This window comes from Terriglobia bacterium, from assembly GCA_036496425.1.
In the GTDB taxonomy this organism is placed as follows: Bacteria; Acidobacteriota; Terriglobia; order 20CM-2-55-15; family 20CM-2-55-15; genus 20CM-2-55-15.
On record DASXLG010000202.1, the window covers coordinates 1 to 57,328 of the forward strand.

General features: G+C 58.2%; 56 protein-coding genes (1 of these 56 cut by a window edge). 19 read left to right on the top strand and 37 right to left on the bottom strand.

What is annotated here, in order from left to right; all coding sequences use genetic code 11:
* Window positions 1–119 precede the first annotated feature (119 nt).
* Complete coding sequence (locus VGK48_14410) at window positions 120–938, bottom strand: cupin domain-containing protein (protein ID HEY2382367.1); 819 nt, start codon at window positions 936–938, stop codon at window positions 120–122.
* Window positions 939–974: 36 nt separating this feature from the next.
* Window positions 975–2,348 (bottom strand): aminomethyl transferase family protein, encoded by a 1,374-nt coding sequence (locus VGK48_14415; protein HEY2382368.1) that lies wholly within the window; start codon window positions 2,346–2,348, stop codon window positions 975–977.
* A gap of 19 nt (window positions 2,349–2,367) precedes the next feature.
* On the opposite strand from VGK48_14415, the gene VGK48_14420 reads away from it, so the two are divergent.
* Both VGK48_14420 and VGK48_14425 read left to right on the top strand, forming a co-directional pair.
* A complete protein-coding gene (locus VGK48_14420) occupies window positions 2,368–3,819 on the top strand; it encodes a TIGR00366 family protein (protein HEY2382369.1) in 1,452 nt (483 codons plus the stop codon).
* Window positions 3,820–3,823: 4 nt separating this feature from the next.
* Window positions 3,824–4,822, top strand: coding sequence for an LLM class flavin-dependent oxidoreductase (locus VGK48_14425; GenBank protein HEY2382370.1), 999 nt, complete (start codon window positions 3,824–3,826; stop codon window positions 4,820–4,822).
* Window positions 4,823–5,045: 223 nt separating this feature from the next.
* On the opposite strand, the gene VGK48_14430 is transcribed toward VGK48_14425, so the two are convergent.
* On the bottom strand, window positions 5,046–5,945 hold the full coding sequence (locus VGK48_14430; GenBank protein ID HEY2382371.1) for a hypothetical protein: 900 nt from the start codon (window positions 5,943–5,945) through the stop codon (window positions 5,046–5,048).
* A 24-nt stretch (window positions 5,946–5,969) separates the two neighbouring features.
* On the opposite strand from VGK48_14430, the gene VGK48_14435 reads away from it, so the two are divergent.
* The 5 genes from VGK48_14435 (at window position 5,970) to VGK48_14455 (ending at window position 10,223) form a co-directional block, all read left to right on the top strand.
* The gene (locus VGK48_14435; GenBank protein HEY2382372.1) at window positions 5,970–6,587 is read left to right on the top strand and encodes a DsbA family oxidoreductase; all 618 of its coding nucleotides are present in this window, start codon (window positions 5,970–5,972) and stop codon (window positions 6,585–6,587) included.
* Window positions 6,587–7,072 carry a hypothetical protein gene (locus tag VGK48_14440; GenBank protein ID HEY2382373.1) on the top strand — a complete coding sequence of 162 codons (486 nt, stop codon included), beginning with the start codon at window positions 6,587–6,589 and terminating at the stop codon, window positions 7,070–7,072. Before VGK48_14435 ends, VGK48_14440 begins: the two co-directional genes overlap by 1 nt.
* Before the next feature lie 415 nt (window positions 7,073–7,487).
* A complete protein-coding gene (locus VGK48_14445; protein HEY2382374.1) occupies window positions 7,488–8,066 on the top strand; it encodes a hypothetical protein in 579 nt (192 codons plus the stop codon).
* Entirely contained in the window at window positions 8,066–8,725 is a 660-nt protein-coding gene (locus VGK48_14450; GenBank protein HEY2382375.1) for a hypothetical protein, read from the top strand. Before VGK48_14445 ends, VGK48_14450 begins: the two co-directional genes overlap by 1 nt.
* Before the next feature lie 847 nt (window positions 8,726–9,572).
* Window positions 9,573–10,223: a hypothetical protein gene (locus VGK48_14455; GenBank protein ID HEY2382376.1), complete on the top strand. Its 651-nt coding sequence runs from the start codon at window positions 9,573–9,575 to the stop codon at window positions 10,221–10,223.
* A gap of 3 nt (window positions 10,224–10,226) precedes the next feature.
* Here the strand turns inward: VGK48_14455 and VGK48_14460 are convergent, their stop codons facing one another.
* The 12 genes from VGK48_14460 to VGK48_14515 form a co-directional block, all read right to left on the bottom strand.
* Window positions 10,227–10,652: a hypothetical protein gene (locus VGK48_14460; GenBank protein ID HEY2382377.1), complete on the bottom strand. Its 426-nt coding sequence runs from the start codon at window positions 10,650–10,652 to the stop codon at window positions 10,227–10,229.
* A gap of 386 nt (window positions 10,653–11,038) precedes the next feature.
* Window positions 11,039–11,782, bottom strand: a complete 744-nt coding sequence (locus VGK48_14465) for a methyltransferase domain-containing protein (protein ID HEY2382378.1) — start codon at window positions 11,780–11,782, stop codon at window positions 11,039–11,041.
* A gap of 5 nt (window positions 11,783–11,787) precedes the next feature.
* Window positions 11,788–12,072, bottom strand: coding sequence for a hypothetical protein (locus tag VGK48_14470; GenBank protein ID HEY2382379.1), 285 nt, complete (start codon window positions 12,070–12,072; stop codon window positions 11,788–11,790).
* 3 nt (window positions 12,073–12,075) lie between these two features.
* Complete coding sequence (locus tag VGK48_14475) at window positions 12,076–13,203, bottom strand: hypothetical protein (GenBank protein HEY2382380.1); 1,128 nt, start codon at window positions 13,201–13,203, stop codon at window positions 12,076–12,078.
* A complete protein-coding gene (locus VGK48_14480) occupies window positions 13,200–13,532 on the bottom strand; it encodes a helix-turn-helix transcriptional regulator (GenBank protein ID HEY2382381.1) in 333 nt (110 codons plus the stop codon). The genes VGK48_14475 and VGK48_14480 overlap by 4 nt, the downstream gene beginning before the upstream one ends.
* A gap of 53 nt (window positions 13,533–13,585) precedes the next feature.
* The gene (locus VGK48_14485) at window positions 13,586–14,638 is read right to left on the bottom strand and encodes a c-type cytochrome (protein ID HEY2382382.1); all 1,053 of its coding nucleotides are present in this window, start codon (window positions 14,636–14,638) and stop codon (window positions 13,586–13,588) included.
* Window positions 14,639–14,695: 57 nt separating this feature from the next.
* Window positions 14,696–16,480: a stage II sporulation protein M gene (locus tag VGK48_14490; protein HEY2382383.1), complete on the bottom strand. Its 1,785-nt coding sequence runs from the start codon at window positions 16,478–16,480 to the stop codon at window positions 14,696–14,698.
* The gene (locus VGK48_14495) at window positions 16,480–17,682 is read right to left on the bottom strand and encodes a DUF58 domain-containing protein (protein ID HEY2382384.1); all 1,203 of its coding nucleotides are present in this window, start codon (window positions 17,680–17,682) and stop codon (window positions 16,480–16,482) included. The genes VGK48_14490 and VGK48_14495 overlap by 1 nt, the downstream gene beginning before the upstream one ends.
* Before the next feature lie 104 nt (window positions 17,683–17,786).
* Entirely contained in the window at window positions 17,787–18,749 is a 963-nt protein-coding gene (locus tag VGK48_14500) for a MoxR family ATPase (GenBank protein HEY2382385.1), read from the bottom strand.
* Window positions 18,709–19,821, bottom strand: a complete 1,113-nt coding sequence (locus VGK48_14505) for a DUF4350 domain-containing protein (GenBank protein ID HEY2382386.1) — start codon at window positions 19,819–19,821, stop codon at window positions 18,709–18,711. The genes VGK48_14500 and VGK48_14505 overlap by 41 nt, the downstream gene beginning before the upstream one ends.
* Window positions 19,818–20,438 carry a DUF4129 domain-containing protein gene (locus VGK48_14510; protein HEY2382387.1) on the bottom strand — a complete coding sequence of 207 codons (621 nt, stop codon included), beginning with the start codon at window positions 20,436–20,438 and terminating at the stop codon, window positions 19,818–19,820. The genes VGK48_14505 and VGK48_14510 overlap by 4 nt, the downstream gene beginning before the upstream one ends.
* On the bottom strand, window positions 20,435–21,307 hold the full coding sequence (locus tag VGK48_14515; GenBank protein HEY2382388.1) for a hypothetical protein: 873 nt from the start codon (window positions 21,305–21,307) through the stop codon (window positions 20,435–20,437). Before VGK48_14515 ends, VGK48_14510 begins: the two co-directional genes overlap by 4 nt.
* Before the next feature lie 101 nt (window positions 21,308–21,408).
* Between VGK48_14515 and VGK48_14520 the strand changes: the two genes are divergently transcribed.
* Entirely contained in the window at window positions 21,409–22,278 is an 870-nt protein-coding gene (locus VGK48_14520; GenBank protein ID HEY2382389.1) for a hypothetical protein, read from the top strand.
* Window positions 22,279–22,453: 175 nt separating this feature from the next.
* Here VGK48_14520 and VGK48_14525 read toward each other — a convergent pair whose 3' ends face one another.
* The 5 genes from VGK48_14525 to VGK48_14545 are packed head-to-tail and all read right to left on the bottom strand — an operon-like array spanning window position 22,454 to window position 27,789.
* Window positions 22,454–23,758, bottom strand: a complete 1,305-nt coding sequence (locus VGK48_14525) for a M24 family metallopeptidase (GenBank protein ID HEY2382390.1) — start codon at window positions 23,756–23,758, stop codon at window positions 22,454–22,456.
* A complete protein-coding gene (locus VGK48_14530) occupies window positions 23,758–24,921 on the bottom strand; it encodes a dihydrolipoamide acetyltransferase family protein (GenBank protein HEY2382391.1) in 1,164 nt (387 codons plus the stop codon). Before VGK48_14530 ends, VGK48_14525 begins: the two co-directional genes overlap by 1 nt.
* Window positions 24,922–24,936: 15 nt before the next feature.
* Window positions 24,937–25,920, bottom strand: a complete 984-nt coding sequence (locus VGK48_14535) for an alpha-ketoacid dehydrogenase subunit beta (protein ID HEY2382392.1) — start codon at window positions 25,918–25,920, stop codon at window positions 24,937–24,939.
* Window positions 25,913–26,911 (bottom strand): thiamine pyrophosphate-dependent dehydrogenase E1 component subunit alpha, encoded by a 999-nt coding sequence (locus VGK48_14540; GenBank protein HEY2382393.1) that lies wholly within the window; start codon window positions 26,909–26,911, stop codon window positions 25,913–25,915. Before VGK48_14540 ends, VGK48_14535 begins: the two co-directional genes overlap by 8 nt.
* Complete coding sequence (locus tag VGK48_14545; protein HEY2382394.1) at window positions 26,908–27,789, bottom strand: NAD(P)-dependent oxidoreductase; 882 nt, start codon at window positions 27,787–27,789, stop codon at window positions 26,908–26,910. The genes VGK48_14540 and VGK48_14545 overlap by 4 nt, the downstream gene beginning before the upstream one ends.
* A 43-nt stretch (window positions 27,790–27,832) precedes the next feature.
* Here VGK48_14545 and VGK48_14550 point away from each other — a divergent pair, with 43 nt between their 5' ends.
* Window positions 27,833–28,780, top strand: coding sequence for an NAD(P)-dependent oxidoreductase (locus VGK48_14550; GenBank protein HEY2382395.1), 948 nt, complete (start codon window positions 27,833–27,835; stop codon window positions 28,778–28,780).
* 115 nt (window positions 28,781–28,895) lie between these two features.
* Window positions 28,896–30,092, top strand: a complete 1,197-nt coding sequence (eboE, locus tag VGK48_14555) for a metabolite traffic protein EboE (protein ID HEY2382396.1) — start codon at window positions 28,896–28,898, stop codon at window positions 30,090–30,092.
* Window positions 30,093–30,176: 84 nt separating this feature from the next.
* On the opposite strand, the gene VGK48_14560 is transcribed toward eboE, so the two are convergent.
* From VGK48_14560 to VGK48_14595, 8 genes are all read right to left on the bottom strand, one after another.
* Window positions 30,177–31,355: a cobalamin-independent methionine synthase II family protein gene (locus VGK48_14560; GenBank protein ID HEY2382397.1), complete on the bottom strand. Its 1,179-nt coding sequence runs from the start codon at window positions 31,353–31,355 to the stop codon at window positions 30,177–30,179.
* Window positions 31,356–31,367: 12 nt separating this feature from the next.
* On the bottom strand, window positions 31,368–32,390 hold the full coding sequence (locus VGK48_14565) for a Gfo/Idh/MocA family oxidoreductase (protein ID HEY2382398.1): 1,023 nt from the start codon (window positions 32,388–32,390) through the stop codon (window positions 31,368–31,370).
* A 68-nt stretch (window positions 32,391–32,458) separates the two neighbouring features.
* Complete coding sequence (locus tag VGK48_14570) at window positions 32,459–33,520, bottom strand: hypothetical protein (protein ID HEY2382399.1); 1,062 nt, start codon at window positions 33,518–33,520, stop codon at window positions 32,459–32,461.
* Window positions 33,521–33,691: 171 nt separating this feature from the next.
* Complete coding sequence (locus VGK48_14575; GenBank protein ID HEY2382400.1) at window positions 33,692–34,861, bottom strand: cobalamin-independent methionine synthase II family protein; 1,170 nt, start codon at window positions 34,859–34,861, stop codon at window positions 33,692–33,694.
* A 52-nt stretch (window positions 34,862–34,913) separates the two neighbouring features.
* Entirely contained in the window at window positions 34,914–36,347 is a 1,434-nt protein-coding gene (locus tag VGK48_14580) for a glycosyltransferase (GenBank protein HEY2382401.1), read from the bottom strand.
* Between the two features lie 6 nt (window positions 36,348–36,353).
* Window positions 36,354–37,493 carry a HEAT repeat domain-containing protein gene (locus VGK48_14585; protein ID HEY2382402.1) on the bottom strand — a complete coding sequence of 380 codons (1,140 nt, stop codon included), beginning with the start codon at window positions 37,491–37,493 and terminating at the stop codon, window positions 36,354–36,356.
* An 86-nt stretch (window positions 37,494–37,579) separates the two neighbouring features.
* Complete coding sequence (locus VGK48_14590) at window positions 37,580–38,362, bottom strand: YaiO family outer membrane beta-barrel protein (protein ID HEY2382403.1); 783 nt, start codon at window positions 38,360–38,362, stop codon at window positions 37,580–37,582.
* Window positions 38,363–38,365: 3 nt separating this feature from the next.
* Entirely contained in the window at window positions 38,366–39,349 is a 984-nt protein-coding gene (locus VGK48_14595; GenBank protein HEY2382404.1) for a GDP-mannose 4,6-dehydratase, read from the bottom strand.
* A 100-nt stretch (window positions 39,350–39,449) separates the two neighbouring features.
* Between VGK48_14595 and VGK48_14600 the strand changes: the two genes are divergently transcribed.
* From VGK48_14600 to VGK48_14630, 7 genes are all read left to right on the top strand, one after another.
* Window positions 39,450–39,800 carry an STAS domain-containing protein gene (locus tag VGK48_14600; GenBank protein ID HEY2382405.1) on the top strand — a complete coding sequence of 117 codons (351 nt, stop codon included), beginning with the start codon at window positions 39,450–39,452 and terminating at the stop codon, window positions 39,798–39,800.
* Between the two features lie 4 nt (window positions 39,801–39,804).
* Window positions 39,805–40,599, top strand: coding sequence for an ABC transporter permease (locus tag VGK48_14605; GenBank protein ID HEY2382406.1), 795 nt, complete (start codon window positions 39,805–39,807; stop codon window positions 40,597–40,599).
* A complete protein-coding gene (locus VGK48_14610) occupies window positions 40,599–41,396 on the top strand; it encodes an ATP-binding cassette domain-containing protein (protein ID HEY2382407.1) in 798 nt (265 codons plus the stop codon). Before VGK48_14605 ends, VGK48_14610 begins: the two co-directional genes overlap by 1 nt.
* Before the next feature lie 18 nt (window positions 41,397–41,414).
* A complete protein-coding gene (locus VGK48_14615; GenBank protein ID HEY2382408.1) occupies window positions 41,415–42,440 on the top strand; it encodes an MlaD family protein in 1,026 nt (341 codons plus the stop codon).
* Window positions 42,437–43,039 (top strand): ABC-type transport auxiliary lipoprotein family protein, encoded by a 603-nt coding sequence (locus VGK48_14620; protein HEY2382409.1) that lies wholly within the window; start codon window positions 42,437–42,439, stop codon window positions 43,037–43,039. Before VGK48_14615 ends, VGK48_14620 begins: the two co-directional genes overlap by 4 nt.
* Window positions 43,040–43,055: 16 nt before the next feature.
* Window positions 43,056–43,241, top strand: coding sequence for a hypothetical protein (locus tag VGK48_14625; protein HEY2382410.1), 186 nt, complete (start codon window positions 43,056–43,058; stop codon window positions 43,239–43,241).
* A 167-nt stretch (window positions 43,242–43,408) separates the two neighbouring features.
* On the top strand, window positions 43,409–43,609 hold the full coding sequence (locus tag VGK48_14630) for a hypothetical protein (GenBank protein ID HEY2382411.1): 201 nt from the start codon (window positions 43,409–43,411) through the stop codon (window positions 43,607–43,609).
* A gap of 46 nt (window positions 43,610–43,655) precedes the next feature.
* Here the strand turns inward: VGK48_14630 and VGK48_14635 are convergent, their stop codons facing one another.
* Window positions 43,656–43,799: a hypothetical protein gene (locus VGK48_14635; GenBank protein ID HEY2382412.1), complete on the bottom strand. Its 144-nt coding sequence runs from the start codon at window positions 43,797–43,799 to the stop codon at window positions 43,656–43,658.
* On the opposite strand from VGK48_14635, the gene VGK48_14640 reads away from it, so the two are divergent.
* Window positions 43,798–45,039 (top strand): response regulator, encoded by a 1,242-nt coding sequence (locus VGK48_14640; protein ID HEY2382413.1) that lies wholly within the window; start codon window positions 43,798–43,800, stop codon window positions 45,037–45,039. The genes VGK48_14635 and VGK48_14640 overlap by 2 nt on opposite strands.
* Before the next feature lie 107 nt (window positions 45,040–45,146).
* On the opposite strand, the gene VGK48_14645 is transcribed toward VGK48_14640, so the two are convergent.
* Together VGK48_14645 and VGK48_14650 are read right to left on the bottom strand one after the other, a co-directional pair.
* Window positions 45,147–45,566, bottom strand: a complete 420-nt coding sequence (locus VGK48_14645) for a PIN domain-containing protein (protein HEY2382414.1) — start codon at window positions 45,564–45,566, stop codon at window positions 45,147–45,149.
* Window positions 45,553–45,774, bottom strand: a complete 222-nt coding sequence (locus VGK48_14650; GenBank protein ID HEY2382415.1) for a type II toxin-antitoxin system VapB family antitoxin — start codon at window positions 45,772–45,774, stop codon at window positions 45,553–45,555. The genes VGK48_14645 and VGK48_14650 overlap by 14 nt, the downstream gene beginning before the upstream one ends.
* 198 nt (window positions 45,775–45,972) lie before the next feature.
* Here VGK48_14650 and VGK48_14655 point away from each other — a divergent pair, with 198 nt between their 5' ends.
* On the top strand, window positions 45,973–46,431 hold the full coding sequence (locus tag VGK48_14655) for a hypothetical protein (protein HEY2382416.1): 459 nt from the start codon (window positions 45,973–45,975) through the stop codon (window positions 46,429–46,431).
* A gap of 170 nt (window positions 46,432–46,601) precedes the next feature.
* Here the strand turns inward: VGK48_14655 and VGK48_14660 are convergent, their stop codons facing one another.
* The 6 genes from VGK48_14660 to VGK48_14685 form a co-directional block, all read right to left on the bottom strand.
* Window positions 46,602–47,060: a VOC family protein gene (locus tag VGK48_14660; protein HEY2382417.1), complete on the bottom strand. Its 459-nt coding sequence runs from the start codon at window positions 47,058–47,060 to the stop codon at window positions 46,602–46,604.
* A gap of 91 nt (window positions 47,061–47,151) precedes the next feature.
* A complete protein-coding gene (locus tag VGK48_14665; protein ID HEY2382418.1) occupies window positions 47,152–50,259 on the bottom strand; it encodes a multidrug efflux RND transporter permease subunit in 3,108 nt (1,035 codons plus the stop codon).
* 5 nt (window positions 50,260–50,264) lie between these two features.
* Window positions 50,265–53,570 carry an efflux RND transporter permease subunit gene (locus VGK48_14670; GenBank protein ID HEY2382419.1) on the bottom strand — a complete coding sequence of 1,102 codons (3,306 nt, stop codon included), beginning with the start codon at window positions 53,568–53,570 and terminating at the stop codon, window positions 50,265–50,267.
* Window positions 53,567–54,871, bottom strand: a complete 1,305-nt coding sequence (locus VGK48_14675; protein HEY2382420.1) for an efflux RND transporter periplasmic adaptor subunit — start codon at window positions 54,869–54,871, stop codon at window positions 53,567–53,569. Before VGK48_14675 ends, VGK48_14670 begins: the two co-directional genes overlap by 4 nt.
* Before the next feature lie 109 nt (window positions 54,872–54,980).
* Window positions 54,981–55,616: a response regulator transcription factor gene (locus VGK48_14680; protein HEY2382421.1), complete on the bottom strand. Its 636-nt coding sequence runs from the start codon at window positions 55,614–55,616 to the stop codon at window positions 54,981–54,983.
* An 8-nt stretch (window positions 55,617–55,624) separates the two neighbouring features.
* Window positions 55,625–57,328 carry the 3' portion of a two-component regulator propeller domain-containing protein gene (locus VGK48_14685; GenBank protein HEY2382422.1) on the bottom strand. The gene runs 1,242 nt beyond the window's last position, so only the last 1,704 of its 2,946 coding nucleotides appear in the window; the start codon falls outside the window, past its right edge — the gene reads right to left on this strand; its stop codon occupies window positions 55,625–55,627.

Below are 57,328 nucleotides of genomic sequence, written 5' to 3' on the forward strand. Positions count from 1 at the left end.
CAAGGGGAAAGTCCTATAACTCTATTGGACCCTTGCTTCAGTTCGGCATTGCTTCATTTCTCCAACTTAAAGCAATAAAGAAACCTTCAATGATGCAATGATCCAATTCATGTTTACACTCAGCTCTGCACCCACTTCACCGGTTTGCCGGTTCCGTCGTCCGATCCGTTGATGAACCAGTCCTTGCCTTCGGGGTCATTGTCCATCGTACTGGAGAAGTCGAAGGGGCCTTGAAATTCCATGTACCGCAAACCGGTCTTGTCCGCGACAAGTTGATGCCATTCGCCTGCCGGGATCAGTACGAGATCTCCTGGTCCAAGCGGCGTTGTGCCGGTGTCCTCGATCACTTTGCCTGTCCCTTCGAAAATCATATAGAAGTGGACGGCGCCACCGGGATTGGTCGGGGTGCCTTCGTGTTTGTGCCGAGGTGAAAAACCGTTGGGTGCGTAGCGCATCAATCCGGCCTGCATGTCCCACGCACCGGAAAGACCTGTTTCCTTATTGACCCAGAAACTGCGTATTCGCGTCTTCCCGGCAGAGATCAGCGATTGCAACCTGTCTTCGTCAAAGTAGTAGCTGCTTGGCGATGTGTTGGAGGGCTTCGCGGCCTGTTTGGGTACATGGAGATGCAACAGACTGAGCGGATGCGCACCCGCCGAAACCGTGGCCTTCTCTTGCGGCTCCAGGTACAGTCCGGTTCCCTTTTTCGCGCTGTGGTTCTGCCCTTTGAATGAGAACTGGCCTCCCTCGCCTTCGAGGACATACAGCAGATGACTTCGGCTTTCCGAATTGAATTCCTGCGACTTGCCGGGGGCGATATCGTGAATCGCCGCGCGCAGCTCCTTCGCTCTATCGTCCGAAGTGACGATCTGGCGAACCGTCCCCGCCGGGCTGGGTTCTCTCCGGCGGTTATTTGTGTCTATTACCGTGATGCTCATCTCTATTCCTCCGGTCTCATTCCAATGTCCAGTCGATCAGTGGGGCCGGTACGCGGTGCGCGCAACTTCGGCGAACGGAGCGGGCGCCGTTTTCGCGCGAATCTCGATCTGCGCATGGCGCTCAACCGTCGGTTTGGTGGATCCTCCATCCTCTTCGCCCCACACCAGCGTGAGTTCGCTGCCGGGCTCGCTGTGCTCGACATTGACCATTGCCAGCGAAATCATCGCTCGCTCATTGTATGTATAGCCGGTGTAAGTCGACAGGCCGACAATTTTGCCACCCTTCAAGACCTTGTCATACGGCAGCGTCGAATAATTCGCGAGGGGCAAATCGACGTACTTCGTAATGTCGGATCCCGGCTGACACATCGAACGGAACCCGCGAGCCAGATCATCACCGTTCCATACCAGCGTGACCTTCTTGCGGCTTGGATTCCCGGCGATCTTTTCGAGCGCCGGACGCCCGACGAAGTCGTGGTCGAATTTAACGAATGGTCCGTATCCCAGGTCGTAAGGCGTGAGGTAATAGTCTGCGATGTTGTCGGAATAAAAGCTCCCCCCGAGCGAAGCCATCGCTTCATAGCTCTGGCCGGTGAGCCATTGCCGGTACGGCTTCATTTTTTCACCGGTATAGATCGCGGGCATCGGAGAGGGAATCCAGCCGGATTCGAGACAACTGGTCGGATATGTCCTCGCGCCCACCTGGCGGATGCCGTATTCCAGGCCGGCTTCGACGATAGCATTCCGCACTTCATCGGCATATTCCCAGGGGCCGAAGAGCTCCCAGCCCGGCTGTCCCACCATTCCGTGACGCAAGGCATGGACGTCCCGCCCTGCAATTTTGAAAACATCCATGTTGAAGAACTTGATGTCCGGTGCGGCCTTGCCGGTCACCTTCTCCATCGTCTTTACGGCGTTCGGACCTTGAACCTGAAAACGGAAAACCTTGCGGCGGCCTTGATTGACGGCGGATCTTTCATCCCGTTCGACCTTGGCGTTGTACTTTCCCGCTCCCACGTTGTACTGGACCCAGCTGGCAGCCGGCGGCCGGCCGACCAGGTTGAACTTGTTTTCGCCAAGGTAAAAGAGGATGGCGTCGCCGATAACGAATCCGTCGTGATTGCAGGCGACAAACTGCTTCGCCTGGTTGACTCTGAAATTCTTGAAAGTGTTGACGCCGAGATCCGAAAACACTTTGAGAGCGTCCGGTCCCTCGACATAGAGATCCGTCATGTGATGCGACTGATCGAAGAGAGCGCAGGTCTCGCGCCAGGAGCGCTGCTCATCTCGCCAATTGGTAAATTCCGAACGCACGACCGGAAAGGCATATGGACCGATCTGCGAATTTCGCAGCATGTGAACCGGATTCCCCGCCGCGTGTAACGCGTCCTCCAGGGTTTTGTAACTCATAAGTGCTCCGTGCCGTTAAATGTTAGCCCGCGTTCAGGAGCGTATTCAGCCCATCCTGAGAAAGCAACAGGAACTTGATACAATCCCGCCCGTGAAGACCGAAGAGAAAGCAGCCGGGTCGTGGCTTGCAGCCGTCGGGCTGAATCTTTCGGAATGGTTTGAGCGGTGGTTTCCGGATGCATTCGCGCTGGCAATTGTCGCTGTGATCATCGTGTTTCTGGCTTGCGTGGGCATCGGCAATTCTCCGGTCCAGACGGCGCAGTGGTTCGGCGCCGGGTTCTGGGACCTCGTGACATTCACGATGCAGATGACGATGATCATCATCAGCGGCTATGCGCTCGCGACGGCGCCGCCCGTTTATGCGGTGATTCTTCGAATCGCCCGTATTCCGGCGAACGGCAGAAGTGCCGCGGCGTTTGTCGGACTATTTTCGATGCTGGCATCGCTGCCGTCCTGGAGCTTCAGCCTCATTTTCAGCGGTTTGCTGGCGCGCGAAGTGGCGTATCGCGTTCGCGGCGCGGACTATCGCGCGATCGGAGCCGCCGGTTACCTTGGCGTCGGCAGCGTCTGGGCGCTGGGGCTATCATCCTCGGCGGCGCTGATCATGGCTGCTCCCTCATCGCTTCCCCAATCCATTCTGCAAATCAGCGGCGTCATCCCACTGTCGCAAACTCTTGGTTTATGGCAAAGCATCGCCATTGCTTGTGTTTTGATTGCGGTGTCGATGACGATTGCGTTTTACTCTCATCCCTCCCACGGCCGGGCGCGGGACATGGAAGCGATGGGAGTCCGATATGAACGCGTGATGCCGCCGGCCGGCAAGGCGGAAAGGCCCGGCGAGCTGCTGGAATACAGCCCGGTCCTGACGTTAGTGATCGGCTTTTTCGGCATCGCCTACATGGTTCGAGAGGTCGGCGACAAAGGCTTCAGCGTTATCCTCGAGCTCAATCACTACATCTTTCTGTTTCTGATCGCCGGCCTTCTGCTTCACTGGCGGCCGCGGTTTTTCGTAGACGCCGTGACAGCGGCCGTGCCTTCAGTGGCCGGGGTGCTGATCCAATATCCGTTGTATGGCGGAATCGTGAAGATGATGACCGAGTCCGGACTGGCGAAACGGCTCGCTCACTTTTTCGTAGCCGTATCCACGCAACATACCTTTCCCGTGCTCGTGGGCATCTATTCGGCATTTCTCGGCTTGTTTGTGCCCTCGGCGGGCGGAAAATGGCTGATCGAAGCGCCATATATATTGGATGCGGCAAAGTCATTGCATGTTCATCCCGGCTGGACGGTTCAAACCTACAATGCGACGGAGGCTTTGGCCAATCTCATCCATCCGTTCTGGATGCTGCCGCTGCTGGGAATTCTCGGTTTGAAAGCCCGCGACATCGTCGGCTATTCCATGCTGCAATTCGCCGTTCACGTGCCGCTGGTACTCGCGCTGGTCTGGCTGCTCAACTACACATTGCGGTGATGAAATGATTCCGTTGTCAGTCTTGGACCTTTGTCCGGTTCCGCGGAATTCGACCGCGGCCGACGCGTTCCATAATTCTCTGGATCTCGCTCAGCATGCCGAGCAGTGGGGTTATCGGCGCTACTGGCTGGCGGAGCATCACAACATGCCCGGCATCGCAAGCGCCGCGACATCCATTCTCATAGGACACATTGCCGGCGGCACGAAAACGATCCGGGTGGGCTCCGGCGGAGTGATGCTGCCGAATCACTCCCCCCTTGTGATTGCCGAGCAATTCGGCACTCTGGCGTCGCTCTACCCGGACCGCATCGATCTTGGACTGGGGCGGGCGCCGGGCACCGATGGGCTGACGGCTCGAGCGCTGCGCCGAAGTCATATCGAGAGCGTCGAGGAGTTTCCGCGCGATGTGCAGGAATTGCTCGCTTATTTCAGCCCGGCTGAGCCGGCACAGAGAATCCGTGCCGTACCCGGTTCGGGAATGGCTGTTCCGATCTGGCTCCTCGGATCAAGCCTCTTCAGCGCGCAACTGGCCGCGAAGCTCGGATTGCCGTTCGCCTTTGCCTCACACTTTGCGCCCGCGGAATTGGCACACGCACTGCGCCTTTATCGCGGCGAATTCCAGCCATCGCGGCAGCTGGAGCGGCCCCATGTCATGTGCGGATTGACTGTCATAGCCGCCGACACGGATGCGGAAGCGCGACGTCATTTCACGTCGATACAGCAGTCGTTCATCAACCTCCGGCGGGGGATGCCGGGCCAGATCCCTCCGCCGATCGACGATATCGACGCGTTTTGTCCGCCCGAGGAACGCGCCGGAGTCGACTATGCGCTTTCGTGCTCTGTCGTCGGCGGTCCGGATACCGTCGAGCGAGGCCTTGCTTCGTTCATCGAATTCACTGCCGCCGATGAACTGATGATTACGGCGAACCTGTACTCCCACACAGCGCGTCTGCGCTCATTCGAAATCGCCGCGGAAATCAATCGTGCGATGGACGCCCGCTGATAGCCGCGATTGTCGTATGCCGCCATCTTTTCAGGCACAACCGCGCTGAGGCGGTTCCGCATGCTGGTCCGCCAGGATCCTTATATATAAGGACGCCAAGATCGGCACGACTCCATCGGGCTGGGCCGAAGCCGGCGGGCACATGGGAATCAGCGAGTACCTGAAGCAGTTGTAGGCGCAGCCCGAGAAGCGCAAGTGCGATAGTGCGCAGCCGTAAACTCATTTACTTCGGCTTCTTCACCTCGTAGTTCCAACCGGAAGGAGTGTTCGCGGGCATGATCCGGATAAACGCTTCGACGGCGTGGATTTGTCCGCCATAGACCTTGAATGCCTCAAAACAGGTCAGGGCATTGCCGGGACCGTAGCTGTTCGTATCGCCGAAATCGAGGTACATGAGAACGATTCCCATTTCCTCATCGACGGCGGCAATCCGATAGCTCACGTCCGGATGAGCGATCACCCGCTGCGTGAGGATATTTTCGCTGCCCGCCCGCGCCCCCGGCCCGGCCATGATATTTCCGTTCTCGATCCGATAAGCATCGGGAGCGAACGGCGCATGGACGGCCTCGAAGCTGCCGCCGGCTTTCAGTCCGGCCGGATAGAACTCCGCAATACGGATCAGATCGGCACGCGGCATCTTCTGCGAAGCATCGGGAACGACGTTCATGCCCGGATGAGATTTGGTGAGCGCCTCGATCGCGAATAGCGCGCCCTCGGTCCGGTTGCGCGTCACCATTGTTTCGATCTCTGCGATCTTTCTGTCGGCGATCTTCAACCGCAATGCCAGCATGACGGGATTACCGCCTTCTTCGACGATGGCATGCGACGCCGCCTGGCCGTCGCGTACATCGAGGAAGTCCTGCCGGTAGGAGCGGAGGCCCGATGCGCCTTTCCAGAGCCCCTCGCCCAGAGTCAAAGTCCTGGTGTCTTCGGTAAAGCGCACGCCGGACGCAAGCGGAAGCGATTTCGGATCGTGAGCGGCCATCGCGTTCAAATATTGCGTAATGAACCCGCGAAGGCATTCCCGGTCGCAGGTAGTTTGAGGGGCCGCTGGAGAAGACGCCCCGATCCATGCAAAAGGCGCCAAAAGGGCGAACAGGCAGAGCGCAATAGCGCGTTTCATAGGGTCCTCCGGTAGAATAGTCTCATGAGCAAACCGGTAATGCTTGAAGTCTTCACAGACTTTGTCTGACCCTGGTGCTATCTCAGTACCGGGCGTATTGAAAAGCTGAAACAGAATTTCGCAATCCACGTGCAATGGGTGTATTTCCCTCTGCACCCCGATACGCCACCCCAGGGACTCCTGCTGAAAGATCTGTTCGCGGGGCGCAATTTCGATCTGGAAGCCATGCATGCACGGATGAAAAGTCTGATGGATGGCGAAGGCCTGCCGTATGAACGGCGGTCCCACACGTACAACAGCAGGCTGGCGCAGGAATTGGCGAAGTGGGCGGACTCGAAACCAGGCTTCGAAGCCATCCATCAGGCACTCTACCGGGCGTATTTTGTGGAAGGGCGCAACATTGGCGATATTGACGTGCTCATCGACATTGCTAAAAAAGTGGGATTGCCGGAAGACGAAGCGAGGACCGTCCTCGTCGAGCGGACGTTCAAAGACCTCATCGATCTGGACTGGCAGAAAGCCGGCCGGTACGGCATCAGCGGTGTGCCGAGCTTTGTCGCAGGAGGCACGAAAGTCATTGGCGCACAGCCGTACGAAGTTCTTGCCCAGCAGTTGCGCGCTGCGGGCGCGGCCCCGAAGTAATGGATACGCCGGGTGCGAACGCCTTGAAGTACGGCCGCGTCGAGCGCGAGCGCCGTTTCCTGCTGCGCGCTGTTCCGGAGGGCAAGTTCATCCGCAGCCGCCGCATCACCGATCGTTATCTACGCGGCACGCGCCTCCGCCTGCGGGAAATCGTCGACCCGGCAACCACCGGCACCGTGTACAAGCTGACGCAAAAGATCCCGGCAACAGCCGCCACGCCGCCTCTTGTTACGACGATCTATCTGACGCGCGCGGAGTACGACGCGCTGGCCGCACTGCCGGCCGACCTCCTGACGAAGACGCGCCACAGCCTGCCGCCGTTCGGTATCGACGTGTTCGATCCGCCTCACGCCGGTCTCGTGCTCGCCGAAGCCGAGTTCGATGACGATGCGGCGATGCGTGCGTTGTCGGTGCCGAGCGGCTGGATAGAGGTGACCGACGACGCTCGCTATGCCGGTGCAACCCTCGCGTCCGGCCAGATCTGATCCTGCGTCTGCTTGTAAAGTACGGGACCGAGGAATCTAGCGGCTCTGGCGAGTTGAGAAAACGGGAGAGACCGTGCGCCTCAAGGGCGCTGTTGGCCAGTGGGGAAAGGACCCACCCTGAGAAAACCGGTTTCAGGTAGCTGATGAGCGGCGGAAAAGGAATGGCGCCGAAGGCTCATGACAAAGTCCGCGAAAGGCGTGTCAGCCCATCGATGGCGTGGAGGCCTTTAAGACCGTTCGCTCGTGATCACGTCCCGATCGATAGGCGCTGGCGCCGCTCTGCGGCGCTTTCGGACGTGGCACTCCAGTTCCGCCGGTCAGGCAATGAGAATGCGTTATTCATAGAGGGCGGTGAGTTTGCCATCCTTAATAATTCGTGTTGTATCGAATGCGATTCACCACCTGTGCTCTTCTTATGATTCTGGCCGGCCCTCTTTTCGCAGCCGCCCAGCGTCCCGTGGAAATCGAATTCGGTGTTCGGACCGGAACGACTTTTACGCTTCCGCTGGAATCGCAACTGACCGGGCCCGCCGCCCTTTTCTCCACTCAGGCGTTTTCAAGACCTTCGATTTCGGTGGGACCCGTAGTCGCGGTTGTTGTTCAGGATCGAATCTCTATTCAATTCGATGCCTTATATAAGAGGATCCGGTACAACTTCTCTTCCACGGCCGGTAATCCGGTGATTTCCTCGTCGACCGAGCTATCGTCATGGGAATTTCCTCTGCTCGCCGATTACATCGTCTTGCATAGGTCCATCCGGCCTTTTGGTGGCGGCGGCATGATCCTGGCTGAAAGTCTGTCCGGGACGTTTTTGAGCCAGACGCCGGCTTATGTGATCAACGGTGGCCTGGAGTTGCGCATGTCGCGGGTTGTGATCCGCCCGGAATTGCGGTACACGCACTGGTCTAGCGTTCTTCAGGAGGTTGACGTTGCGCGGCGTGAAAACCAATTCGAATTTCTGGTTGGATTTTTATTTCGTGGCTTGAAACGTTAATGCGCAAAGCCGCCCTGTTTATTATTGCCGGGATTTTCATCTCGCCTGAGATCGCCTTCGGTCAACAACGGGTCGTATTCGAGTTGGGATTCCGCGCCGGAGTGCCAACCACCAAAGGCCTCGAATCCAGCTTTACGGGAATGCCCGGTGTATTTACGGTTCAACCGTCTTTCGAAAGACCGTCTTTCACGGCGGGTCCATCATTTGGGGCTATTTTGTATGATCGGGTTATGGTCCAGCTCGATGCCCTGTACAAGCCGGTCCGTTTCGCGAATAATCAGACGTTTCAATCGGGCACGAGCAGCACCGTCACAAGAGGCGGTTCCTGGGAGTTTCCGCTCGTATTCGATTACCGTTTCCTCCAGGGCCGTATCCGTCCCTATGCTGGAGGGGGCAGCGTTGTCGGTCAAACCCTGTGGGGTACCTCCGATTCCTGGACGTACTTCGATTCGGGAGCTGTGGAACATTTCCGCACACAATTTCAAAACTTCGATAATCAGTTTCCCGCTTACGTGGCCAACGCCGGCCTCGAGTGGGACCGCTCTCGTCTCGCGATTCGCCCGGAACTGCGGTATACGCGTTGGGACAGTAAAACCTTTGATGACCCGAAAAGACGTTCGGATCAATTCGAGATCCTGATCGGCCTCTCGGTCCGATGAACAGGTTCGCGCCGAGTTCTCAAAGCCAAGCATTTCGGGGTTTAAGTGCAGGAAAAGCAAGCTGCGTGGCGGGCGCCACTTATAGAAAACGTTGGCCGCCCGCCATGCTTAAGCCGAAGGCTTAAGCATGCCTGCGCGATATCGGAATCAACGTGCGCGATCCGGTTCTTTTGGTAGGTGGCATGTTGAATCCGGCATGCGCCCCCTGACTTCAATATGCAGCCCGTTGCCTTAAGTCTGGCGGATGTTCGATCGCGTATGGCACTCCTTAGCTGCTGACGTCGACCGTCCGATTGTGGTCTGCCACACTTTGAATCCGTGTTCGCGACGTTAGATCGGGCGAGCGGCCCGTTAGATTACGTATGCGATGCGTTGGACAAGGATGGCAAACGAAGGCTGAGGTATGCGGGGCATTGATTCGATGTGGTGCGTATTGCCTTAACGGCCGGACCATCGATTTCATGTGTGGCATGCGTTGAATGGAGACCGCTAACACCAAGCGTGGTTGTGACCCATGCTGCCTTGGGCGTACAGGGCATTAGATTCCGTATGGCATTCCCAAGCTTAAGGGTGGCAGGCGTTAGATTAGGGATCCAGGGCGCTGGATCAGGTCTGCCACCCGTTGAATTACGCCTGCAACCGATCGATTCACGCATTAAACCCTTACTGCAGATTTGACCCGAAAAAAATTTAACCCGTTTGCTTTGTTTGAGTGAAGTGATTTCTTGCCAGAAATGGTGCATTTAGGATGACAGCTTTTTGAGGGTCCCATCGTTGTATATAGTAGGGCTCGCAACCGAGAGCCTGCAGCGATTCCAATAAAAACTCAAAAGAAAGGAGGACAAGGATGTCCAAAAGTAACACTGTCCAGCTCATCAAGCCATTGGATGGCTTCGGCAACGTCGCGGACGTGGATGTGATTATACGTGCAACTGCGATCCAGACGGCCATGACCGGCAACGCGAACTACCCCGCTCCACCGGTCGATCTGGCGGCCCTGAAGACGAACATCGACGCTTTCGTGGCGCTCGTCGCGCAAGCGGCCGATGGAAGTAAGAAGGTCATTGCCGAAAAAAACAAGCAACGCGCAACCGTCGTGGAGATGGTGCGGATGCTTGGCCGCTACGTGGAAGGCGCATCGAAAGGTGATATGTCGATCTTCCAGACGAGCGGCTTCCAGTCTGCTTCAACGACAAAGACGAAATCACCGCCGTTGTCGGAGACGATCCGCAAAATCGCCCATGGCCCCAACAGCGGACAGGCCACTATCTGGCTGCGTTCGCTGAAGGACGCGTTGAGCTACACCGTCCGTTATGCGCCCATGGTGAATGGCGCGGCGCCCACAACGTGGACCGAGCAACCTATCGGTCTGCTGACGGCGCCCGTGCTGCTCACGGGTCTGACACCGGTCACTACCTATGCGTTTCAAACACGTGCCACGTTGAAGAACCACACGTACACGGACTGGAGCGACTCGGTAACGTTCATCGTGACGTAGCCGTTAGGGGGCGCACACCCGGATTCCCGAATTAATTCGGGAATTCGGGTCCACCGGGATGTCACCTTTATATGTGGACACGGCGCCGGTCCACCTTCCCAGGAGCACCGGAGATGGTTGGAACGCGGGCGGCCGCGGAGCAGGGTTGGTTGATGCGGGAGCTGCGCGCCACTTGGGCAAAAGCGTGACCAGGATCTTGTCAACAACCTCTCCTGGCCCGCAATCGATGGAGTTACACAGCACCACGACGGCGATTTTCTCTGAAGGGACCAGCCGCAGGAACGAGGCGACTCCTGCCATGCTCCCATCGTGTGCAACGCTGCGATAACCATAGAAAGAATCGTTGATGAGCCACCCGATTCCATAGCCCGTACCGGCTTCCGGATTGGACGGCGCCGGTTGGCTTTTGCATCTCGTCGATCGAAGCATCCGAAAGGACCGGCGTCTGGTCGGCAAGATCTGCCTTCAGGTGGTACATCCCGAAGCGCACAAGATCATGCGCACTGGAGAAGATGGCGGATGCGCCGCGATGATCAAAATCGTAAAGGCGAGCGCGAAGAGGATGGGCATGAGCCATTCTGCCCGGACGCATTCTAAGATGCAACATCCGGAATGAGTGCCGCGGTATCCAAAGTTATCCCGGGCGCCGTTGTGAGAGTACGCGCTTTGCCCACTGGATATCCTTTCGTTTGGGCGCGCCGTGTTGTTCGATCAAATCGCGAAGAAGCGCTCGGAGCGATTCGCGCCGTCCCTGTTCCATACTGCACGCTTGGATTTGGTGGGTTACCGAGGACCGCCGGTGGCGTGTCTGCGAATCAGGCGGCTTTTCGCGCGATCACCTGCAGTCGCACATAGTCTGCCGTCCATCGTCCCTGTTCGTCGCACAGCGACGGCCGCAGCAGCTCGACGATCTCCCTGACGATCCGCTGGCGCAGATCGCTGCCAACGTTCGCCAGCACGGCGCCGCCGAAGGTCTCCAGCCAACCCTCCATGCCGGTGGGCAGCGGCGTCGGCCGCGGGAATAGCCGGATGTCGTCGACGGCGAGACCGCGCGACTCTAGCACGCGGCGGTAGTCCCCGGGCGCGGGGTAATACCACGGCCAGTCGATGTCGATGTGATACCGCGCGAGCACCGCGCGGATGGCGACGGAAATCGCCGCGACGTTGGTGTGGCCGCCGAGCTCGGCGACGAAGCGGCCGACCGGTTTCAGCGCGCGAACGATGCCGGCGGCCGCCGCATCGGCGTTCCGCACCCAGTGCAGCACGGCGTTGGAAAAAACGGCGTCGAACTCCCCGTCAAAGCTCAAGGCGGCGGCGTCCATCACGCGGGCATCGATGCCGAGACCGCGCGCGGCGGCGACCATCTCGGCCGATGAATCGACGCCGACGACGGTCGCTCCCGACGCGATGATGTCGCGCGTGAGTGTGCCGTTGCCGCAGCCGAGATCCAGGATGCGCTCACCCGCACGCGGCGCGAGTCGCGCCAGGATGTTCGCGCCGAGCGCAGGGACGAAGCCGGCGTTCTCCGCGTACTGTGATGGATTCCAGGGCTGAGACATAACGGTCAGGCCAGTAACCGCTGCGCGCCGTCCCAGATCTGCGCCACAAGGTCGCCGGCCTTTACCGCTTCCGCGCGCATCGCGGCACACTGGGCATCGAAATCAGGCGGGGTCGCATCGGCGGCGGCAGGAACCGCCGCGCCCCAGTTGGCGAGAAAGTCGCGCACTCGCGTTTCGTGTCCGCGGTCGCGCACGGCCGCCGGATCGCGAGCGCCCCGGTTAACGCTGGGCCGGGCGTTCAACAGCCCCTGAATTCTCTCGACGACTTCATCGCGATGAGCCAGGAACATATTCTAGGCGAGGGCTCTGCGTCTTCGCCGCGAAAGACCGGCGATCGCGATCAGACCGAAGAGACAACCTCCCGCGCCACCGATACCAGCAATCGCCATCCGGTCAGGACCGATCGGGGCATCTGGTAAAAAAGGCGGATCCACTATGACAAATTGCGCACCCTTTTGCCGGGTCTCCAGGTATTCGGTCATGCGCGCTTCTTCTAACCTGGCAAAAACCGACTTATACGTAGATTGAAGCATTTCGTAATCGAGAGCATGAACAATTGCGTCTCCTTTTCCGGTTCTTTCGGGCGAAAGGAGTTTGCTTTTTTCGGTGAGGCGTTTGCCCAGCTCGTCGAGTTGGACCTGAAGGAACAACACGCTGCCGTACACCTCCTGTTCGCGACTCTGGCTACTCTGTTCCAAGAACAGCGTAACCAATTTGCTCGCGATCTTCTGAACCGTTTTAGGATCCCGTCCCACGAAGCGCAATGTGAATGCGATATTCCCGCTCTTTTCATATCCAGGATCGACGGTGATACTGATGCTATCCCGTATCTGCTGAACGCGTTGGTCGAGTGTTAGCCGGTCTTTCCCGGAATCGACGAGTGAGAATTCCCGGATCAAGTTTACAAGGTTGGTGCGGCTCAGTAAGAGCTGCCTTGTCCCATCGAGCTGCTGAATGATGTGTGAACTTGTTGTCAGGCCAGGGGCGACAACAGCGGGTACATCCGCCGGTTTTGTGATTATCAACGCTTCCGATGCATAACGTACCGGCAAGAAAAAGGACAAACCGTATGCCGCCAACGCAAAGAGCGTGGTTGTCATAGTCAGCAGGGATTTCCAACCGCTGAACAGTGTGAAGAAGTTGCTCGGATGATCGTGCAATTCGGACATGCTGTCCTCATTAACCGCGCCAAAGGCGCTTCGGCGCGTAAAAGTTAAAGCAATCGCAAAGGCGAGTTTGCTTGGGCGGCTATGAATGGCCTTCAGTTCTGCCAGCCATTCTTCTTCCATGCGAAGCACCAGTGCCGGGGGCAGGCGGCGCGCGCGTGCCCGCACCAGCAATTCAGAAATAGCCGTCGCAGCAGCAAGGAGTGCGGCGCCAATAACCGTGAGTAGAACGATGACGATGACGATATCACTCATGCGAGGCCCAGCTTGGCCGCAGGATTGACGCGCGGCAAAGAGAGGTCAAGCAAGGCTTCGCGTGCAACGCGAGCTCCTTCCTGCGTCATTCTGTAAAATCGCCGCCTGGGCCGTCCAAGCGATTCCGGCCTTTCCCTTTCCCAGCGGCTCTCAAGCAGACCGGCCTGTTCAAATCGGAGCAGAATCGGATACAGCGTGCCCGAAGAAATATGCGCCGCGGCCAGCAGGTCCGTTCCTGCAAGTTCGACACGAACATCTTCCGTGAACGCGTCCAGAAAGACTCGAAGCACACGTAAACCTTGCTGTGAGAGACGAAGGGTGGATGGCATGGTCGTAACTCTACATAGGGGTGGCCGGAATGTCAAATCACCCGTCTTCTGCGCTATTTCGCCGGACGGCGCGACTCCCCGGGTACACGGGACGCCGTATAAGCGGCGATATCCAGCATGTCTTCCGCGCTCAGTTTCGCGACGACGGGTTTCATAAGGTCTGTCCACACACCTTTGCGGGTGCCGAGCTGCATATCGTGCAACTCACGCACGACATAACTTGGAGAGCGGCCTGCAATTCCGGGCACCGGGCCGAGGCCTTCGAGATCCGGGCCGTGGCAGACGCCGCACTGCGTTGTCTTGCCGGCTCCGGTTGTGACCAGCGCTTCACCTTTCTTGATGCTGCCCGGGGGAGCGTACGCGATGAAGCCGGAGCGGGGATTCCGCAGGCTCTCGGTGTCTTCTGTTTTCTCCGGCACTTCGATAATGCGCATGCCGATCGGCTCCTTGCCCGCCTGGTCGCCTTCGAGCATGAGGAACAGGCCGCCGGCGATGCGCGTTTTCGGCACGGTGTCGGCTTCGACGACGCGTATCCATGGCGTCCACTTCATCGATGAGAAATAGGCCGCCGCGGCTTTGATTTCGTCATCCGTCATGGCTTTGGCAAAGGCGATCATCCGATTCGTGTTCGCCTTCCGAGTGTCGGCGCTCTTACGCAGGTCGTTCTTGAAATCCATCATCGTCTGCACGAAATACGAGTACGGTAAACCGGAGACACCCGCGTTTTCGGCGCGGCCTTTTCCATTCGGATAGTGGCAAAGGCTGCAGGCGTTGATCTGCGCGTCGCGCCTGCCGTGCGCGACGATGTCGGGCATTGGAGGATGGTCGCCAGGGAACCAGTCGGCCGGGCCAAAACCATCGCGGATCTGAGCAAGCGTGAACGATCCTGTGCTCCCCGGGAGCTGATGGAGCGTTGTGTCGGGCGCCGGCGCGGCGCCGCTGCCACGGCCGCCCTGTCCGCCTCGTCCGCCCGGAGGTACGGCCGGAGCAGCGGTTGCCGCTGCAGGTCCGTCAAAACCGTAAGCCCACGGTGATGGCGCAGCGGGTTGTTGAGCAGCGAACGTCACTGCCACCAGAACGGACGTCAGAGCGACAAACTTCCACATAGGTTCCTCCCTTGAAACGATGTGGAAGAAGAAACCACAAAAGGCACAAAAAGCACACTAATTTCGTGTTCCGGACAGACCGAGATAACCGAACCAGAAAACAATCGATGTTGCAAGCACGGCAATGCGTGCTCCATACCCGATACTGCTCGGGGAGACGAATCCTTCAATCAGACCGGCGAATATGAGCATGACCATCACTCCCAGCTCGATCGTCAGCGCGGAAACGGCCACGCGTCGCAGAGCCACGGCGCGGCGTACCTCCCCCGGAGCTATCACGGCGCGCGCCAGCATCAAACCGGCAGCGCCCGCAAGGGTGATGGCGAGCAGCTCTGTTCCGCCGTGCGGCATGATCCAGCCCCACAGCGACGAGCTATTGCCTTTCGACGTCATCCATCCGGCGACTGCTCCGAGTTGAATTCCGTTGGTAATCAATACAAACGCCGTGCCGACACCAGCCGTCAATCCGAAAGCAAAAGAAAGCAGAGTGACCTGAATGTTATTCGTAAGAATTGTGGAAGCGACTACCGGCCGGGCAAGGGTCGGGATGTCATGCATCGATTCGCGGCGCGCGGGTTGAAAATCCAGGAACCCGGCGGGTACAAGGTCGTACCCGAGCTCCGGATGTACCTGGACAGCGAAGAAGCTTACGAACGAAGGTCCGAACAGCAATAGGGCCGAAAGACCGACGGATCCAAGATGGCTCCGGACCGCGATCGGAAAGGCTTTCAGCCAAGAGCTTTTCGGGACCGGCTTGACGTCCAGCATTTTGCGATACAGAACCCCATGGGCCCGGACTGCAATGTTGTTGAGGTGGCGGACAACCGCCGAACTGCGTCCCATGGAACGCGCGCGCGAAAGGTCGCATCCCAGCGTCCGGTACTCCTCGATAATGCCTGCCAGTTCATCCGGTCTGAGACGCCAAAGGTCTCGCTTGCCTGCCCCTTCGAATCGCTGTATCCGTTGATTGAATTGCCGCCACTGCCGGCGTTTTGCATCCGCTGCGTCTTCAGTAACACCATCCGATGAAGCCTTCGGCGCGGAATCCGCAAGTTTCATGATTGTCTGCAGCGCCTGTTCGCAAATGTGAAACCGCTCCGGCCGCTTTTCGATTTCCTTCGGGTCCTCGCCGACTGCGGAAAGTAACGGGGACGCGATCCTCCATGCGAGCGCCTCGCGCTGCGCAACCGGCAAAGACTCGCGGCGAGCGAGAAACCGTTCAATAACCTGCATCGAGTTTGCCTCGATCCGCAGGCCGCCGGCCATGATTCCCGTCCGGACCCTGCCGCGCTCTGCTTTCAGAATCCATGTCGTACCCCAGCGCGATACACGTTCAGTGGGTTCAAGCCTCGCAATGTCCACAACGACAATTGTTCCGGCCAGCAGGTCGCCAAGCCGCTTCCCCCTCTTCGAAATCAGGATCGCGAGCGCGCCCACCACGCATGCCGGGGGAGGAAGAGTATCTGCCACTCGAACCAGATTACGCAGAGCCGACTCGCGCCAGCCGACGGGCAGCCCGTCGTCTTTGACGACGCGGATCCCGGCCCACTTCTTTCCGGGCGTTTGGCCGTTATTCAAAGCTTCAAAGAAGAGGAAATATCCCCATGTGACGATGAAGTAGGCGATCACAGCCACTGCAAGAACCCAGGAGCCTGTCGCTTGAGAACGGACGGTCAAGAGACCCGCAATTCCCATGACGACGGCAGCCAAAATCAAGACAATGACGATTCCCCCAATCAGCATCGAGTCTGCAAGCAGCGCCAAGAACCGTGAGCCGACGCCTGCGATGTCAAAATCGAGTTCAAAGTGATCGGGCGTAACGACAGAGATATGCTCATCCATTACTGTAGATTCGCCTTTCGGATTTCCAGGTAGCGCCGGATCAATTGGACCGTGAGAGCTTCCGGTGCGGCTTCGAGAGTAAGTATTCCCTTGTTGCGCATCTTTTCGAGCGCGATTTGACGCTGCAACTTCAGGCTGGCAGCGGCGGCCTTGAGATATGTCTCATCCACTGTTCCGGGAGCGGACTCCGCAATTGCTCCGATCGCCGGCTCGGTCAACACAACGCACAAAACCAGGTGCCGCGAAGTTGCCCGGGTGAGATTCAGGAGAAGACCGGCACTGCCGGCGGCATCGAGAACATCGGTCATCATAATGAGCAGGCTTCGCCGTTTCAGTTTATCCATCATTTGAGCGACCACCTGCCAGTAGTCGGATTCGACCTGTTTGACTTCCACGACTGAGAGCGAATCGAGAACACGCGGCATGATCGATGTACCGCGGCTGGGCGGGACAAAAGACTCGATGCGGTCCGAAAATGTGGATACGGCGATCGCATCACCGCGCTTCTGAGCAACATAACTGAGCATGACGGTGGCGCTGAGGGCATGCTCGAATCTCGAACGGTCTCCAATTCTGGATGCCATCAAGCGTCCCGCATCGATCATGACCGAGATCTGCTGGCCGCGCTCGGTCTGCAGGTTTCGCGTGATGAGATAGCCGCGCTTTGCGCTGATCTTCCAGTCGATCATTCGGGGATCATCGCCCGAATAGTAAGTGGACAGGCTCTCGAAGTCTGTACCATGGCCGCGCACGCGGCGAGGCCGCCGGACATCGTCATCCAGCCGGCTGATGCGCGCGATCAGATGAGATTCCCCGGTCGTCGAAAATCGTGGATAGACTCGGACTTCAGCGGCGCTCGCTATCCGCACCTGCTTCTCCATTAGAGCGCCGCGCCGGCCGATGCGCGCGGCCAGGCTGCTGAGCTGATACCGGCCGCGTTTAAGCGCTTTGATCTGATACGCAAATTCACACTCTGTATTTCCCGCGAGCTGCAACTCCGGAATGGCAGTGAGCTGCTCCAACCCCGGCGGCAGTTCATCCCGCATGACTACGCGGAGAGAAGCCTTCGAGCGGTTCCGCAGCAGAATGCGAACGTCCGTTGCCGCCCCTAAGGAAAAACGGCCGAAGTCCCGGTCGATTTCGAACGCTCCGCCATCCGGAACCGACCGGTAGTCCATGAGAGATACGACAGCGAGGGACACTAAATACAATGCTCCGACGACCCATCCCGCCGGAAAAAGAAAGGACAGCAGCCACAGCGGAGATCCGAAAACAACAAGGCGTAGGAGACGGGTAGTGGGAACCATCAGCGCGGTATCGGGACACGCTTCGTCAGCTCATCCAGACAGGAATCGGCGGTCAACCCTTCGATTTCGGCTTCGGGTGTAAGCCTTACGCGATGCCGGAGCACGGACAAAACAACATCCCGAACTTCGTCGGGTGTGACGTATGAATTACCGCGCACCAAGGCGCGCGATTTTGCGGCGCGAAGAAGCATGACGCCGGCTCGCGGGCTGGCGCCGAGCCCGAGGCTCGAAGCCGATCGGGAGTTCCGGATAAGGTCGACAATGTAGTTGACGATCGATTCGTCGACCTCGACCCGGTTCGATGCGAGGCGGATCTGCAGCAACGTTGCCGGGTCGAGAACCGGTTCCACAGAGGCCTCCGGATGCTGAATGCCTTCGCCAAGACTGTGCATCCGCGCGATCATCCGGCGCTCCGCTTCGAGAGTGGGATAGTCCACGATGATTTTCATCATGAAGCGGTCCAGCTGAGCTTCGGGCAGCGGATAGGTTCCTTCATATTCAATCGGATTCTGTGTCGCAAGCACCGTCAGAAGGGGCGATAAACCGTGCGTCACGCCGTCGATGGTAATCTGACCTTCCTGCATCGCTTCCAGCAGCGCCGCCTGGGTTTTGGCAGGAGCGCGATTGATTTCATCGGCGAGGACAACATCAGCAAACAATGGGCCGGGACGGAAATGAAACTCCGACGATCTCGGCTCGAACACGTTAACGCCCGAGACATCCGCCGGCATTAGATCCGGAGTGAATTGGATGCGTGAAAACTTTGCATTGATCGACGCCGCAAGACAACGCGCAAGAAGCGTTTTTGCGACGCCGGGAACACCTTCAATCAGCGCGTGGCCGCCGGCGACCACAACGACGATCAGGTCATCGATTACAGATTCCTGACCTTCAATCAAATTCGCCAGATTTTGTCTGAGCTTAGCCAGCAGTGCCTGAACGTCTGCCCCGGGCAAGTCCATCAGTGAAGCTCCTCGCGATCGTTGCCGCCTTTTGTCCGAACTGAACGAAATCAGTGTCGGATAACACCTGCGTCGAAGCCGCAGCTTTTGCAGCCTGCGCATAGGAATCCAGATCCGCTCGTTCAATCCCCAGAGGACCCGCTAACCGTTCGCGGACAGCTGCGTCCATCAGATCAATGCGCTGGCGCAGAATCGTTGAAACATGCGCATTCAGATACTGTTGCATGATTGTCGCAGCCAGGATCCGCGCGCGCGCCGCACTGAATAAGCCGCCGAGAGCCTGTACGGTATCCACGGGATTGGTTCGTTCAACCGGCAATTCATCAATCGGTGCTCCGAACCTGCGCCGGCAGCCGAAAATGTAAATCAGACCCGCCAATGAAAGCTGCGCGCACATCAACCCCCATGGGGTGGCGCTGAACATCGCCATAAGCGAAATCAGGCCACGCTGGGAAGCGAATCCAAGATGATATTCATCGAATAATGCGCCGCCGCCCCATTCCGAGCATCGTTGGGCAAGCCAGACTGCATTGTCGGTCTTACTCAGACTCGAATTTGAAAACGCATGATCATCCGCCACAAAAACGATTCTGCCCTTACCAACTGAAGTGATGGCCGCAGACTCCGTACCGCGGCCGGCGCCAGGACCGGCATGTATGGCATGCCGGTCGAGGAAATTCGGTACGGGACTCTTCGCGGAACTCTGGATGATCCAATCCGTATTGGACGCGAGTATCAATTGGCCGCCGGATCTGATCCATTCATCGAGTGCCCTGGCCTCATCCTGGCCCATGGTGTCGGGATGCATGACAATCAGCGAAGCGAAACCGGTGCGAGAGGGACGCTTCAGTTCTGTGAGTGGAAGACGCCACTGGCCGACGGAAGGCAATGCCCGCTGGAGGACAAGATAGATGGCCCGTCCGCCGCTGGCATCGGTGAAGAAAGTCGATGGTCTCCGCAAAACAGTATCGGTGGACGGATTCGCAGAAAGGGCGGAGATCGCCAGAATCAATATGAAACAGATACCCGCGGCCAGCACTGCCGTCCATAGGTTCGACCGCGCTTCTTTCACGAGCCCGCCTTTACCGCAAGCTGCCGGACCTGTGCCAGAAGTTCGCCGGCGTGGGCACAATCGAAATCACCGTGGGCATAAATGACGCGTTCGTAGGCGTTGGTCAGCTCGCGCAGGGCGGCAGCTCCGTCGGCGCCAATGGCGCATTCGCGAATGTAGTCGCTGTTGGTTTTCCACCGCACAAATCGGATCTGGCCTGCTCGATCCAGAATGGATAGGAGAATGCGATGCGTTATCCAGATGGCTCTGTAGATATCGCCTTTGTTCAGAGCCTCGCCCGCCAGCCTGAAGGCGTCATTCCAACTTTCCGCAATGCCTTCGAGAGCACGAAGGCTCTGGTCACGCCGCCTGCCGTCATCTTCCTTTCGCAGCGACGCGAATTCTCGAGCGCCCGTAAGCACGATATGCACGATCAATAAAACGAGGATGACGGACAGTATTGCAATGAGCAGTTTCGATAATTGGGGGTTCCGGCCTGACCAATTCGCTACTTCGCGCAGCCATTGAAGCGCCCGATCCAGCAGGAGTTGAGTCCAGGTGGGTGTAGAAAGAAACTCCGGCCGTGCCAGAACGTCCTTTGTAATCTGCCGAACCTCTTCCGGAGTCGGAGCAATCATGCTTGAACCGATGGGCTGCCGATGGCCTGACTCAACATTTCAAGGTCGAATCCCTCCTTACGAATGCGAAAGTCGTAATAGAGCAGAGTGATTGCAATTGTCTGAAGCGGAGAAATCAGAATGCTGACGAAACTCGCGACAACACTCTGAACCAACGCGTTCAGACTCGATGCGGCATCGAAAACCAGAGATGTAACCCAATTGCCGCCGCTCTGGAGCAGGAGAGTCATTACAAAGAACAGGGCGACGACGATGAAAACCTTGCCGCGATTTCCCTTAACCAGGTTCCAGCTGCGGCGGCGAATTTCCGCGCTGTCCATTGTTACAGGCGCCGTCTTTGGTTCGCCCGTCAGTGAGTAAACCCGGCGGGTTTTTCGATCGGCCGCTTCGACCATCACCACCGGCGCTATAAGTGAATACGAGAGGGCCCAGAGAATGCCGGGTACGATCAAGAGCATGAAGCCCCCGATAATAATCAGTCCGGCGACAACCTGCGTTACTACGAGAGTACCGACGCTTCCCCATGCCTCGGCTAATGCGCCTGCCGTCGTCACGGGGTTTCCCAGGTACTTGTCACTTACCGCCTTCGTTATGGCGCCGGTTACAAGCGGATAAACGACCATCAGGGTCAGCAACGAAATGAGCCCTGATACAAGCACCGCAACGAGAGGGACCGGCGAACCTCTGCGGTTAATCAAAAGCGTCGGTATCGCCTGAATTACAATCAGCGGCAAGTTAAAGACGGCCGTAATGCCGAACATGAGAGAAAAGTTTTCGGTATAGAGCCGGAATGCCCTGTCTAAAATCATCCCCACAGTCATCGGTTCGAAGTGATGTTCGCCACTGCCCACGGGGTTTACCTCCGTCATAACCGCTCGCACGTGAGGCCGGTACTGTAACTGACGCGTCGAGCAGGGTCAATTGTACGATTCGCGGCCGTGGTAGACTCGTCCCAAAAAAGGGAGGCCACTTGGCGCAATTATTCAAAGCAGCAGCGGGACTCGTGTTCGCCATTGTCATCGCTGGAACGTCCGTGGCGGCAGGTGCCCAGTGGTTCAAGTATCCGAGTCCGGGAGCGCCGCGGACGGCGAACGGAGAGGTCGATCTTTCGGCAGCGGCTCCGCGGCTGGCGAATGGCAAGCCGGATTTGTCGGGTGTCTGGATGACCGGAGATCCGTCCTGCGGAGTTGGAGGTCCGGCGAACCTCAGCGATCTGATCAAGCTGGCTCCTCCGTCACGCAAGTGTCCGCCTCGTGGGGCAGCGATGTCGCGCGAAGGTATCAACATGGGTGTCGACCTGCCCGGCGGGTTACCTTACCAACCCTGGCTCGCGGATCTCGTTCAAAAACGCACGGCGAGCCTGGCGATCGACGATCCCCATATCCGGTGCCTGCCCGACACGTTTCTGCGCGCATATGGGCTCCCCCATTATCTGAAGTTTATTCAAACGCCGAATATTCTCGCGGTGCTCAATGAAATGAACGGTGTTTACCGCCAGGTGTTCACGGACGGGCGGCCCCTGCCGGACGACCCGAATCCGTCCTGGCAAGGATATTCGTCGGCCACCTGGTCCGGCGATACTCTCGTCGTGGAGACGATCGGATTTCGCGACGACCTATGGATCGACTGGGACGGCAGCGTCATCACACAATCCGCAAAGGTTCGCGAGCGAATCCGGCGGCCGGATTTCGGACACCTCGAAATCGAAGTAACGGTGGATGATCCGAAAGCATATACGAAGCCATGGAGCGTGACGTTGCACCAGCAGTTCGCACCTGATACGGAGTTGATCGATGAAATCTGCGCCGAGAATGAGAAGTTCTCACGGCAGCTGAAGTAGGCGCGCGTAATTCGGCATCGTGTGTGAGCGACCCCCTGCCCGCGCTTGCGCGGGCTGTCCCCCTGTGTCAGGGGGACAGTCAACAGTCAAACCCCAGCAACTATCCTCCTGATGCAGGCCTGATACAGGGGGATAGCCGGCCGCCAGGCCGGCAGGGGGTCGCTCACAAGGACTGTCAGTAGCGGTTCGCGACGGGGAGTTCTTTAGCCGGATATAACGAAATGATCTTTGCGCCTTCCGGCGTGAGCACGACCATTTCTTCGATGCGCGCGGCGGAGACTCCGTCCGTTGCGGGACAGAATGTTTCGACGGCGAACACCATACCGGCCTTCAGCTCGTAGGGCTCGACGAAGGAATTCAGCCGCGAAATCAATGGACGCTCGTGCAAGCCCAATCCCAGACCGTGGCAGAAATTCAGGCCGAACGCGGCCATTTCGGTTTCGAAACCGATGTCCGAAGCCTTGGGTAGCTGCTCGGCGGCTTTGTCCGTCGTAACGCCCGGCTTGAGCATTTCGATAGTGTCGTCCATCCACTGCCGTGCGCGTTTGTAGGCATCGCGCTGCGGGGCGGTCGAGCTGCCGACCGAAAAGGTGCGGTAGTAGCAGGTTCGATAGCCGATAAACGAATGGATGATGTCGAAATATGCCTGATCGCCGGGGCGGATCAGACGATCCGTGAAATTGTGCGGGTGCGGACTGCAGCGTTCTCCGGCAATCGAGTTGATGCCTTCCACGCAATCCGATCCCATTTCATATAGCCGCTTCGAGGCCAGCGCCACGATCTGGCTTTCCTTCACGCCGGGTTTCAATGCGTCGGCGATGTCGTGATACACGCCGTCGACCATGCTGGACGCGATATTCAAAAGCGTGATTTCGTCGTGGCTCTTCACTTCGCGCGCATACAGCATCATCTGCTGTCCGTCGCGGACTTCGATTCCTTCTTCCTGAAGCGCGAAGAGCATCGGTGGCTCGCACACGTCCAGACCGAGCGGCATGTCCGCGACGCCTTCCTTCTTGAGAATCTCTTTGATCTCCTTCGCGGCCGCCTTGAACAGACCCACTTCGGGACCGATCGCGCCTCGCATGCCCGGATTTCCCGCACGGACATGGTCCTCGTGCAGCCACGGACAGTAAATACGGTGATGGCGGGCCGCCGAACCGAAATCCCAGACCCACGGATCACCGGTTCCCGTCAGCAGGCAATAGCGGATCAGCTTGTCGCGAGCCCACTCACCAATAACGGTGCTCGAGATGTATCGGATGTTGTGCTGATCGAAGCAAAGCATGGCGCCGAGATCGGACTTCCCGAGCGATTCGCGCGTGCGCGCGAGGCGGTATCGATGAAGGCGGCGGAACTCCACCCGCTCTTCAAAATCCACCTGAGTAATTCCGGGCGCCTGCAGCGGGCGGTGCCAGCGATGCGCGGGCTTGAGATCGTCTTCATTAACGGGCAGAAATTCCGGTCTGTTCGACTTCTTCATTAGAGCAACTCCGCTGGCTTGCGAATCGCTTCGGCCAGATCGTTCAGAAACATTGCGCCTTGAGCGCCATCGATCACACGATGGTCGCCGGATAATGTCAGCGTCATCATCGGCCGCACAGCGGGCTTTCCATCCACGGCGACGACGCGGTCGGCGATGCGGCCAACCGCGAGGATTGCCGCCTGGGGCGGCAGAATGATCGCGCTGAACGCATCGACGTTATACATGCCGAGATTCGTAATCGTGAACGTTCCGTTCGCCACATCCGAAGGCTTCAGACGGCCGCCGCGCGCTCGCTCGGTGAGATCTTTCCGCTGCTGCGCGATGCCCGGGAGCGAAGCCGCGTCGGCGTTGGGAATGACTGCTCCGACCACACCGTCCGTCACCGCCATGGCAAGACTGATGTTGATGTTCGGGTTGAGGTGGATGCCGTTCCGGACCCAGCTCGCGTTGACCTTGGGATGCTTCTTCAACACGCGCGCGGTGAGTGAAACAAGGAGATCCGTAATGGTGACTTTATCGCGGCCCTGTTTTTCACGGGTTTCGAGCAGCGCTGTGGCATCGAGATCGCGAACAAGGAAGAAATGAGGAACCTGAGTCCAGCTCTGCGTCGTGCGCTCGGCCATGAGACGCGCGACGGCGCTGAGCGTGGCGGAGGCTGAAGTGGCGCCCGCGAGGACGTCGTCACTGATAATCGTGCCGGCGGGACCGGAGCCTTTCAGCGACCCGAGATCGACACCCTGCTCTTTAGCAAGCCGCCGCGCCTTCGGAGAAATCTGGGCGCGCGGGGACGAATCAGGGGTCGCACCCCCAATTCCTAGGTTTCGGAATTCGGGGTGCGACCCCTGATTCGTCCCCGATTTCGGGCCGGTAATTTTTCTGGCGGAAGGAGCCGCAGTGCCGGAGTCGGCCGGGGGCGTCTCGCCGGGAGCGACGATCCAGGCGATCGTCACGCCGACCGGAACGACATCACCCTCCTGAGACTTGACGCCGGCGAGCACACCGTCCGCCGCCGCTTCCACTTCCACGACGGCTTTGTCCGTCTCGATCTCGAGAATCGGCTCGCCCTTACTGATGGCATCGCCTTCTTTCTTGAGCCACGAAACGATCTTTCCCGTTTCCTGCGCCATTTCCAGCGCAGGCATCACTATGCTGGTTGCCATAATCGGTTCAAATGTCTACTCGAACATGTTCCGGGCCGCGTCGAAGACCATTTGCTCGGTGGGAACCGTCGCATCTTCCAGCGGCGGTGAAAATGGAATCGGAACGTGCATCGCTCCAATACGTTTGACCGGCCAATCCAGATCGAAGAAACACTTTTCGGCAATCACCGAAGCGATCTCGGCGGTAGCGCCGTACCGGAAGTAGCCTTCGTCGACCACGATCGCACGCGCCGTTTTCTTCACAGATTCGAGGATCGTTTCCTCATCGAGCGGCCATAACGTGCGCGGATCGATCACTTCAGCGCTGATGCCCTGGGCATCCAGCATTGTGGCAGCGCCCAAAGCAACCTGAACCATGCTGCTTGTAGCAACGATCGTGACATCGTCGCCCTTGCGTTTGACGTCGGCCAGGCCGAGTGGAATCGTGTAATCTTCCGGCGGCACCGGGCCTTTCAACTTGTACATCATCTTGTCTTCAAAGAAGACGACGGGGTTTTCGTCGCGAATCGCGGTCTTCATCAGACCTTTCGCATCATAAGGCGTCGAAGGAAGCACGACTTTCAAGCCCGGAATGTGACAGAACCACGCGTGCAACGACTGCGAATGCTGAGCAGCCGAACGGCGGCTGGCGCCGAGCGTGGCGCGCATGACCATCGGGACTTTCCATTTTCCGCCGGACATGTAGTGAACCTTCGCAGCCTGATTCACCATCTGGTCCATGACCAGCGTCGAAAAGTCGCCGAACATGATGTCCACGACCGGCCGCATGCCGGTCATGGCCGCGCCGACCGCCATTCCGGTAAAGCCGGGTTCTGAGATCGGCGTGTCCAGGACGCGTTCGGGACCGAATTCATCGACCAGTCCACTGAGGACTTTGAAAACAGTTCCGGCTTCCGCGATGTCCTCTCCGCAGATGAACACCGTGGAATCACGGCGCATCTCTTCGGCGAGCGCCTCGCGGACCGCTTCTCCTAATGTCAGTTCGCGTGTCTCAGGCATAAATATCGTCATGCACCTCATCGACGCCGGGATATGGCGCGTCGATCGCGAATTTCACCGCTTTCTTAACCTCCGCTTCCACCTCGGCATGCATCTTGTCGAGCGCCGCCCGATCCGCCAGTTTTTCCGAGATCAACCAGTCCGCGAGCATCTTCACCGGATCACGCTGCGTCTTCCACATCGTCTCTTCTTCTTTCGAACGGTAGTAATCGCGCTTGACGTCACCGACGTGATGGCCATGGAACCGGTATGTATTGCACACCAGAAATGCAGGGCCCGCGCCGCCGCGCACCCGGTTCACGATCTCCTTCGCGGTCGCGTACACCTTGCGCACATCCTGTCCGTCGATGGCTTCGCCCGGAATGCCGAAACCGGCAGCCCGGGTGACCATATCGCCGGCCAGCGTTTCTGAATTGTGGGTGTATTCGTTGTAGAGGTTGTTTTCGCAGACGTAGATGACCGGCAGCTTCCACAGTGCCGCCATGTTCATGACTTCATAGAGCAAGCCCTGTCCCATCGCGCCGTCGCCAAAGAAGCAGACGGCAACCTGATTCGTCTTCAAACGCTTCGCCGAAAGAGCGGCTCCGGTGGCGATACCGGCGCTTCCGCCCACGATGGCGTTCGCGCCCAGGTTTCCGGTTTCCGGATCCGCGATGTGCATCGAACCGCCCTTGCCTTTGCAGTACCCGGCCTTTTTACCGAGCAGCTCGGCGAACATCCGATCGAGTTCCGCTCCCTTGGCCAGGCAGTGGCCGTGACCGCGGTGCGTGCTCGTGATGTAGTCATTGGGGTTCAGCGACTGGCAGACACCCACAGCGATGGCTTCTTCGCCAATGTAGAGGTGCGCGAGACCGGGCATGAGAGCGCGCGTGTAAAGGTCATTCGCGCTCTCTTCAAACGATCGGATCATCAGCATTTGGCGGTACATCCGGAGCCACTGTTCAGCTTCGGCCTGTGCCTGTGTTTTTGAAGGATCAACAGCCGTTGTCATTTTGAAACTCCTGAGAGCTTTTCAAGAACTTTGAAAATGATCGCGAAGTCTTTTTCGGCGAGCCCCATTGCGCGTGCGGCGGTGAGGTATTCATTAGCAAGAGAAGTCGTCGGCAAAGGCACGTCGACCTGGCGGCCCAGTTCGAGCGCCAGCTGCATATCTTTCTGCATCATGTTGACGTTGAACCAGGCTTCGTCGGGCATGTTCAGAACGAACGGTCCGCGGTACTGCAACATGGGAGATGCGACAACGCTGTGGAGAAGGACGTCCACGGCGATGTCGCGCGAAATGCCGGCCTTTTCCGCAAGCAATACGCCTTCGGCGAAAGCGAGAATCTGCGTCGGCAGGCAAAGGTTGATGGCGATTTTCATCGAAAGCGCGAGGCCGTTATCGCCGACGTGCGTCGCCTTGGGTCCGAGATCAAGCAGGATCGGCTTGACCCGCTCGAAGGTCTCAGCGCGGCCGCCGACCATGACCGTAATTTTCCCCTGTTGAACTGTGATCACGCTTCCCGAAACAGGCGCATCCACCATGTCCGCGCCTTTTTCGCGAGCTAGTGCAGCGTGCTTGCGGCTGGTGGCCGGGCTCACGGTGCTCATATCGACCCAGACTTTTCCGGAGCTGAGGCCCGCAAGGATCCCATTGGGACCTTCCGCCAGCTCCGAAATGGCCGCGGAATTGGTAACCATCGAAAAGATGATATCGGCGGCGGCACACACCGCTTTGGGAGAGCCGGCCCACTTCATGCCCTTGTCGAGGAGCCATTGTGCCTTTGATTTCGTGCGGTTATAGCCAGTGACCGTATGTCCCTTTTCGAGGAACTTTTCGACCATATGGCTGCCCATCACACCAAGCCCGACGTACCCTAAATTCGCCATGGACGAAAGATTCTACCGTATTATGTCGAGCCGGGAGGCACAAATGAGCAACTCCAATGACATAGGGGAGCGGAGCGACCGTGAGCCCGGCAGGGCGAAACAAGGAATTAACGTCGGATTCATCGGGCTCGGCCGGATGGGCCGGGGAATGGCAGGCCGCATCCTCGACGGAGGCCACGATCTGGCCGTCTATGACGTGATGCGCGAACAGACCACCGAACTCGAAAAGGCCGGCGCACGAGTGGCTTCGTCCATCACGGATCTCTGCACAGGACGCGACGTCGTCGTCACGATGCTGGTCGAGGACTCGACTGTCCGGGATGTGGTTCTGTCGACGAACGGCATGCGCGACTCGCTCAGCCCGGGAGCGATCCACCTGGCGATGGGAACGTATGGTGTTGCAACGATTCGGAAGCTGGCTTCCGCGCACGCCGAAGCGAAACAGATTCTGGTCGCGGCCCCGGTTCTGGGAAGGCCGGATCTTGCCGCCTCCGGACAACTTGGCATCGTCTCCGCCGGACCCGCTGACGCCGTGGAGCGCTGCGCTCCTTTGTTCAAAGTGATGGGCCGCAGGACCTTCCATGCCGGCGCGCCGCCCGACGCCGCCACCGCGATCAAACTCGCGAATAACGGCGTTCTCGGCGCGGCCATGATCGCAATGGCTGAAGCATTTTCGCTGATACGCAAATATAATGTGGCGCCACAGGTTCTTTACGACGTCATGACGGAAGGCCTGTTCGCCGGCGCTCCCGCTTATACGGGCTACGGCAAAACGATGGTCGATGAAACATATGACCGCGTCGGGTCGCCCGTTACCGTCGGATTGAAGGACGCCAATCTGATCCTCGCCGCCGCCGACATCGCGCGCGTTCCCATGCCGAGCCTGAATGTCTACCGCGACCGGCTGCTCGGCGCGATCGCGCACGGCGACGGAGACAGGGATCAGGCGGTGCTGGCGAGAGAGCAGGCAAGAGCGAGTGGGTTGGAATAAAACCTTTATTGGAGATTCGAGATTGGAGGTTGGAAATTAGAAATTTGCGGCACCGAAAATTTCCAATTTCCAACCTCCAATCTCGAATTTCCAATAAGTTTATAGGAGTTAAAACATGGATCTAGGTAATGGTCTCGGTCATCTGACGTATTCAACGCTGGTCCACCCGGGCGACACGTGGGAGGACATGTGGCACAGCCTGATAACGTATGTGCCAAAGGTGAAGGAACGGATTTCTCCGAAGGAGCCGTTCGGCATTTCCCTTCGCCTTGCAAACGCATCCGCCGAGCGTCTCGTCAATGACAAGAAGGAACGGGACAAGCTGAAGAAGTTTCTCGCCGACAATGACATGTATCTTTACACGGTGAACGCGTTCCCGTATGGGCCGTTCAAGGGACGCGTCGTCAAGGAACAGGTTTATGAACCGGATTGGCGGAGCGATGAGCGAACGCAGTACACCATCAATGTCGCCGAAATCCTGGGCGATGTCGCTCCGGAAGGAAGCTCGCCCTCGATCCAGAGCGCTCCACTTGGTTTCAAGCCCCGCGTGACCGGACCGGACGTAGTCGCAAGCTATACCGAGCACGTCCTGCGCGTTGCCGCCCGCCTGGTCGATATCCATGCCCGCACCGGCCGCATGGTTGGCCTGGCGCTCGAACCCGAGCCGTTCTGCTTCCTGGAAACCACGGACGAAGCCGTGGACTACTTCACGAATCATCTGTACTCCGGCGCCGCCGCCGCGCGGGTGGCAAAGCTGGCCGGCATTCCGATCTCCGAAGCGCACATCGCATTGCGCCGGCACGTGGGTGTCGTGTTCGACATCTGCCATCAGGCGGTCGAATACGAGAACATTTCGGAATCGCTCCAGAAGCTGGTGAACGCCGGCATCCCGATTTTCAAACTTCAGGAGGCCGCAGCGCTCTACATGCCGGAAGTGAACCCGGGCGTCATCGATGTGCTGACGCGCTTCGCGGACACGATCTACCTGACACAGACGATGGAAAAGAAGGAAGGCCGGTTCAATCGATTCCTCAACCTCGAAGACGCCTTCGCAGCGTGGAAACAGAGTTCGGGTCCGCGGGAGTGGCGGACCCACATTCACGTGCCGGTTTTTCTCGACGACCTCGGGATGTTCCGGACCACGCGTTTCGCGATCGAAGACGCCTTGCGCTATCACAAGGCGAATCCGCTCTCACGGCAACTCGAAATCGAGACGTATACGTGGGATGTGCTGCCCGCAAGCTTGAAGACCGGCGATGTGGTGGATTACGTCTGCCGTGAACTGGAGTGGGTCAAGAGCCAGCTTTTGTAACTACTGGAAATTCGAAATTGGAAGTTGGAAATTTCTTATATAAGAAATGAAGCAACCTCCAATTTCGAATTTCCAATAAGTTCTTTACGACCGAATAAGCGAATACCTGGGGTCCGCCGCCAGACACTCTGCTTCCGGCAGTCCAAGTTCCTTCTTCACGATATTGGTGCCGCGCACCAACGCCACCGTCTTGTAATACGCATGGCGGCGGCTCATACCTTCACGTCCCATGCCGCAGTCCGTCGTTACAGCGAGGCGGTCGGGTGAAATAAACTTCAACGACTGACGCAGCAGGTCGGCCACTTCTTCGGGACTTTCCACCTGGAGCGTGTGGTGGTCGATGACGCCGATGGCGATTTTCTTTCCCGTGATCCCTTTGCACACGGCCTCGAGGTCCAGCGCATTCGAGCTCTTCATTTCGAACGTGATGAGATCCGCATCGACTTGATTGAGAACTTCAAGGGCCGGTTTGTAAGACTGCACGTGCGCGAACATGCGCTGCTGAGACGGATTGCCCCAGCAGGTATGACACCAGACTTCCGTCTTCGCCCGCAGTCCTTTGACGGTGTTGTTGAACACCTTCAACATGAAATCCAGCGTGATGTCCTTGTTTGGAACCGGGCGCGCAGCGAGTAAATGGAGCTGCGGATCCTCGATCTGAATCACCTGGCATCCGGCGTCCGCGACATCGTGCAATTCCTTATTGAATGCGTCGCTCAAAGCCATGATGCGCGACGGCAGATCCTTATAGTGCTCGTCCTGGACGGCATATGCGACCAGCTCCGGCGCCACCGTGCCGAACTTCACCGGACGGTTCGTCAGGCGCTGCGCGGCTTTCCAGACTTCGGGGTACTGCATTTCTCCGGGCGCGACAGGGCCGACGATCTTCGGCATGACGCGGGCTTCAAGATAGTCATGCAGGATGTGGCCGCGCGGGAATCCGATGCCACCGGCGCCGGCGCGGGCGAGTTGCGGATGGCTGGCTTCGAATCCGGCCATGTGGCGCGGAGGATAGCTGGTCCACGTCTGTCCGCCGACGTCCTGATCGAACCGGCAGTCGCCATCCGTAACGATGTCCAGGCCCGCATTCTCCTGGTCGCGGAGATAGCAGGCCAGCGCATCCGTATATTGTTCGCGGAACTTGTTGTTCGTCATCGCATCAACAAATGATTTCGTGCCCAGGTTCTCCTGGTACCAGCTCGGACGCGGAAGCGAACCGATGATGGATGTGGGCAAAACCTTACCTGCAGTCGCTTTCAGCATGATGGCTCCCGATTACTTTATTTTTTCAACTATGCCGGATGCCGCCGATTTCACGATCGCTTCGGTGACGGCGGCCCCGTGGATCATTTCTTCAACTGGGATAGGAAACGCCGGACCGCCGCTTGCCGCCTTGCCGAAGGCATCGAGGCATTCGCGGCCGGCGTCCAGCGTGGCGGCCTGCCATATTTCCGGCTCTCCCTTGGCGGGCTGGAATTTGCACGTGCCGAACAGACGCGTTCGCCGCTCTTCGGAAGACGCGCCGGCCACGTGGGTCATGCCTTCGAGGCGGACGGACCCTTTGGAACCGAACACCTGAAAGCTGAATCCCGGGCCTGTAGCCGTCAATGTACCGAGATATCCGGACATTCCATCCTTCATGCGGAACAGTATCGACGTGGTGTCGTCGCTGTCGACTTCAACGACCCGCCTGAAGCTCTGACAGTATACGTGGTCGATCGAACCGCACAAATCGATCATTCCGTCGATCGCGTGAACGCCCATCGGCGTCAGGCCGCCGCACGGCGTTTCATCACGATGAGCGCGCCATTGGGTCGGCTTGAGCAGCAGAGCGTTTGCAAACGTCATGTTCGCTTCGACGTGCATGATGGTACCGAGACCTCCCGAGCGTATGCGGTCGCGAAGTTTGGTCATTTCCGGATGGAACCGGCGGTTGTAGCCGAGACCCAGCGTAACGCCCGCCTTACGGGTGGCGTTTACCGCGGCTTCGGCATCACTGGTGGTCAGTGCGAAGGGTTTCTCGCAAAAGACATGCATGCCTGCCTGCGCGGCGGCAACCACCTGCCGCGAGTGCAGGGAGTGCGGTGTGCAAAGCACCACCGCCTGAACATTCGAATTTTTCAGAAGGGCGTCGTAGTTTTCCGCAAGCTGCAGCTTGTGACTGTCCGCGAACGTTTTGATTTCCGGAGATATCGTCCGCGTCGTGCCGGCAACGAACCGGATGAAATCACTGCCCTGCGCAGACTCGACGATCGTCTTGCCCCACCAGCCTAATCCGACAATAGCCGCATTAATCATAAGACTCCTCTTGCGATTTGCGGCTATGAACTTACCACAACTGAGCGGCTGCAGGTTTACAGACAGCGTTAAGGAAAACTTACTCGGATCTCCGACTCTCTGCCGGTCACCCGGTAGGTTTTGCTCGGATAATTCGGATTTTCGAAAAGGAGCATGCTGCCGATCGGAACCTTGACTTCACCCAACGGAGTCTGCCCCAGCGGCTGGCGCTGCGATCCGTCGATCGAAACCTGGGCCCACGGCTTGGCGTTGATCTGAACCGGGATATCGAACGTGACCATTGCAGTCGTTGTCTCGTTCGGTTTGATCACATGGGTGACGACCTTGCGCAGCCCCTGGTGCCGGTATTCCAGGCTCTGATTTCCGGCAGGCAGTGTGAGAGTCGTGGGGGCGGATCCGACCAGCTGATCGCCGAGATAGATGTCTACAGTTGTAGGAGAGCTGATAGCCAGCGTTCCGGTCTGAATGGGCACAGCAACAGGAGAAGCCGATCTGACAATGGTCTGGGGCGGCGGCGGAACAGCAGCCGTCGCAAGTGAAACGTCCGTTGGCGCAGGCAACTCCACGGCTGCCGCGGCCGTGGGCGGCGGCGGTTGGGATTCAGGTTGAGGACTGAAGGAAACCGGCTCCGTCGCGACGGCCGCGGCCGCGGTCTGAGGAACGTTGCCGCTTTTGGACCGCCCGGAAAGAGCCAGAAACCCAACCACTCCGGCAATGGCCACAATCAGGGTAATACCGGCCAAACCTCCTACAGAATTTTTCCGCACCGGGGCGGGCGGCGGCACGGGCCGTCGCTTGGGAACTTGCGCGACAAATGCCAGGTCCTGGCGCGCCGCGCGCGCCGGCTTGACGACAGGCGCCGGGGCAGGCGATGGAACCGGCGGGGACGGTAGCGGCGAAGCTTGAGGCGCCGCGGGTTGAAGCGGCAGCAGCGACGCTGCCTCGGTCATCGGAGCCCGTGCTTTCTCTAGAAGCGCCTTTGCAGCTTTGTTTTCAGGATCGACAGCCAGAAACCGCAGAATGATTCCCTCCGCGGTCTTCCGGTATTTTTCTGGACTGTCGCACCAGGGTTTTTCTTCGAGCAAAACCCGCGCATTTTCCAAATCTCGATCTAATCCTTCAATGGACATCGCCTGACTCACTTCCTTGCGCATCCTGCCATGTTCATACGGCCAGTCCGTGGTCGTGGGAAACCGAAGTCTTATCGGTCTTTACAGCCTACGGAGCTCGCACGTTATCGTGGGGTCATAGCCACGTCTATTTCTTTTGTAATCGAGTACGACGAAATCAGGCCTGATTTTTCAGCTATTTGGAGAGGACCAGAGACGACGGGAGACAATATCCGCCCCTTCGCGGAGCGCTTTGAGTTTCAACCAGACGGCTGGTTCGATGACCCATTCGCGCCCGGTGAACGTCCCAAAACCGCAGTCGGCGCTGGCAATCACCCGTTCGCGGTCACCGACCGCAGTCACGGCTTCCTCAATGCGGCGAGCGACGACTTCAGGATGCTCGACGATATTACTGGTGGTCTCGACGCATCCCGGAACCAGGACCATCTCCACCGGAAGAGGGTGACGGCGGAAGGCGGAATACTCATGCTGATGACGCGGGTTGGCGAACTCAATACTCAACGCGCCGACCCTGGCCTGGTAAAGCACAGGCAGCACCAGATCGAGCGGCACATCGAAAACATGTGGACCGTCCCAATTTCCCCAGCAGCAGTGCAGTCTCACCCGATCGCGCGGAATTCCTTCGATCGCTTTGTTGATGGCGGCGACATGCTTTTCAATTCCCGCGACGAATTGCGCGTCGGTTGCATCGCGGTAGAACATGGACCGATCCATTGCCAGGTCGGGCGAATCGATCTGCACGATAAAGCCGGCCTCATGAATCGCGCGGTATTCATTGCTTAACTCGCGCGCGAGCGCCATGAGGTACGCCTCGTGCGAATCGTAGTAGGCGTTGAGCATGGTAGTTGAAACAATGCCGGGCGAAGGCGCAGTGATGAAACAGTCTGAAAATGCCGGCGCCGCCTGAAGGGCCCGCTTGAGCCGGGCAAGTTCCTCGCGGATGGCGCCCGTTCCCAGATAGTGCAGTTCTTTTTGTGCCTCGGGCGCATTTTGCATGCGGCTGCGCTTCGGGAAGCGCTGTTTCAGAACCTCGATCAGCTCCGGGAATTCTTCATAATCGCGGCCGCGGCGGCGCTTCGATTCTCCCGCAAATCCGGACATCCGCTGCGCCACATAGGTCTGAAACCCGACGCGCTGCTGTTCGCCGTCATTGCCGATATCGACACCGGCCGCCGCCTGCTTTTCGACTACATGTTGCACGGCACGACCCATGGCACGCGCGAGCGCGTCTTTATCGACAGCGGCTCCCTCTTCGCGGCGGACCAGTAGGTCAGAAAGTTCGTCGTTGCGCGGCAAGCTTCCGACATGAGTTACGAGAATGCGATCGCGGCTGCTGTTCATCGTCCACAGTATAGGGTCGCACACCTGAATTCCCGAATTCGAATTCGGGAGTTCAGGTGTGCGACCCCCTCCGCCCCATGCGCCCCACATTCCGCGCGAAGCGGTCCCAACTCCTATCGCCGCGGAGAAATTGCACGACGCCTTTTGCGTTCGCATACACGAGGATCGGCCGATAAAGCAGCAGATCCAGCGGCGCAATCAGCGCCATTCGTGTCAGCGCGCTCACCCGGTAATAGTGGAAGGCCGATTCGTTCAACCACAAACTGATCTCCGACATGATTCCGAGCGCAAGCACCTGAATCCCGAGCAGGGAAAAGAACTCTTTGAGATCCACCAATCGCAGCCAAAGCCCAAGACCCAGGGAAGCCAGGACGATCAACTGTACGAATGGCCCGAAACACTCGGAAATAATCAAATACGGTAACCCGACAAACCCGAGCGCGCCGTAACGTGGCCGGAATAGAACTCTTCGGTAGTGCCACACCGTCTCCAGGATCACGCGCTGCCAGCGCGCCCGCTGGCTGATAAGCGCTGTAAGCCGCTCAGGGCCTTCGGTCGCCCCCACGATATCGGGAAGCGACAGGACGCGGCCGGGCCTCTTGTCGCGCTTGTACCTCTCCAGAACCCGGACTGTCATTTCGAGGTCTTCGCAGGTGAAAGCGGGCGAGAAGCCTCCAACCTCGAGCACGACGTCACGGCGCCAGATGGCAAAAGCCCCGCTGGCGCACAGCATGATGTTCATGCGGCTCCATGCCAGGCGATTGTTGAGAAATGACCGAAGAATCTCCAGGTGCTGGAAGTTGATCCAGAGATGCCGATCGATGTTCTTGTTTCCGATTTCGCCGGCCTCCTCCTGAAGTTCATGCCGGACGGCAACAATGCTGGTAATACCCAGCACTCCGGCCGGATCTTTAATCGCCGGGCGCATCGCAACCAGCAGCGCATCGGGTTCGTATGCCGCATCGCCGTCGACGCAGCAGATATAACGGTCGCGCGCGAAGTTTACTCCGCAGTTCAACGCGTCGGCTTTGCCGCCGTTGCATTTATCGATGACGATCAGCCGTGGATCGGTCCGGCTGCGATAAATAGCACGCACGGGGCTGGTTTGCAGGAGCCGCCGCGCTGTCACACTGACCGACTGCAAGACGAATTCCCGGCGAAGTGCTCCAAGCGTTTCGTCTTTTGATCCGTCGTTAACGACGACAATTTCAAATTCCGGATACTCAAAGGCCAGGAGCCGGCGCACCACCGCTCCAATCATGCCCTGCTCGTTGTAGACCGGGACAATGACGGAGACGGGGATGGTGAAGCGCGAATCCGACAACGCATCATAATCGTCCGTATGCGACTCGGCCGTACGTCTCCGGTTTTCCAACATGGCGACAATGGCCATGAACAGAGTGAAGGCGTAAAGCAGCATCAGGTATGCAAAACTGAGCAGAAAGGTCCAATCGAAGAATGGTCTTAGCGCGAGCCCTGAAATCATGGCTGTTCACGCCGCCTGAACGCCGGCTCGCTTCAAGACCCGAAGTAAGCGGGGTTTCATTGCTGGTTCGGCTCGGCCGATGGCCGCCTGGACGAATCCCTCCGCGGCGGCCGTCATTATCTTTCGTATGAGAAGCATTTCGTCTTTCCTGTCGTTTCGTACCGCTTCCGCGAGCATCTCGTCGAGCACACCGAGATCCTGAAGAATTTCAGCGGCCCCGTTGCGAGCGAACATATCCCTGGAATCCAGATATGGAATGACGTCGGGCGCAACGGGCGGCCCCATCGCGCGCAGCGCCTGTTTGGCGGCGGCGCGAACCCACCATTCTTTGTCGCCCAGTAAGGGCACGACACCGGGGGCAAAGTCGAGTCGTCTTAAATCTCCAAGCGCCTTGACAGCATGAGCGCGGACATACCAAACGGGATCGTCCAGACGCCGCAAGGCCGACTCCGCAGCCTGCGGACCGCCCGCCTTGCCGAGAGTTTCGATCGCTGCTTTCCGGACTTCCGGATCGCTGTCGTCCGACGCCAACGCCAGCAAGCGGTTGATTTTCGCGGACCCTGCGTATCGCTGAAGTAGTGTCGCGGCCCAAAACCTTACTTTCGGGTGGCGGTCGGCCAATAAGCCCGTCAGAAGGTGGGGTATTGGAATGGAAAGTCGATCGATTTGTGTCGCCGTGCGAGATCGCGAATAGGAGCCAAGCCGAAGGGCCGTGACGAGCAGACGGGCGCTTCGAAGATCGTTCCTGTGGCCGAGCAGGCTCACTGCTGCACCAACCAGATCATCATCATTCGCAAAGACCGCTTTCTCCAGCAGCTGCTCTGACGCGGGATGCTCGGCCAGTGCGAGGATCCGCAGCGCTTCGATTCTCAGCCACTTCCCCCCGAGCAACGGCCGCGAGGCTGCTCTTACCAGGCCGCCTGCGCCCCAGTGTTGCACGACATACATCGCAAAAATGCGAGCCTGCCACGGCAGCGTTCTGCTTTCCACAGCGATTGCTTCGATGGTTTTTCTGGGAAGCCGCTGCAGAACCGGCAGAATTTCTTCGTGCGTGGCAAGCCTCGACACGAGCTCATGCGTTTCGTTCAGCTGCCGGCGGATGCGCTGCGCCAGGCGTCTCTGACGGTCGTAGATCAGACGGTTCACAACGAGCGCAAGAGAGATCGCTAACCATATGAGGAACAAAACACCGCATATCCATAGGAAGTAAGGTTCCCAGGCAGCATAGCGAATCATAGCTTGCGGCGTAGTCCGATGGAGAAACCACGACGGTTATAGAAACGTCCTTCATTCTCTCCCGAAACCGAGAACGATACGGCCCATGCCGGCGCAAACCAATGTGTACCGTTGAGATTCATCAGCTTCACGGGAGTCTGCACGACGCCCGCAGGAAAGATGTTATCCAGTTCGCTGCCGGCTGCGGCATTGAGGCTGATCGAATTGCGGCCGTAGTAGTAGTCTGCCTCCACCCGTGATGTCGAAGAGGCGCCCGCACCTTTGAGGTAGCTCTCGTACAAGGTGTAAGCCAGGTGGAACGATCGAATGTACTTTTCCACTCCTGCATTCGTGATGTAAACCGACGCACCTTCGTATTTCCGATGCCGGACTCCAGCGTCAGCGCCCCAGCCGTTGCGAAAGCTGCGGTCGATTTGCCCGAACCCTGACCAGGCAGGCAGGATGTTATGGGTAGGACTGATATCTCCCTCGAAGACTCCGGTCCACGAGCGGCCGAGCGGGTAATACAAACCGGCGGTGGCCTGACTATCGAGCATTGAAAAACGGCTCGTCTCGTCAATCGCGCCGTAAAGGACCTTGCGCTCGCTGAAGTGATGGATGCCCGACACATATGCGTCCCGCCAGGGCGCAAATCCGTTGCTTAGCGTTTCGTAACGGATGCCTGCCTCTGCATCCGTGGTCTGCTGGAAAGCGGGTGTAGAATCCTGGCCTTCCACCAGGGGCACGGCTGCTAAAAGAGCTGATGCGGCGAGCGGTATAAAGAGCCTAAGCGGAATCATGGTTCATGCCGCCGGCGTTTGCTCCAACCGGTGCGCCATATCGTTTGCCACTGAACGGATGATCGCGTCGATCGAAGTGGTTGGCCTGTAGCCGGTGATCCGTTCCAGCTTCTCGAGTGACGGAACACGGCGAAACACGTCTTCGAATCCGGGACCGTAGACCTCTTCGTAAGGAATGTGCGTGATTTCGGACGATGAATTCGTGATCTGCTTCACCGCGGCGGCAAGATCATTGATGCTGATTTCCTGATCGTTCCCGATATTGACGACATCACCGACCATTTCGGTGGACCTGGCAACGCGGACTAATGCTTCGACGATATCCGCAACGTAGCCGAAACACCGCCGTTGCTCGCCGGATCCATATACCGTCAAGGGATCGCCCAGGAGTGCCTCCCGGACGAGATTGGGTACGACCATTCCGTAACGAGCGGTCTGGCGCGGCCCAACCGTGTTAAAGAATCGGACGACGGTCACAGGTACGTTGCGCTCGGTCCAGTAAGCGAATCCGAGAAACTCATCCAGCATTTTGGAGCAGGCATAACTCCACCGTCCGTTGTGCGTTTCGCCCATGATGAGGTTCTGGTCTTCACGGAACGGAACCGCTTCGCTCTTGCCGTAGACCTCTGAAGATGAAGCGATCACCACGCGCTTCTGTTTTTTCGCGGCAGCCCGCAGGACGGTCTCGGTTCCGCCGAAATTCGTTTCGATCGTCCGGATCAGATTATGGACCACCAGACGCACACCGACGGCAGCCGCGAGATGAAAAATGACGTCCGCGCTATCCACCAGCTCGGCGACGAGTGGAGCATTGAAAACGGAATCAATATGATAGGAAAAGGATCCGCACGATCGAAGTGAAGCGATGTTCTCAAAAGCTCCCGTCGAAAGGTCATCGATGACAGCTACGTTCCACCCCTGCTTGACACAACGTTCAGACAGATGTGAGCCAATAAAACCTGCGCCGCCCGTAATCAGTATATTCACGGCTCCGTTCCTTGGAATGGCATCCTGCCGTTGGTAATGTCATTAAAAATGAAGCATGTTGCGTTCCACGGGTCACCCGCAGTTATAATGCGCCCGCAGCATGAGTTCAACACGAACACTGAACTTCGTCATCCGCGTTCTGAATCCGCAGACCACTGTTATCGATCTTGAAGGTGGAATCGATCTCCGGAACTCGCACGGTTTGCGGACCACGCTGTTCGAAAAACTCTCAACCACCTCACGGCTCGCGTTGAATATGTCGGGTATCGGGTACATCGATAGTTCGGGCATCGCAACACTGGTCGAAACGCTGAAAAAAGCCCAAGGCCTCCAAAAGGATTTCGTCCTGTTCGGATTGGGTCAGCGTGTTTACGATGTCCTGAAACTGACAAACCTTCTTGGAGTCTTCCAGGTTTTCGACACCGAAGAACACGCTTTGCAGGGCAAATAGCCGAATGGAACTTCTGCTGAACCTCGGCGCCGCCACGGAAAGAGCTCTGGCTTATATCGGCGGGCTGGCCCAACTGCTGGGCCGGGCATTCGCCCATGCTGTCGTTTCGCCGCTGAAACGCAGCATGAGTCTTCGGCGCGCGAACCATCAGGCGATGGCCGTTGGAGTGAGCGCTATTCCAGTCATTTCCTTCATAGCATTTTTCATCGGCGTCATCATGGCGTTGCAGGGCGCGTACGAGTTAAAGAGGTTCGGGGCCATCCATCTCATCGCGGACATGGTTGCGATTTCGATCACCCGCGAACTTGGACCTCTGGTAACCGCTATCGTAGTGGTCGGCCGCTCCGGGTCGGCTTTTGCGGCCGAGATCGGCACCATGAAAGTGACCGAAGAACTGGACGCGATCGAAACAATGGCGCTGCATCCGATAGCATTTCTTGTCACGCCCAAGTTGCTTGCCATGCTGGTCATGATGCCGTGTCTGACGATATGGGCAGATCTTATGGGCGTTCTGGGCGGGAGCGCTTTTGGAATGATCGGGGCGAACTACACGTTCGGAACCTATCTGGCCGCGACGCGTGATGCCCTATTCATGCGCGACGTCATCACCGGACTGATTAAGAGCGTCGTATTTGGACTTGTCATTACTGGAGTCGGCTGCCAGGAAGGTTTCTCGACCGGTGCAGGCTCGGAGCAGGTCGGCCGCTCGACGACCTCGGCGGTGGTGACATCCATTTTTCTGGTGGTTTTCGTCGACCTGATCTTCACCACAATCTTCTACATCACGAGCGGGACGTAATGTCATCGAATGAGGAACCGGTCATCTCCGGTCGAGATCTGCGCGTTCAGTACGGCGACCGCGAGATTCTGCACGGCGTCAATTTCGACGTGAATGCGCGCGAGACAATCGTGATCCTGGGAGGATCGGGGTCGGGCAAAAGCACGCTGCTGAGAACGATGGTGGGGCTGGAAAGACCCACGTCGGGCAGCGTTTGGGTTCAGGGTACGAATCTCGCCACCGCTTCAGCTGACGAAATGGATGAAGTACGAAAAAAGATCGGACTTTCCTTTCAGGGAGGCGCCCTCATCGGGTCGATGACGGTGGGGGAAAACGTGGCCCTGCCGCTGCGGGAACATACGGACCTGGAGGAATCCACCATCGAAGTGATGGTTCGCATCAAACTTCAGCAGGTCGGCTTGATCAAGTTTCAGCATTTCATGCCATCGCAGCTCAGCGGCGGAATGAAAAAAAGAGCGGCGGTCGCGCGGGCGATGGCGATGGATCCGGAGATTCTGTTTTTCGATGAGCCCTCGGCCGGCCTGGATCCGGTCATTGCCGCCGGCATCGATCAACTTATTCTGAATTTGAAGCAGGCCCTCGCTGTTACGATTGTCGTGGTCACTCATGAACTGGCGAGCGCTTTTCTGATCGCGGATCGGATCATTGTCCTGGATGCCGGCCATATTATCGCCGCCGTGCCGCCGGATGATCTGAAAAAGAGCAGCCACCCGCGGATTCAGCAGTTTCTGAACCGCGTCGCGGATACGGAGGCGGGAGACGACGTCGATCATCTGCGGCAATTGTTTACGGATTAATCGGAGTCTGGAGCGAAGATGAGGCCTGAGCGCGAACGTGTACTGGTCGGACTTTTTGTGGTGGTAGCCGCCGGTGTGCTCGCCGGCACGGCGATTGCGGTCTGGGGCGGAATAGGAGGTTCGCAGGTTTCTCACCGGATGTACCTGAAATTCAGCGGCGGCGTGCAATCGGGAACACCTGTTCGTTACGGCGGCCTGAAGGTCGGAACCGTTGAACGTGTACAGGTCGATCCCGGCGACTCGACCCGAATCGAGCTTGATCTCAATGTCGATCCGAATGCCCCGATCAAGACAGATAGCGTCGCGCGCTTATCCGCGCTCGGCCTGCTGAGTGATTACTACGTTGAAATTTCCACCGGAACGCCGCAGGCGGGAAGGGCTGCTCCCGGCAGCGTGCTCCGTTCAGTGGAAGCCACGGGAATGGCCAATATCGGGGATACCATCGACAGTCTGGCTCCCCAGATCCACGACGCGCTGGATAAGTTGACGCGCAATCTCGACGGCCTGCAGACCACGGTCGCGAGTGCGAACGATCTGCTCAATGAGCGCAATCGCGCGAATATCGGACAGGCCCTCGCACGCACAAACGATTTGCTGAACGACAGTAATCGGGCACACATTGCGGACTCACTCAACAACTTCAATCAACTTCTGGCCGAGACGCGGCCGAAGATCTCCGCCAGCCTGGACAATATCAACAGCACGATGGAACACCTGACGCCCTTACTCGAAGATGCGCAGAAAACCTCGGCGCGTGTGGATCAAACACTTTCGAACGTCAACTCAATGCTGACCGAGGATCGTCCGGACTTGAAGGCTTCGCTCTCGGAGATGCGTGAAGTGCTGGAAACGGCGAAAACGACGGTTGATCAACTACAAGGCATTTTGAATCAAAACGACGCCAATATTTACGAAATCCTGGAGAACATGCGTTCGTCGGCAGGAAATATCCGGAGTCTGACCGAAACGATCAAGACCAGCCCTGCAAGTCTGATTCGCGGAGTTAAAGTGGATGACCGGAAACCAGGGGGAGCCCGCAAATGAGAGCGTCCCGCGTCCTGATGACCGCAATCCTGTCTGTTATCGTCACAGCCTGCGGCGCCATGCGGCCGATCAAGTATTATCAGCTCGAAATGCCGCCGCCATCTTCCGCTTCCACGGTTCCGGAATTCAACGTTGCGCTGCAAGTCGGGAGTATTGATTCTCCCCCGATCATGCGGGATGGCCGGATTCTTTATCAGGTTGGCACTCACGAAGTGGGTACGTACGAATATCATCGCTGGGTGGAGACGCCGGACCGCGTGGTTCAGGATTCACTCGTCCGGCTCCTGCGTTCATCCGGGAAATTCCAGTCGGTGGATACGGCGCGCAACAACGTTAAGCCCGACTATGTGGTCCAGGGAAAGATCTACGAATTCTCTGAAATGGATAAACCGCAGGTCTTCGCCCGGGTGTCTCTCGAAATCGAACTCCATGATGCAAAAACCGGGCGAACGGTCTGGTCCCGGCTTTACACGAACGAAGAATCCGTCGACGGGAAGGAAGTGACGGACGTTGTCCACGCTCTGGATCAGAACCTTGGCCGCGGACTCTCGGGGATCGTTACAGGGCTGAATCAGTACTTCGCCGGCCGCGCTCGATAAGCACGCGAGGGACGTTATGGACTCTGACGAGAAACCGAACGCGGGAGAAACATCGTCCGCAGACGACGCAACGCTCCAGCTGACGCGCGAGATCAAGCAACAAGCGGATGCCACCATCGTCACAAACGCTACTTCCATACGCACACCCACCGAAGACCGCCGATCCGTACTCGCAGCGGTTCAATTCTCAGTTAAGAGCTAAAGTTCTTCAGAGATTTGTCGATATCAAGGTGCATGAGTATCCAGGCACTTTGCGGACTGTCATTGTTAATCGCTTCAATCCTTCCCGTATTTTTGATCGGCATTGCGATACCGCCGCTAAGGGACCGTAAAGCCTCTGTATTAAGTAAGATTGGCGGATGGGCCTTGATGGCTGCCGGCGTCAGCTGGGCGATAATCGACGGTTTGATCGCGAACCTCTTCTGGGCCTACAGCCCTCAATATCTGGTGATGACACTCTTTGCGGTCGGCGGATTCATGGTATTTGCCGGCGTGCTCTACCGGCTGATCCACAGAAGCTGGAGCCTGCCTCAGGCTGAAGTTCGCCACGAGAAAGCTCTGCACATCTGATTGCCCTTAGCGGCATTCGACCGAATGGGATCTGTAGTCGCGGACTTTAGCCCGCGTTCCGCCCTCGCCCGGCAACATAGTGGTCGAGACTGGAACGCGGGCTGAAGCCCGCGACTACATCTTTGGCGCGCTGCTCATTCGTATCGGGACTATAAAGGTCCGCTCCAGAGCGGACGATATGAGTGGGCATGGTGGTTTCAACGGGAAAGTTTATCAGGACCCTCGGAGATACGAAGCGAATTCTGTTTGTCGATGATGAACCAGCTGTGCTGGATGGTCAGCGGAAAGCTTTCGAACCGTATCATGGCCAGGTGGAGTGCCTGTTCGCTCTGGGCGCGGCTGCCGCTCTCAAGACGCTTCAGCAGACGCATGTAGACGTCGTCGTCGCCGACATGCACATGCCGGAGATCGACGGTCCCGAACTCCTCCGGATCGTAAAGGCCGAATATCCGGAAATTGTCCGCTGCATGGCATGTCCGCGCCATGAGATGCACTCCACATATTTCGCTCTCATGACGGTACAGCAGATTCTCGCGAAACCATTGGATCCCGCGGCAGTCATGGATATGGTCGAACGCGCCTGCCGCCTGCGTGAGCTGATGACGGATTCGCTGCGCAAAAAGATAGGCGGTGTTGGACAACTTCCGCCCATACCGGCAGTGTATTCGGAATTGTCAGCCGCAATGGCCGGGCCCGAAGTATCGAGTGGGAAAATCGCCGCGATTCTTGAAAAGGACCCGGCGATGGCCGCCAAAGTTCTCCAGTTGGTCAACTCCGCCTGTTTCGGTACGTTGAAGCACATCGGAAAGCTGGAACATGCCGTCGCGTATCTGGGAATGGATCTCATCAGAGATCTCTCGCTTACAGCCCAGCTATTCGTGGATCTTCAAACAATCGCCAGACAATCCGGTTTTTCATTCGAGGGTGAACAACAGCACTCTTTGCTTGTTGCGCGCGTGGCCAAACGACTCCTGACCCGTCCCGCGCAGGCACGAGAGGCGTTCACCGCCGGTTTGCTGCACGATATCGGAAAGCTCGTCCTGGCGGTATGTATACCAAAGGATTATTCGGAAGCGCACCGCGCGTGGAAGACAACCGGGCGCGCGCTGCACGAAGTGGAATATGAGGTGTTGGGCTTTACTCATTCCGAAGCAGGCGCTTACCTATTAGGGTTATGGGGACTGCCGGCCGCGATCGTTGAGGCGGTTGCCTTTCATCACAATCCCGGCGCGGCGCTTGAGCAGAGCTTCGGTGTTTCCAGCGCGGTGAGCCTGGCGAACAGCCTCGTCGACGAAACGGCAATAAACAGTTCTGCCGGCATTATGGAACACTTGCAAGCGCTCGGAGTGGCCGATAATCTTCCGGTTTGGACGGATGTGGCGCAGGAGGAAGTGCAACAGGTCCGGCCGGAAAGAGTGTTCGTCCAATAAGCGCGGCAGAACAATACAGTCGATCCCAAGCTCCGCGAATCGTGGGCGCCGGAGGTCGCGAACTGCGGAAACATGGTGGCATTCGGGCCTCCGATCAATCCATTGCGTCAGGAAGTTTTCGATTTCACCAGCTGCGTCCAATTGAGAGTCTGAAGGGGCGAATGTTCGGCAATGGCCTCGAAATCCGTGTCGCAGTGGACGAGGGTGGCATGATGGGCGATAGCCATGGTCGCGATGAGACAGTCGGTGGCGGTAGGCGTGACGCCGGCTTTTCGCAATTTAGCGGCGAGTATCCAAGCCTCATGCCACTGCCCATCGCTAAAGCCCGGCCGCTCCAACGCTTCGAATCGGCGAAGCAGAGTATCCGCCCTTTCGGTCTTTCGAATCCCGCACATTAACTCGAGGATGATCAACTCGGTAATCATGACTTGACCTGCGAGAATCAGAGGCCGCAGCGCCGCCTGGATGGCAGGCGCTCCGGGCCGCCGCAGCGTTTGAATCCAAACGGAAGTATCAACGAGATGCATTGTGAGTCCGTTTACGCCGCATCCGCTTGAGTTTTTCTGGAGTCAGATCAAGATCGACTTTTCCGAAGGAATCGACGAGATCCTGCAGCGCCTGCTGACGAACAACGCGACGCAGGCTCTCTTCAACCGTATCTTTTATTGTCTCCTTGCCAAGGATGCGTCGCGCTTTGTCGAGCAAGCGCTCGTCCATCTCGACAGTCGTTTTCAATATATCCTCCTGAACCTGATTATATATCTGGATCATGTAAATTGAGATATACGCCTGAGAACGGTAATCTACAAAGTGTGCTTCGCATTTCCAGCGGAGGTCCACGCGTTCCTGAAGAGCTAATCATGTCCGCTTGCTCTCTCTCACCGATTTCGTGAAATAATCACAACATCCGATGTCAGGTGCGATATTTCGAAAATGACAAACCCGTTTCTGGTTTCAGCGCGGTTCAGAGTCCTGGGGCTGCTGCTCGCAATGTTTTCAGGCTGCGCAAATAAAGAATACCGAGTCGAACGAATCGATAACGGGCAGGTCGTTCGTATTCCGCTGAAGTTCGAGTCAATGAGTGGAATGCGTGATGGTGAACTGGTCAGAGCTGTCCCGGTATTTACGGATGGCATGGATGAAATACGTCTCGACATCCATGTGCGTCTTGGACCGCCGATCTTATTTGCAACGGGTGCTTATAACGCAAAAATCGGGAACCAAACGAGCGAAGGACCGATTGTCTGCGATTCGTTCTCGTTTCAGGGTGGCCAGGATGCGCTGCCGAGCGTTGGCGGAACCTTCCGGCTCCAGGACAATGCAACCGGCCGTACGATATTCCGGGTTACGATGCCGGCGACTCCGATCACTCCAAAAAGAATTCCCGAATAGATGTTTAACATGTGGGCTCGATACCACACTGGCCGAGGCCCGCCGAACACGGAGATCGGAATCCGGATCGCTCTCGTTCGGACTCGTGCCGTTGGACCGGAACGTTCGCTGCAGTGCGGGCCGCATTCGCCGGCGTCGGTCCGCTGGTGGCGCTGCATTATGAATAGCGGCTACGGCCGCTGAAGCATCTCGATACGGTTGCCCGCCGGGTCGATCGCGATGCCGATCACGATACCGGTGTTCTGGAATGGCCGCGGTTCGCCTGCCATCGAACCGCCGGCGGCTTTGATGGCGGCGACCGTCGCCGCCATATTCTTCACATTGAAAATAATGTGCGGGATCGGATCCTTGATGTCGTCGGCATCGCGGTGCATGAGCACGACCGGTTCAGCCTTGTTGGCTTTCGCGGCCTCGACCGTCGGGCCGAAGTTCACGAAAATCTCGGGGCCAGCCTGTCCACCGATTCGATTGACCTCCTGCATTCCGAAGGCGGCCTGATAAAACTTCGCGAGCGCGACAGTGTCTTTCGCGCCGACTCGCACCGAATTCAGCGAAACTTGGGCATTTGCTGCGCCCGCGAGGAGCAGCGCGGCGAGGACGGATATTGCGGCCGTGTAGATTCTCTTCATTGAAGTCTCCAGTAGTTTGTTGTGCACTCGTGAATATAAAGCACGCGCCGACTTTGCGCAAAGCGGACACCCCGAAAGAATTACCGGCTTTTTATGCTTCCTGTTCTTGAGACCAGTCCTCACGGGCTGGGGACCTGCGGGTGCTTTCCCACCAGACGCGGAGCCGGTCGAAGTAGAGGTAGACGACGGGAGTGGTGAAGAGCGTCAGCATCTGGCTGACAATCAGACCGCCGATGATCGTGATGCCGAGCGGACGGCGGAGTTCCGAGCCGGTGCCGGTTCCGAGAGCCAGCGGCAAGGCTCCGAGCAAGGCCGCCATGGTTGTCATGACGATTGGACGGAAGCGCAGAATGCAGGCCTCGAAGATGGCGTCGCGGGAATTCATGCCTTCGTTTCGTTCGGCGGCAATGGCGAAGTCGATCATCATGATCGCGTTTTTCTTGACCAGGCCGATCAGCAGGATGATTCCGATCATGGCAATGACGCTCAAATCCGTGTGCGTGACCATCAATGCCAGCAGCGCCCCGCCTCCGGCGGACGGCAGCGTCGACAAAATCGTAATCGGGTGAATGTAGCTCTCGTAGAGCATTCCAAGCACGAGAAACACCGTAACCAGAGCCGCGGCAATGAGCAGCGGCTCGCTGTTCAGCGAGGATTGGTAGGCCTGAGCCGTCCCGGTGAACGACGTTTGTACGGTGCGCGGCAGTCCGACTTTCGACGCTGCGGCGCCGATCGCAGCGACCGCGTCACCCAGAGCGACCCCCGGCTGCAGATTGAATGACAACGTCACTGCCGGAAACAGTCCCTGGTGTGAGATCGTCAACGGCGCCGTGGCGGGAGCGAAGCGAGCAAATGCAGCCAGCGGTACCTGTTGCTTGTTGGAGGAATTGACGTAGAGCTGTTTGAGAAACTGCGGATCCTGCCAGTATTGCGGCGCCACTTCCATCACGACGAAATATTGATTCAGCGACGTATACATCGTCGAAACCGGGCGCTGGCCGAAAGCATCGTAGAGGGTGTTGTCGATCAACTGGGACGAAATGCCGAATCGCGCCGCCGTTTTCCGGTCGTAGGTCACCATGCTCTGCAGCCCGCGATCCTGCTGGTCGCTGCTCACGTCCGCGATAATCGGAATCTTGAACAGTTCTTCCAGCATCTTCGGAGCGACTTCATCCAGATCCGCCAGGTTGTCGCCTTGAAGCGTGTATTGATATTGCGCATTGCTCTGACGGCCGCCGATGCGTAAATCTTGAAATGCCTGCAGATAGAGCGTCGCGCCGGGTATCGCGGCCAGCTTCGGGCGCAGCCGCTTTATGACGCCATCGACGTTTAATTTCCGCTCTGCAAGCGGCTTGAGCATGATCAGCATGCGCCCGCTATTGACCGTCGAATTGCCGCCGCCGCCGCTGAACGCCTGCACGGTTTCCACTCCGGGATCGGCAGACACCACGGCCACCATCTTTCGCAGAATCCCGTCCATTGCCTGAAAGGATGTGTCCTGATCCCCGACAACGTTGCCGTTCATACGTCCGGTGTCCTGCTGTGGAAAGAAGCCCTTCGGAATCTGAACGAACAGGTACACATTCAAAGCAATCGTTGCAAACAACACCATCAGCGTGACAAACGAGTGGCGAAGTACAACGTTGAGAGCACGGCCGTATCCATTCACGATCGAGTTGAAAACGTTCTCGCTGGCCCGATAGAACCTGCCATGCGCCGCGTGCTCCTTCAGAAAATGCGCGCACATCATGGGCGTCGTCGTCAGAGAGACGACCATCGATACGGCGATAGCAATGGAAAGCGTGATGGAGAATTCCCGCAACAGCCGCCCGACGATTCCCCCCATAAGCAGCAGGGGAATGAATACCGCGATCAACGAAATACTGATGGTGAGAACAGTGGATCCGATTTCGCTCGCTCCCTTCAGGGCGGCATCGAACGGGCGCATTCCCTGCTCCAGATAACGCGAAACGTTCTCGATCACGACGATGGCGTCGTCCACGACGAAGCCGGTCGAGATCGTGAGCGCCATGAGCGACAGATTGTCCAGACTGAAATGCAGGAGATACATCGCCCCGAACGTGCCCACGAGGGATATCGGGACCGCCACGGAGGGAATAAGCGTCGTCCGCCAGTCGCGCAGAAAAATAAAGACGACCAGGATCACCAGCAGCACGGAGAGCGAGAGCGTGCGCTCGACCTCATGGACAGAGGCCCGGATCGTCACGGTCTGATCGATCGCGATCCGCATCTGGATGGACTTGGGAATGGAAGCCTGAATCTCGGGCAGCGCGGCGCGAATTCGATCGACGGTATCAATGATGTTGGCGCCGGGCTGACGGTAAATGATCACCAGAACCGACGGCTTGCCGTTGGCATATCCGCTGTTACGCAGATCCTGCACGGAATCGATCACTTCGGCGACGTCGCTGAGCCGCACCGCGGTGCCGTGGCTGTATGTGATGAGAAGCGGCTTGTAATCGATCGCTTTAAACATCTGATCGTTCGCGCCGATTTCCCACTGCTGCAGGTCGTTCGTGAAGTGACCTTTAGGAGTGTTGGCGTTCGCGCTGGCCAGCGCGGTCCGGACCTGTTCGAGACCGATTCCATATTTGCTCAGGACGTTGGGGTTGAGTTCCACGCGGACGGCAGGGAGAGAGCTGCCGCCCACCTGGACCTGGCCGACTCCCTGCATTTGCGACAGCCGCTGGGCCATGATCGTCGAAGCGGCATCGTAAATCCGGCCTTTGTCCAGGACATCGGACGTCAGGGCCAGCAGCAGAATCGGAGAATCGGCCGGATTCACTTTCCGGTATGTCGGATTGCTTGGAAGGTTCGCAGGCAGATAGCCGCGGGCCGCGGCAATCGCAGCCTGTACATCTCTTGCGGCCGCGTCGATATTGCGGTCGAGGTCGAACTGCAGCGTGATTCTGGTGGAGCCGAGCGTGCTCGTAGACGTCATTTCCGTCACCGCCGCGACACGGCCGAATTGCCGCTCCAGCGGCGTCGCGACGGAGGAAGCCATCGTTTCCGGACTTGCTCCGGGCAGGCCGGCCTGCACCGAAATCGTCGGAAAATCGACTTGAGGAAGCGGCGATACGGGCAGCAGCAGGAAGGCGACAGCGCCGGCCAGCGCCACTGCCGCAGACAGCAGCGTTGTTGCAACCGGTCTTCGAACAAATGGCTCGGAAAGATTCATGATTCCTAGCGGGCCGGCTCCGCGGCCTGCCCGAACGTTTCCATTTCCACGCTTTTGCCCGAGAGGCGGCGCGCCAGCCGCCCGAACCAGAGATAGATCACAGGAGTCGTGTAGAGCGTCAGCATCTGGCTGAAGATCAGGCCGCCAATGATCGTGATCCCGAGAGGCCGCCGGAGTTCCGCTCCGGTTCCCGTTCCCAGAGCAAGCGGGACTCCGCCGATCAAAGCGGCAACAGTGGTCATCAGAATCGGGCGGAAGCGCAACAAACATGCCTGATAAATCGCGTCGAGCGGCGCCATGCCCTGCTTTCTCTCGGCTTCGAGCGCAAAGTCGATCATCATGATCGCGTTTTTCTGCACGATTCCAATCAGCAGCACGATTCCAATCAAGGCGATAACACTGAAATCGTTGCGCGTGATCATCAGCGCCAGCAGCGCTCCGACGCCCGCGGACGGCAGCGTCGAGAGAATCGTGAGCGGGTGAATGTAGCTTTCGTAAAGAACGCCCAGCACGATGTATACGGTCACCAGCGCGGCCAGAATGAGGATGGGTTCGTTCGCCAGCGACGCCAGAAATGCCTGGGCCGTTCCCTGAAAGGCGGTCTGCATGCTCTGCGGCACGCCGATCTGCGCCTTGACTTCATCCACGGCCTTCACGGCATCGCCCAGCGACGCGTTGGGAGCCAGATTGAAAGAGAAAGTCACCACCGGGAACTGGCCCTGATGGTTGACGGTGATTGGAGACGATGTCAACTCCACGCGGGAAAACGCGCTGAGTGGAACCTGTCCCCCGTTCGGAAAAACAGCTGAAGCCGCCGAAGTGCTGTTGCCGAACACGGCGCCCGACGCCTGTGACCCGGATGCCGGCGACGTCGCCCCTGTCAGAATGGCGGCCGTCGATGTCGCCGCGGCATTTTTCGGACCTGTCGAAATACTGGTCGACGATGAGCCGCCTGAAACGATGCCGCTCGAATTGCCTGAGATTCCGGTACGGATGAAAAGCCTGTTCAGGTCAAGCGGGCTCTGCTGGAACTCCGGTTTCACCTCGAGCACGACGTGATACTGGTTCAACTGCGTGAACATCGTCGAAACCTGGCGCTGCCCGTAGGCGTCATACAGCGTCTGATCGATCGCCGAGGTTGTTATGCCGAAACGATCGGCGGTGTCGCGGTCATAAACGATGGTTGCCCGCAAGCCCTGCACCTGTTGGTCCGATGCGACGTCGCGAAGCTCCGGCCGCGATTGCAGCCCTTTCAGCATCTTCGGCACATATGAATTCAGCTCTGTGGCGCTCGGGTCTTCGAGGGTGTATTGGAACTGTGTGCGGCTGACGCGGTCCTCGACGCTCAGATCCTGGACCGGCTGCATGAAAAGCGTGATCCCGGAGACCTCCGCCAGCTGAGGCTGAAGCCGCCGGATGATGCTGGTAGCGCTTATCTTGCGGTCTTCAAGAGGCTTCAGGTTGATCTGAATGCGCCCGCTGTTCATCGTGGTATTTGTACCGTCGATGCCGATGAACGACGAAAGGCTTTCCACCGCAGGATCTTTCATGATTACTTGCGCCAGCACCTGCTGCTGCCGCGACATCTGCGCAAACGATACGGTCTGGGCCCCTTCCGAAATACCCTGAATCACGCCGGTGTCCTGAATGGGAAAGAAGCCCTTGGGAATCACGTTGAAGAGGTAAAACGTGAACCCGAGAGTTGCTGCCGCGACCAGAAGCGTGGTGGTTCGAAAACGGAGCACAACCTGCAGCGTCCGGCCATACAAAGCGATGATGCCGTTAAACACGCGCTCCGATACATGGTAGAAGCGGCTCTGTTCCTCTTCTCTCTTATAGCGCAGCAGTTTTGAACACATCATCGGCGTCAGCGTCAGCGACACCACGGCGGAGACCAGAATCGTCACGGCGAGCGTGACGGCGAACTCGCGGAAAAGACGGCCGACGATGTCGCCCATGAACAGCAGGGGGATGAGCACCGCGATCAGCGAGATCGTCAACGAGACGATCGTGAACCCGATCTGCTCCGAGCCCTTCAGCGCAGCCTGCATCGGAGTCTCGCCTTCTTCAATGTAGCGGCTGATGTTTTCGATCATCACGATCGCGTCATCGACGACGAAACCTGTCGAGATCGTCAGCGCCATCAAGGTCAGGTTGTTCAGGCTGTAGCCCAGCAGGTACATCACGCCGAACGTTCCGACCAGCGAAAGCGGGACGGCGATACTCGGTATCACCGTGGCAGCAACATTGCGAAGAAACAGAAAAATCACCAATACCACCAGCGCCACCGTGAGCATGAGCTCGAACTGGACGTCGGAGACCGAGGCGCGGATAGTGTTGGTCCGGTCGGTGAGGATGCTGACCTGCACGGTTTTCGGGAGCGTGTTCGTCAATTGCGGCAGCAACTGCTTCACACGATCGACGACTGCAATAATATTGGCCGCCGGCTGACGTTGAATATTGACGATGACGGCGGGAGTGCTGTTCATCCACGCGGCCTGCCGCAGGTTTTCCGTATCGTCTTTGACGGTTGCAACGTTGGACAGCTTGACGGGAGCTCCGTTCCGGTAGGCAACCACCAGACCGGTATAGTCTGCGCTGGAGAGCAACTGGTCATTCGAACCGATCTGGAAATCCTGCTGAGAACCGTCGAAGTTTCCTTTAGCCTGATTCACGTTCGCGGCGGCGATGGCGCTGCGCACATCCTCGAGGTTGATGCCGTACGACGCCAGCATTGTCGGATTCGCCTGAATCCGGACAGCCGGTTTCTGCCCGCCGCTGATGCTCACCAGACCGACGCCCGGGAGTTGCGAGATTTTCGGAGCAAGACGCGTATCCGCAAGGTCTTCGACGTTCGAGAGCGGAATATCGGCAGAACTCATCGCCAGTGTCAGAATCGGCGTGTCCGCAGGGTTGGTCTTGCTGTAGACGGGGGGCGCCGGGAGATCCGGCGGCAGGTACGTTCCGGCGGCGTTGATGGACTGCTGAACCTCCTGCTCCGCCACGTCGATGTTCAAACTGAGACTGAATTGAAGGGTGATAACCGAACTGCCGTCGGAACTGGTCGACGTCATCTGCTGCAACCCCGGCACCTGCCCGAACTGGCGCTCCAGAGGAGCCGTGACCGACGAGGCCATGACATCGGGACTTGCTCCCGGATAGAACGTCACAACCTGGATGATCGGATAATCGACTTCCGGCAATGCCGAAACCGGAAGCTCTTCGTAGGCGACGGCGCCGGCGAGTAGAATGCCCGCCATCAACAACGACGTTGCAACCGGGCGCAGGATGAACGTCCGGGACGGGCTCATGAATTTCCACCCTGCTTGTCTTTCGGGTTTTCTCCCTGGATCTGCGCACGAACCGCGCTGCCTTCGATCAACTTGTCCACACCGGTCAAGACGACGGTGTCATCCGCATCCAGGCCGGTTGTGATTTCGCTTTGATCGCCCTCGGTCGTTCCGATCGTGACGTTGCGGAGCGTCACCGTTGAATCCGGCTTTACAAGGAAGACATAGGTGTTCGTTCCGGACCGCTGAATTCCTGCCGAGTTCACCAGCACCACGTTCTGTTTTTGCTGCACCAGCAGCCGGATGTTGACGAACTGGCTGGGGAACAAGGCGTCGTCCTTGTTGTCGAACGTTGCGCGCAGGCGCAGGGTGCCGGTGGTCTGGTCGATGACGTTGTCCAGAGTCGTCAGGGTCCCCTGGGCAATCTTCTTTGCCATGTCGTGGGAGAAGGCATCAACTTGAAGCGTCTGTCCGGCGCGCATCCGATTGCGTATATCGGGAAGCTGATCTTCCGGAATCGTAAAAATCACGCTGATCGGTTGAAACTGAGTGATGACAACCAGTCCATTCGTGTCCGACGCGTGCACGATGTTTCCCGGATCCACCAGGCGAAGTCCGACACGGCCGGTGATCGGCGCCGTGATCTTGGAGTAGAGAAGATTCAACTTGGCGCTGTCGATCATGCCCTGATCGGCTTTCACTACGCCTTCGTTCTGGGCCACCACAGCCCGCTGGGTCGCCAGCTGCTGTTCCGGAATCGCGTTCTGCTGAAGAAGCATTTGATAACGGGTCAGATCCACTCTCGCGTTGTTGAGGATGGCCTGATCGCGACCCAGTTGCCCTTCATATTGATCCAGCTGTGCCTGATACGGACGCGGGTCCACCTCCATCAGAAGCTGGCCTTTCTGAACGAGATCGCCTTCATGGTAGAGAATGTTGATCAGTTCCCCATCCACCCGCGTCTTTATCGTGTCGGTGTAGATCGGTGTCACCGCGCCAAGCCCCGTCAGGTATACGCCGATATTGCCGCGTTTCGCGCGAGTGGCCACCACCGGCACCGCATTGGAATTCGCCTTCTGGTCGGCCGAAGCTTTGTTCGCCGCCTGCGTGCCCTGGGGACTGCCGCCTCTGAACCAGTAGAGCCAGGCGCCAACGCCCAGCAAAACGAGGACAAGCAGCCAGCCCCATCGGCCCTTGCCCCCGCTTTTGGGAGGCGGCTGTGGCGGTAGCGTCGTGTGCCCGGGCGACGGCATCTCCCGGATCGTGGGTTCTTTGATTTCAATAGAAGATTGTTTGATTTCGTTTAATGATTCTGGCGTCATCGAGACTCAAGTGTGGGCTCTGTTTGCGGTTAGCGCTACTGCAAAATGACAGATCGGTGTATATGTCAAATGACATATACAAAGGGCCGTGTTTCCAGCGCAGCCGCTCTTACCCGTCAACCCGGAGGATGCCGCGCTGGAGCGCGATGGAAACGGCGTGCGTCCGGTCGGAGGCCCCGAGTTTGGCCAGGATGTGCTGGACGTGGATCCGGACGGTGCCGTCCGAGGTGCCGAGTTGATCCGCGACCTCTTTATTGCCGAGGCCCTTGGCAATCAAGGAAAGCACTTCCTCTTCGCGGGGAGTCAGCGCGGGCTGCGGCAGATATGCCGCGAGGCGTTCGCTGACTTCAGCGGGCATCAGCCGCTTGCCGGAATGGACGGTCCGTATCGCGCGAACCACCTCTGTGTGAACCATTTCCTTCAGGAGGTAACCCTGCACGCCGGCCTTCAGCGTCCGGTAGATTTCCTGATCGCCGGCATAGCTGGTGAGCGCGATGATTTTCGCATCGGGAAATTCACGAAGGATGGCTTCGGTGGCGGCGATACCGTCCATACCCGGCATCCGCAGATCAATAAGGGTCACATCGGGCACATGGATCCGGAAGAGTTCCAGCGCTTCCTGGCCGGTGCCGGCTTCGGCAACCAGATGGATATCGGACTCCGCGGCGAGAATCCAGGCGATTCCCTTGCGAACCAGCGGATGATCGTCCGCGCACAAAACGTCGATGCGTCCGTCGGCGCCCATAAATAGGTTTACGGCGCCGGCACGAGCACGCGAACCGTCGTTCCCTGGACCGGACCGGTGAGAAGCTCGAACTGTGCTCCGATCTGGCTGGCACGCTCGCGCATGCCTGTCAGACCGTAATGCCCGGCCGCGGGGCCGGCGGCATCGGCCAGGCCCTTGCCGTCGTCCTGCACCGTTAAGCAGATGGAGTTCTTTGCGAAGCGCAAGCCCACTTCAATCGTGGTGGCGTCCGCGTGCCTGGTGGAATTGGCGATCGCTTCCTGAGCAATCCGGAGCAGATGTCCTTCGACACTCGCCGGCAGGTGAGAGGGACCGCGATCGAGCTTGAGTTTGAGCTGAATATCTTTGCTCTTCGTGATCTGACGGGCAGTCTCCGCGATTGCGGCTTGAAGCTCCGCGTCTCCGCCTTTGACGGCGCGCAGGCCGGCAATGGATTGCCGCGCTTCTCTCATGCATTGCGCGGCGTCCCGGATCAACTCATTCAATCGGCTTTGGCCCTGGCCGGCAGACAGACCTGTAGAGATCGCCTGCATTCCCATCGTGATGCCGGAAAAGCCTTGCAGCAATGTATCGTGAAGCTCTCGGGCAATGCGGCCGCGTTCAGCCAGTACGATCTCGAACTGCTGCCGCAGGCTCCGGACACGCATGTGCCAGACAAGCCAGGCAACAAATAAGAGGCCGGCGCCGCAAAGTGGAAAGAACCAGGCGCGCTGATAGTAATAAGGAGCGAGGCTGAACGCGACCGCGCTCCCGGATTCATTGCACAACCCATCGACGTTGCACGCGATCACACGGAACTGGAATTTGCCCGGAGGCAGATTCGTGTAGTAAGCGTCGCGCCGCGTGGAAGCGTCGGTCCAGTTTGTATCGTATCCTTCGAGCTTGTAGCGGAAGCGGATTCCGGCAGGCGCGAGGAAACTCAACGCCGTGTAGCGAAACTCCAGATCCTTGCGGCCCGCCGGTGCCGATCCAATAGCAGCCGGGGCTTCCTTCCGGCTATTCACGATGACGTCCTCGATAACGACCGGCGGGGCCGGCGCGTTGCGCTGCAGCTTCGCCGGATCGAGCACGAGCAGACCGCGAATGGTCGCAAACCAAAGCGTTCCATCCTTCATCTTCCACACGGCAGGCTGCACTCCGGATCTGCTTTCAATGGTTCTCAGACCGTCCAGCGGGCTGTACGGCGTGCTGACGAATTTCTGAATTTCGCCCTCGGCAAACTTCCGCAGATCCGATCGATTCACTGAAAAGATGCCTTTGCTCGATGCCATCCAGAGCCGGTCCTGGCTGTCCTCCGCAATGCCGTAGATTTCGTTGTCGAACAGGCCGTCCCGCATGAAATAGCTGGAGACTTTTCCATCCTTCAACAGGCGCAGGCCGGCGCCCAGCGTTCCCATCCACAGCAGGCCCTCCTGGTCGACGAAGAACGTATCGACCTCGCGCAACGGTATATCGGATGGAGCAAACTCGCGGAAGGCGTGGTCCTGATAAATCTTCAGGCCGGCTTCGGTCGCTGCCAGAAAATGTCCGGCCTTGTCCTCGCCTCCCGCCACGGCGGACAGCCGTGAAGCATCTTTCGGCTGGATGAATCTGCCGTTCACGAACATGCTGAGGCCTGAAGGCGTTCCAATCCAGAGAGCGCCGGCGTGATCGTGGAAGAGAAACCGGATGTGATTGTCCGCGAGTCCCTGGTCGCGCGTGTAAGTTTCGAC

Excerpts from the sequence above, each read along its gene's own strand:
- VGK48_14410 (HEY2382367.1), bottom strand. The coding sequence starts at position 938 with ATGAGCATCACGGTAATAGACACAAATAACCGCCGGAGAGAACCCAGC.
- VGK48_14415 (HEY2382368.1), bottom strand. The coding sequence starts at position 2,348 with ATGAGTTACAAAACCCTGGAGGACGCGTTACACGCGGCGGGGAATCCG.
- VGK48_14420 (HEY2382369.1), top strand. The coding sequence starts at position 2,368 with ATGTTAGCCCGCGTTCAGGAGCGTATTCAGCCCATCCTGAGAAAGCAA.
- VGK48_14425 (HEY2382370.1), top strand. The coding sequence starts at position 3,824 with ATGATTCCGTTGTCAGTCTTGGACCTTTGTCCGGTTCCGCGGAATTCG.
- VGK48_14430 (HEY2382371.1), bottom strand. The coding sequence starts at position 5,945 with ATGAAACGCGCTATTGCGCTCTGCCTGTTCGCCCTTTTGGCGCCTTTT.
- VGK48_14440 (HEY2382373.1), top strand. The coding sequence starts at position 6,587 with ATGGATACGCCGGGTGCGAACGCCTTGAAGTACGGCCGCGTCGAGCGC.
- VGK48_14445 (HEY2382374.1), top strand. The coding sequence starts at position 7,488 with ATGATTCTGGCCGGCCCTCTTTTCGCAGCCGCCCAGCGTCCCGTGGAA.
- VGK48_14450 (HEY2382375.1), top strand. The coding sequence starts at position 8,066 with ATGCGCAAAGCCGCCCTGTTTATTATTGCCGGGATTTTCATCTCGCCT.
- VGK48_14455 (HEY2382376.1), top strand. The coding sequence starts at position 9,573 with ATGTCCAAAAGTAACACTGTCCAGCTCATCAAGCCATTGGATGGCTTC.
- VGK48_14460 (HEY2382377.1), bottom strand. The coding sequence starts at position 10,652 with ATGCTTCGATCGACGAGATGCAAAAGCCAACCGGCGCCGTCCAATCCG.
- VGK48_14465 (HEY2382378.1), bottom strand. The coding sequence starts at position 11,782 with ATGTCTCAGCCCTGGAATCCATCACAGTACGCGGAGAACGCCGGCTTC.
- VGK48_14470 (HEY2382379.1), bottom strand. The coding sequence starts at position 12,072 with ATGTTCCTGGCTCATCGCGATGAAGTCGTCGAGAGAATTCAGGGGCTG.
- VGK48_14475 (HEY2382380.1), bottom strand. The coding sequence starts at position 13,203 with ATGAGTGATATCGTCATCGTCATCGTTCTACTCACGGTTATTGGCGCC.
- VGK48_14480 (HEY2382381.1), bottom strand. The coding sequence starts at position 13,532 with ATGCCATCCACCCTTCGTCTCTCACAGCAAGGTTTACGTGTGCTTCGA.
- VGK48_14485 (HEY2382382.1), bottom strand. The coding sequence starts at position 14,638 with ATGTGGAAGTTTGTCGCTCTGACGTCCGTTCTGGTGGCAGTGACGTTC.
- VGK48_14490 (HEY2382383.1), bottom strand. The coding sequence starts at position 16,480 with ATGGATGAGCATATCTCTGTCGTTACGCCCGATCACTTTGAACTCGAT.
- VGK48_14500 (HEY2382385.1), bottom strand. The coding sequence starts at position 18,749 with ATGGACTTGCCCGGGGCAGACGTTCAGGCACTGCTGGCTAAGCTCAGA.
- VGK48_14510 (HEY2382387.1), bottom strand. The coding sequence starts at position 20,438 with ATGATTGCTCCGACTCCGGAAGAGGTTCGGCAGATTACAAAGGACGTT.
- VGK48_14515 (HEY2382388.1), bottom strand. The coding sequence starts at position 21,307 with ATGACGGAGGTAAACCCCGTGGGCAGTGGCGAACATCACTTCGAACCG.
- VGK48_14525 (HEY2382390.1), bottom strand. The coding sequence starts at position 23,758 with ATGAAGAAGTCGAACAGACCGGAATTTCTGCCCGTTAATGAAGACGAT.
- VGK48_14530 (HEY2382391.1), bottom strand. The coding sequence starts at position 24,921 with ATGGCAACCAGCATAGTGATGCCTGCGCTGGAAATGGCGCAGGAAACG.
- VGK48_14535 (HEY2382392.1), bottom strand. The coding sequence starts at position 25,920 with ATGCCTGAGACACGCGAACTGACATTAGGAGAAGCGGTCCGCGAGGCG.
- VGK48_14540 (HEY2382393.1), bottom strand. The coding sequence starts at position 26,911 with ATGACAACGGCTGTTGATCCTTCAAAAACACAGGCACAGGCCGAAGCT.
- VGK48_14545 (HEY2382394.1), bottom strand. The coding sequence starts at position 27,789 with ATGGCGAATTTAGGGTACGTCGGGCTTGGTGTGATGGGCAGCCATATG.
- VGK48_14550 (HEY2382395.1), top strand. The coding sequence starts at position 27,833 with ATGAGCAACTCCAATGACATAGGGGAGCGGAGCGACCGTGAGCCCGGC.
- eboE (HEY2382396.1), top strand. The coding sequence starts at position 28,896 with ATGGATCTAGGTAATGGTCTCGGTCATCTGACGTATTCAACGCTGGTC.
- VGK48_14560 (HEY2382397.1), bottom strand. The coding sequence starts at position 31,355 with ATGCTGAAAGCGACTGCAGGTAAGGTTTTGCCCACATCCATCATCGGT.
- VGK48_14565 (HEY2382398.1), bottom strand. The coding sequence starts at position 32,390 with ATGATTAATGCGGCTATTGTCGGATTAGGCTGGTGGGGCAAGACGATC.
- VGK48_14570 (HEY2382399.1), bottom strand. The coding sequence starts at position 33,520 with ATGTCCATTGAAGGATTAGATCGAGATTTGGAAAATGCGCGGGTTTTG.
- VGK48_14575 (HEY2382400.1), bottom strand. The coding sequence starts at position 34,861 with ATGAACAGCAGCCGCGATCGCATTCTCGTAACTCATGTCGGAAGCTTG.
- VGK48_14580 (HEY2382401.1), bottom strand. The coding sequence starts at position 36,347 with ATGATTTCAGGGCTCGCGCTAAGACCATTCTTCGATTGGACCTTTCTG.
- VGK48_14590 (HEY2382403.1), bottom strand. The coding sequence starts at position 38,362 with ATGATTCCGCTTAGGCTCTTTATACCGCTCGCCGCATCAGCTCTTTTA.
- VGK48_14600 (HEY2382405.1), top strand. The coding sequence starts at position 39,450 with ATGAGTTCAACACGAACACTGAACTTCGTCATCCGCGTTCTGAATCCG.
- VGK48_14605 (HEY2382406.1), top strand. The coding sequence starts at position 39,805 with ATGGAACTTCTGCTGAACCTCGGCGCCGCCACGGAAAGAGCTCTGGCT.
- VGK48_14610 (HEY2382407.1), top strand. The coding sequence starts at position 40,599 with ATGTCATCGAATGAGGAACCGGTCATCTCCGGTCGAGATCTGCGCGTT.
- VGK48_14615 (HEY2382408.1), top strand. The coding sequence starts at position 41,415 with ATGAGGCCTGAGCGCGAACGTGTACTGGTCGGACTTTTTGTGGTGGTA.
- VGK48_14620 (HEY2382409.1), top strand. The coding sequence starts at position 42,437 with ATGAGAGCGTCCCGCGTCCTGATGACCGCAATCCTGTCTGTTATCGTC.
- VGK48_14625 (HEY2382410.1), top strand. The coding sequence starts at position 43,056 with ATGGACTCTGACGAGAAACCGAACGCGGGAGAAACATCGTCCGCAGAC.
- VGK48_14630 (HEY2382411.1), top strand. The coding sequence starts at position 43,409 with ATGGCTGCCGGCGTCAGCTGGGCGATAATCGACGGTTTGATCGCGAAC.
- VGK48_14640 (HEY2382413.1), top strand. The coding sequence starts at position 43,798 with ATGGTGGTTTCAACGGGAAAGTTTATCAGGACCCTCGGAGATACGAAG.
- VGK48_14635 (HEY2382412.1), bottom strand. The coding sequence starts at position 43,799 with ATGCCCACTCATATCGTCCGCTCTGGAGCGGACCTTTATAGTCCCGAT.
- VGK48_14645 (HEY2382414.1), bottom strand. The coding sequence starts at position 45,566 with ATGCATCTCGTTGATACTTCCGTTTGGATTCAAACGCTGCGGCGGCCC.
- VGK48_14655 (HEY2382416.1), top strand. The coding sequence starts at position 45,973 with ATGACAAACCCGTTTCTGGTTTCAGCGCGGTTCAGAGTCCTGGGGCTG.
- VGK48_14660 (HEY2382417.1), bottom strand. The coding sequence starts at position 47,060 with ATGAAGAGAATCTACACGGCCGCAATATCCGTCCTCGCCGCGCTGCTC.
- VGK48_14665 (HEY2382418.1), bottom strand. The coding sequence starts at position 50,259 with ATGAATCTTTCCGAGCCATTTGTTCGAAGACCGGTTGCAACAACGCTG.
- VGK48_14670 (HEY2382419.1), bottom strand. The coding sequence starts at position 53,570 with ATGAGCCCGTCCCGGACGTTCATCCTGCGCCCGGTTGCAACGTCGTTG.
- VGK48_14675 (HEY2382420.1), bottom strand. The coding sequence starts at position 54,871 with ATGACGCCAGAATCATTAAACGAAATCAAACAATCTTCTATTGAAATC.
- VGK48_14680 (HEY2382421.1), bottom strand. The coding sequence starts at position 55,616 with ATGGGCGCCGACGGACGCATCGACGTTTTGTGCGCGGACGATCATCCG.